Annotated in this window: 52 protein-coding genes and 8 tRNA genes; 30 read left to right on the top strand and 30 right to left on the bottom strand. The window is 59.4% G+C overall.

The window, feature by feature from the left end:
* Window positions 1-100: 100 nt before the first annotated feature.
* Window positions 101-280, top strand: coding sequence for a hypothetical protein (locus tag AB5Y67_RS15760; RefSeq protein ID WP_075115065.1), 180 nt, complete (start codon window positions 101-103; stop codon window positions 278-280).
* 184 nt (window positions 281-464) lie between these two features.
* Here AB5Y67_RS15760 and AB5Y67_RS15755 read toward each other — a convergent pair whose 3' ends face one another.
* Window positions 465-1052 carry an FMN-dependent NADH-azoreductase gene (locus AB5Y67_RS15755; protein WP_005336864.1) on the bottom strand — a complete coding sequence of 196 codons (588 nt, stop codon included), beginning with the start codon at window positions 1050-1052 and terminating at the stop codon, window positions 465-467.
* A gap of 226 nt (window positions 1053-1278) precedes the next feature.
* Between AB5Y67_RS15755 and AB5Y67_RS15750 the strand changes: the two genes are divergently transcribed.
* From AB5Y67_RS15750 to AB5Y67_RS15735, 4 genes are all read left to right on the top strand, one after another.
* Entirely contained in the window at window positions 1279-2169 is an 891-nt protein-coding gene (locus tag AB5Y67_RS15750; RefSeq protein WP_199428269.1) for a DMT family transporter, read from the top strand.
* Between the two features lie 85 nt (window positions 2170-2254).
* Window positions 2255-3433, top strand: a complete 1179-nt coding sequence (gene purT / locus AB5Y67_RS15745) for a formate-dependent phosphoribosylglycinamide formyltransferase (RefSeq protein ID WP_199428268.1) — start codon at window positions 2255-2257, stop codon at window positions 3431-3433.
* A gap of 126 nt (window positions 3434-3559) precedes the next feature.
* The gene (hxpB, locus tag AB5Y67_RS15740) at window positions 3560-4219 is read left to right on the top strand and encodes a hexitol phosphatase HxpB (RefSeq protein WP_159143786.1); all 660 of its coding nucleotides are present in this window, start codon (window positions 3560-3562) and stop codon (window positions 4217-4219) included.
* A 273-nt stretch (window positions 4220-4492) separates the two neighbouring features.
* Complete coding sequence (locus tag AB5Y67_RS15735; RefSeq protein ID WP_005336871.1) at window positions 4493-4696, top strand: CPXCG motif-containing cysteine-rich protein; 204 nt, start codon at window positions 4493-4495, stop codon at window positions 4694-4696.
* A gap of 174 nt (window positions 4697-4870) precedes the next feature.
* On the opposite strand, the gene AB5Y67_RS15730 is transcribed toward AB5Y67_RS15735, so the two are convergent.
* Window positions 4871-5488, bottom strand: a complete 618-nt coding sequence (locus AB5Y67_RS15730; RefSeq protein WP_199428267.1) for a riboflavin synthase subunit alpha — start codon at window positions 5486-5488, stop codon at window positions 4871-4873.
* A gap of 133 nt (window positions 5489-5621) precedes the next feature.
* Between AB5Y67_RS15730 and AB5Y67_RS15725 the strand changes: the two genes are divergently transcribed.
* The 7 genes from AB5Y67_RS15725 to AB5Y67_RS15695 all read left to right on the top strand — a co-directional run bounded on the left by AB5Y67_RS15725 (window position 5622) and on the right by AB5Y67_RS15695 (window position 8005).
* Complete coding sequence (locus AB5Y67_RS15725; protein ID WP_113739999.1) at window positions 5622-5828, top strand: YaeP family protein; 207 nt, start codon at window positions 5622-5624, stop codon at window positions 5826-5828.
* 150 nt (window positions 5829-5978) lie between these two features.
* A complete protein-coding gene (locus tag AB5Y67_RS15720) occupies window positions 5979-7358 on the top strand; it encodes an MATE family efflux transporter (protein WP_167572675.1) in 1380 nt (459 codons plus the stop codon).
* A 159-nt stretch (window positions 7359-7517) separates the two neighbouring features.
* Window positions 7518-7594 (top strand) — tRNA-Val (locus AB5Y67_RS15715).
* A gap of 13 nt (window positions 7595-7607) precedes the next feature.
* Window positions 7608-7684, top strand: a tRNA-Val gene (locus AB5Y67_RS15710).
* An 18-nt stretch (window positions 7685-7702) separates the two neighbouring features.
* Window positions 7703-7779, top strand: a tRNA-Val gene (locus AB5Y67_RS15705).
* 34 nt (window positions 7780-7813) lie between these two features.
* Window positions 7814-7890, top strand: a tRNA-Val gene (locus AB5Y67_RS15700).
* A gap of 38 nt (window positions 7891-7928) precedes the next feature.
* Window positions 7929-8005, top strand: a tRNA-Val gene (locus AB5Y67_RS15695).
* Between the two features lie 169 nt (window positions 8006-8174).
* Here AB5Y67_RS15695 and AB5Y67_RS15690 read toward each other — a convergent pair.
* The 6 genes from AB5Y67_RS15690 to fadR all read right to left on the bottom strand — a co-directional run bounded on the left by AB5Y67_RS15690 (window position 8175) and on the right by fadR (window position 13786).
* A complete protein-coding gene (locus AB5Y67_RS15690; RefSeq protein WP_199428266.1) occupies window positions 8175-10010 on the bottom strand; it encodes a sigma 54-interacting transcriptional regulator in 1836 nt (611 codons plus the stop codon).
* Window positions 10011-10293: 283 nt separating this feature from the next.
* Window positions 10294-10758, bottom strand: coding sequence for a hypothetical protein (locus AB5Y67_RS15685; RefSeq protein ID WP_076491525.1), 465 nt, complete (start codon window positions 10756-10758; stop codon window positions 10294-10296).
* A 265-nt stretch (window positions 10759-11023) separates the two neighbouring features.
* Window positions 11024-11908 carry an AEC family transporter gene (locus AB5Y67_RS15680; RefSeq protein ID WP_199428265.1) on the bottom strand — a complete coding sequence of 295 codons (885 nt, stop codon included), beginning with the start codon at window positions 11906-11908 and terminating at the stop codon, window positions 11024-11026.
* A gap of 12 nt (window positions 11909-11920) precedes the next feature.
* Window positions 11921-12478, bottom strand: coding sequence for a YaeQ family protein (locus tag AB5Y67_RS15675; RefSeq protein WP_005336887.1), 558 nt, complete (start codon window positions 12476-12478; stop codon window positions 11921-11923).
* 188 nt (window positions 12479-12666) lie between these two features.
* Window positions 12667-12807 (bottom strand): TIGR02808 family protein, encoded by a 141-nt coding sequence (locus AB5Y67_RS15670; RefSeq protein ID WP_005345965.1) that lies wholly within the window; start codon window positions 12805-12807, stop codon window positions 12667-12669.
* A gap of 265 nt (window positions 12808-13072) precedes the next feature.
* A complete protein-coding gene (gene fadR, locus AB5Y67_RS15665) occupies window positions 13073-13786 on the bottom strand; it encodes a fatty acid metabolism transcriptional regulator FadR (protein ID WP_026034983.1) in 714 nt (237 codons plus the stop codon).
* 333 nt (window positions 13787-14119) lie between these two features.
* Here fadR and nhaB point away from each other — a divergent pair, with 333 nt between their 5' ends.
* Both nhaB and dsbB read left to right on the top strand, forming a co-directional pair.
* Window positions 14120-15700 carry a Na(+)/H(+) antiporter NhaB gene (nhaB, locus tag AB5Y67_RS15660; protein WP_199428264.1) on the top strand — a complete coding sequence of 527 codons (1581 nt, stop codon included), beginning with the start codon at window positions 14120-14122 and terminating at the stop codon, window positions 15698-15700.
* Window positions 15701-15798: 98 nt separating this feature from the next.
* A complete protein-coding gene (dsbB, locus tag AB5Y67_RS15655; protein ID WP_005336895.1) occupies window positions 15799-16320 on the top strand; it encodes a disulfide bond formation protein DsbB in 522 nt (173 codons plus the stop codon).
* A gap of 78 nt (window positions 16321-16398) precedes the next feature.
* Here dsbB and AB5Y67_RS15650 read toward each other — a convergent pair whose 3' ends face one another.
* The 3 genes from AB5Y67_RS15650 to uvrB form a co-directional block, all read right to left on the bottom strand.
* Window positions 16399-17046: a DedA family protein gene (locus tag AB5Y67_RS15650; protein WP_199428263.1), complete on the bottom strand. Its 648-nt coding sequence runs from the start codon at window positions 17044-17046 to the stop codon at window positions 16399-16401.
* Between the two features lie 178 nt (window positions 17047-17224).
* Entirely contained in the window at window positions 17225-17482 is a 258-nt protein-coding gene (locus tag AB5Y67_RS15645) for a YkvA family protein (RefSeq protein WP_005336897.1), read from the bottom strand.
* Window positions 17479-19491: an excinuclease ABC subunit UvrB gene (gene uvrB / locus AB5Y67_RS15640; RefSeq protein WP_005336898.1), complete on the bottom strand. Its 2013-nt coding sequence runs from the start codon at window positions 19489-19491 to the stop codon at window positions 17479-17481. Before uvrB ends, AB5Y67_RS15645 begins: the two co-directional genes overlap by 4 nt.
* Before the next feature lie 133 nt (window positions 19492-19624).
* On the opposite strand from uvrB, the gene AB5Y67_RS15635 reads away from it, so the two are divergent.
* A tRNA-Asn gene (locus AB5Y67_RS15635) sits at window positions 19625-19700 on the top strand.
* A 472-nt stretch (window positions 19701-20172) separates the two neighbouring features.
* Here AB5Y67_RS15635 and AB5Y67_RS15630 read toward each other — a convergent pair.
* Window positions 20173-20337, bottom strand: coding sequence for a hypothetical protein (locus AB5Y67_RS15630; RefSeq protein WP_199428262.1), 165 nt, complete (start codon window positions 20335-20337; stop codon window positions 20173-20175).
* 137 nt (window positions 20338-20474) lie between these two features.
* On the opposite strand from AB5Y67_RS15630, the gene AB5Y67_RS15625 reads away from it, so the two are divergent.
* Window positions 20475-22160, top strand: a complete 1686-nt coding sequence (locus tag AB5Y67_RS15625; protein ID WP_005336899.1) for an aspartate:alanine antiporter — start codon at window positions 20475-20477, stop codon at window positions 22158-22160.
* Window positions 22161-22317: 157 nt separating this feature from the next.
* On the top strand, window positions 22318-22731 hold the full coding sequence (locus AB5Y67_RS15620) for a hypothetical protein (RefSeq protein WP_368207947.1): 414 nt from the start codon (window positions 22318-22320) through the stop codon (window positions 22729-22731).
* Between the two features lie 64 nt (window positions 22732-22795).
* Here AB5Y67_RS15620 and fabB read toward each other — a convergent pair whose 3' ends face one another.
* A complete protein-coding gene (fabB, locus tag AB5Y67_RS15615) occupies window positions 22796-24007 on the bottom strand; it encodes a beta-ketoacyl-ACP synthase I (protein WP_199428260.1) in 1212 nt (403 codons plus the stop codon).
* Window positions 24008-24097: 90 nt separating this feature from the next.
* Here fabB and mnmC point away from each other — a divergent pair, with 90 nt between their 5' ends.
* The gene (gene mnmC, locus AB5Y67_RS15610; RefSeq protein WP_325793761.1) at window positions 24098-26116 is read left to right on the top strand and encodes a bifunctional tRNA (5-methylaminomethyl-2-thiouridine)(34)-methyltransferase MnmD/FAD-dependent 5-carboxymethylaminomethyl-2-thiouridine(34) oxidoreductase MnmC; all 2019 of its coding nucleotides are present in this window, start codon (window positions 24098-24100) and stop codon (window positions 26114-26116) included.
* A 95-nt stretch (window positions 26117-26211) separates the two neighbouring features.
* On the opposite strand, the gene AB5Y67_RS15605 is transcribed toward mnmC, so the two are convergent.
* Both AB5Y67_RS15605 and AB5Y67_RS15600 read right to left on the bottom strand, forming a co-directional pair.
* Window positions 26212-26808, bottom strand: coding sequence for a DUF922 domain-containing protein (locus AB5Y67_RS15605; RefSeq protein ID WP_064338058.1), 597 nt, complete (start codon window positions 26806-26808; stop codon window positions 26212-26214).
* Between the two features lie 183 nt (window positions 26809-26991).
* Window positions 26992-27456 (bottom strand): hypothetical protein, encoded by a 465-nt coding sequence (locus AB5Y67_RS15600; protein WP_064338059.1) that lies wholly within the window; start codon window positions 27454-27456, stop codon window positions 26992-26994.
* 195 nt (window positions 27457-27651) lie between these two features.
* Between AB5Y67_RS15600 and dcuC the strand changes: the two genes are divergently transcribed.
* The 5 genes from dcuC to AB5Y67_RS15575 all read left to right on the top strand — a co-directional run bounded on the left by dcuC (window position 27652) and on the right by AB5Y67_RS15575 (window position 34111).
* Window positions 27652-29004 carry an anaerobic C4-dicarboxylate transporter DcuC gene (gene dcuC / locus AB5Y67_RS15595; protein WP_005336914.1) on the top strand — a complete coding sequence of 451 codons (1353 nt, stop codon included), beginning with the start codon at window positions 27652-27654 and terminating at the stop codon, window positions 29002-29004.
* Window positions 29005-29095: 91 nt separating this feature from the next.
* Entirely contained in the window at window positions 29096-30742 is a 1647-nt protein-coding gene (locus AB5Y67_RS15590; protein WP_199428258.1) for a bifunctional UDP-sugar hydrolase/5'-nucleotidase, read from the top strand.
* A 187-nt stretch (window positions 30743-30929) separates the two neighbouring features.
* A complete protein-coding gene (locus AB5Y67_RS15585; protein ID WP_199428257.1) occupies window positions 30930-32573 on the top strand; it encodes a hypothetical protein in 1644 nt (547 codons plus the stop codon).
* 144 nt (window positions 32574-32717) lie between these two features.
* Window positions 32718-33221 carry a M48 family metallopeptidase gene (locus AB5Y67_RS15580; protein ID WP_005333421.1) on the top strand — a complete coding sequence of 168 codons (504 nt, stop codon included), beginning with the start codon at window positions 32718-32720 and terminating at the stop codon, window positions 33219-33221.
* 26 nt (window positions 33222-33247) lie between these two features.
* Window positions 33248-34111: a DUF2927 domain-containing protein gene (locus tag AB5Y67_RS15575; RefSeq protein WP_182962842.1), complete on the top strand. Its 864-nt coding sequence runs from the start codon at window positions 33248-33250 to the stop codon at window positions 34109-34111.
* A 177-nt stretch (window positions 34112-34288) separates the two neighbouring features.
* On the opposite strand, the gene AB5Y67_RS15570 is transcribed toward AB5Y67_RS15575, so the two are convergent.
* Window positions 34289-34540, bottom strand: coding sequence for a DinI family protein (locus tag AB5Y67_RS15570; protein WP_064338063.1), 252 nt, complete (start codon window positions 34538-34540; stop codon window positions 34289-34291).
* 74 nt (window positions 34541-34614) lie between these two features.
* On the bottom strand, window positions 34615-37041 hold the full coding sequence (locus tag AB5Y67_RS15565; RefSeq protein ID WP_064338064.1) for a DNA polymerase II: 2427 nt from the start codon (window positions 37039-37041) through the stop codon (window positions 34615-34617).
* Window positions 37042-37207: 166 nt separating this feature from the next.
* On the opposite strand from AB5Y67_RS15565, the gene AB5Y67_RS15560 reads away from it, so the two are divergent.
* The 3 genes from AB5Y67_RS15560 (at window position 37208) to AB5Y67_RS15550 (ending at window position 39725) form a co-directional block, all read left to right on the top strand.
* Window positions 37208-37702 (top strand): prolyl-tRNA synthetase associated domain-containing protein, encoded by a 495-nt coding sequence (locus AB5Y67_RS15560; protein WP_064338065.1) that lies wholly within the window; start codon window positions 37208-37210, stop codon window positions 37700-37702.
* Window positions 37703-37965: 263 nt separating this feature from the next.
* Window positions 37966-39204 (top strand): GGDEF domain-containing protein, encoded by a 1239-nt coding sequence (locus tag AB5Y67_RS15555; RefSeq protein ID WP_064338066.1) that lies wholly within the window; start codon window positions 37966-37968, stop codon window positions 39202-39204.
* Entirely contained in the window at window positions 39201-39725 is a 525-nt protein-coding gene (locus AB5Y67_RS15550; protein ID WP_199428256.1) for a GNAT family N-acetyltransferase, read from the top strand. The genes AB5Y67_RS15555 and AB5Y67_RS15550 overlap by 4 nt, the downstream gene beginning before the upstream one ends.
* 60 nt (window positions 39726-39785) lie before the next feature.
* On the opposite strand, the gene AB5Y67_RS15545 is transcribed toward AB5Y67_RS15550, so the two are convergent.
* The 4 genes from AB5Y67_RS15545 to AB5Y67_RS15530 form a co-directional block, all read right to left on the bottom strand.
* Window positions 39786-40646: a PA4780 family RIO1-like protein kinase gene (locus tag AB5Y67_RS15545; RefSeq protein ID WP_019445814.1), complete on the bottom strand. Its 861-nt coding sequence runs from the start codon at window positions 40644-40646 to the stop codon at window positions 39786-39788.
* 195 nt (window positions 40647-40841) lie between these two features.
* The gene (locus AB5Y67_RS15540) at window positions 40842-41837 is read right to left on the bottom strand and encodes a lipid A biosynthesis acyltransferase (RefSeq protein WP_069555789.1); all 996 of its coding nucleotides are present in this window, start codon (window positions 41835-41837) and stop codon (window positions 40842-40844) included.
* Window positions 41838-41987: 150 nt separating this feature from the next.
* Entirely contained in the window at window positions 41988-42977 is a 990-nt protein-coding gene (gene lpxM, locus AB5Y67_RS15535) for a lauroyl-Kdo(2)-lipid IV(A) myristoyltransferase (RefSeq protein WP_199428255.1), read from the bottom strand.
* 258 nt (window positions 42978-43235) lie between these two features.
* Window positions 43236-44228 carry a TDT family transporter gene (locus AB5Y67_RS15530; RefSeq protein ID WP_199428254.1) on the bottom strand — a complete coding sequence of 331 codons (993 nt, stop codon included), beginning with the start codon at window positions 44226-44228 and terminating at the stop codon, window positions 43236-43238.
* A 102-nt stretch (window positions 44229-44330) separates the two neighbouring features.
* On the opposite strand from AB5Y67_RS15530, the gene AB5Y67_RS15525 reads away from it, so the two are divergent.
* Window positions 44331-45236: a LysR substrate-binding domain-containing protein gene (locus AB5Y67_RS15525; RefSeq protein ID WP_069555788.1), complete on the top strand. Its 906-nt coding sequence runs from the start codon at window positions 44331-44333 to the stop codon at window positions 45234-45236.
* Window positions 45237-45330: 94 nt separating this feature from the next.
* Here the strand turns inward: AB5Y67_RS15525 and nfo are convergent, their stop codons facing one another.
* The 5 genes from nfo to AB5Y67_RS15500 all read right to left on the bottom strand — a co-directional run bounded on the left by nfo (window position 45331) and on the right by AB5Y67_RS15500 (window position 50756).
* Window positions 45331-46173, bottom strand: coding sequence for a deoxyribonuclease IV (gene nfo / locus AB5Y67_RS15520; protein WP_199428253.1), 843 nt, complete (start codon window positions 46171-46173; stop codon window positions 45331-45333).
* Between the two features lie 317 nt (window positions 46174-46490).
* Window positions 46491-46820: a YbaB/EbfC family nucleoid-associated protein gene (locus tag AB5Y67_RS15515; RefSeq protein WP_005333445.1), complete on the bottom strand. Its 330-nt coding sequence runs from the start codon at window positions 46818-46820 to the stop codon at window positions 46491-46493.
* A 114-nt stretch (window positions 46821-46934) separates the two neighbouring features.
* Window positions 46935-49526 (bottom strand): DNA polymerase III subunit gamma/tau, encoded by a 2592-nt coding sequence (gene dnaX, locus AB5Y67_RS15510; RefSeq protein ID WP_199428252.1) that lies wholly within the window; start codon window positions 49524-49526, stop codon window positions 46935-46937.
* Between the two features lie 172 nt (window positions 49527-49698).
* Window positions 49699-50244, bottom strand: coding sequence for an adenine phosphoribosyltransferase (gene apt, locus AB5Y67_RS15505; RefSeq protein WP_005352403.1), 546 nt, complete (start codon window positions 50242-50244; stop codon window positions 49699-49701).
* A 134-nt stretch (window positions 50245-50378) separates the two neighbouring features.
* Entirely contained in the window at window positions 50379-50756 is a 378-nt protein-coding gene (locus AB5Y67_RS15500; protein WP_199428251.1) for a YbaN family protein, read from the bottom strand.
* A gap of 123 nt (window positions 50757-50879) precedes the next feature.
* Here AB5Y67_RS15500 and dusC point away from each other — a divergent pair, with 123 nt between their 5' ends.
* From dusC to AB5Y67_RS15485, 3 genes are all read left to right on the top strand, one after another.
* Window positions 50880-51824: a tRNA dihydrouridine(16) synthase DusC gene (gene dusC / locus AB5Y67_RS15495; protein ID WP_139408356.1), complete on the top strand. Its 945-nt coding sequence runs from the start codon at window positions 50880-50882 to the stop codon at window positions 51822-51824.
* Window positions 51825-51921: 97 nt separating this feature from the next.
* On the top strand, window positions 51922-52290 hold the full coding sequence (locus AB5Y67_RS15490; RefSeq protein ID WP_005333451.1) for a hypothetical protein: 369 nt from the start codon (window positions 51922-51924) through the stop codon (window positions 52288-52290).
* A 161-nt stretch (window positions 52291-52451) separates the two neighbouring features.
* A complete protein-coding gene (locus AB5Y67_RS15485; RefSeq protein WP_199415467.1) occupies window positions 52452-53171 on the top strand; it encodes an ABC transporter substrate-binding protein in 720 nt (239 codons plus the stop codon).
* 116 nt (window positions 53172-53287) lie between these two features.
* On the opposite strand, the gene yjjG is transcribed toward AB5Y67_RS15485, so the two are convergent.
* The 4 genes from yjjG to AB5Y67_RS15465 form a co-directional block, all read right to left on the bottom strand.
* Window positions 53288-53968 carry a pyrimidine 5'-nucleotidase gene (gene yjjG, locus AB5Y67_RS15480; RefSeq protein WP_005333455.1) on the bottom strand — a complete coding sequence of 227 codons (681 nt, stop codon included), beginning with the start codon at window positions 53966-53968 and terminating at the stop codon, window positions 53288-53290.
* Between the two features lie 14 nt (window positions 53969-53982).
* On the bottom strand, window positions 53983-55482 hold the full coding sequence (locus tag AB5Y67_RS15475; RefSeq protein ID WP_199428273.1) for a leucyl aminopeptidase family protein: 1500 nt from the start codon (window positions 55480-55482) through the stop codon (window positions 53983-53985).
* Window positions 55483-55652: 170 nt separating this feature from the next.
* Window positions 55653-55729, bottom strand: a tRNA-Met gene (locus tag AB5Y67_RS15470).
* Between the two features lie 88 nt (window positions 55730-55817).
* A tRNA-Met gene (locus tag AB5Y67_RS15465) sits at window positions 55818-55894 on the bottom strand.
* Window positions 55895-55898: the final 4 nt, after the last annotated feature.

The raw sequence follows: 55898 nt of genomic DNA, 5'->3' as shown, positions 1-55898 counted from the left end.
ATATGGTCTGAAGAGCCCCAACAGGGTGATGCACGGATACATCACCCTGTCACAAGAGGGCATTAAAATCGTTTCAGGTGAGCAAACCAAGGATGACCCCATGATATTGATGACCCGACAGAGCCTGTTGATCACGCTCTGTACCCTGTTGATGATCAGCCTCTTCACGCCCCACATGCCGCAAAGTACCGAACAGTGGCTGACCACCCTCTTGCTTGGCCTGCTGGTCGCGGTGGCATTGCTGCTGGTGCGTGGTTGTCGCCGCTTTATGATGGAGTAGTGACTCTGTCAGAACGTCTATACCGACCACTTGCCGCGATACTCTCTGTAGCAGCAACGTCTGTCGCAATCATATCTAACCAAAAAACAAACGCAGCCTGATGGCTGCGTTCTTGTATCTCGCAGGGCAACCCCTTGAAGAGATAACCCCTGACGGGATAGAGAGCCCTTATAGAAGAGAGCCCTTAGATAGCCAGAGCCTCAAGCTGCGCTTTGGCCGCTTCCATCCCCTTGCTCTGGGCATCCGGGCCCATACCCATCCCCTCGGCGTAGATGAAATCCACCTCTTTGATACCGATGAAACCGAGCACGGTACGCATGTAGGGAGTGACCAGATCGGTGGCGCTGCCGACGTGCATGCCGCCGCGGGGGCTGATCACCAGCGCACGAGTATTTTCAACCATACCCACCGGACCGGTCTCGGTGTAGCGGAAGGTGACGCCAGCGCGAGCCACCAGATCGATCCAGTTTTTCAGCTGGGTCGGGATGTTGAAGTTGTACATGGGGGCCGCAATCACCACCAAGTCGCTCGCCTTGAGTTCGGCGATCAGCTCGTCAGACTGGGCGATCACCGCCAGTTGACGTTCATTGAGATTGTCACCACCGCGCAGGCCGGAGGCCAGCTCGCCATCCAGCACCGGCAGGTTGAGGGCTGCCAGATCACGCACGGTGACGACATCATCCTGATGGTCAGCCAGGAAGCCGTCGATCAGGGCGTTGGATTGGGAATATTGACCCAGGATGCTGGATTTGAGTACGAGAATATTGGCCATGGTGAAACTCCATTTGGTTGTCGGTTGAACAGCGTTGCTGTCGATGGAGGTCACTCTAAACATTGTGCTTATTTGCTGATAGCGAAAATAGATGCTCAACTTGTTCAAATTTTTTGATGCAAGGCCACTTCCTCGCCAGCCAACCCTGCGGCCGCGCTTCAACCCTTGGCAGAACAAACGATTGCCGTTATGATCCGCCGCACTTTTTTCCAGCGACCCGGATCCCATGATACCCTCGCGCAGGCACTCTCCTTTGGCCGGTGCAGTCTGGATGATGGTGGCAGGACTCTGCTTCGCCGCCGTCAACAGCCTGAGCCAGTATGTCAGCTTCAAGCTTGGCCTCCCATCGACCCAGGTCGCTTTCCATCAATACCTGATCGCCCTGATCTGCCTGCTGCCCTGGCTGGTTCGTCATGGCTTGCGCCAATCCCTGATGACCAATCAGTTCCGGCTGCACCTGTTGCGCGTATTGCTGGCGGTAGTCGGCATCCAACTCTGGCTCTGGGCACTGGCGTACCCCGTCCCCATCTGGCAGGGGATCGCCCTGCTGATGACCTCACCGCTGTTTGCCACCCTGGGCTCCGCCCTGCTGCTCAAGGAGCAGGTGAGCCGCACCCGCATTCTGGCCACCCTGGCGGGCTTTGCCGGCGCCATGCTGATCCTCGCCCCCTGGACTGACGAATTCAACTGGGCCTCCCTGCTGCCGGTGGCGGCGGCGCTGTTCTGGGCAGGTTACTCCCTGATGGTGCGCTATCAGGCAGCCAACGAATCATCCCACACCATTGTGGTCTACCTGCTTATTTTCAGTACCCCGTTCAACGTCATGCTGGCACTGCCGGAGTGGCAGTGGCCGAGCGAGAGCCAATGGCTGCTGGTAGCCGCTTCCGGCGTGCTGACGGCACTGGCCCAGATGTCCATTGCTCGCGCTTACAGCGTGGCAGAGGCCTCCTTCGTGCAGCCTTTCGATTTTGCCAAGCTGCCGATGAACGTGCTGGCGGGCTGGCTGGTGTTTGGCTGGGCGCCCCCCGGCCGTCTGTGGCTTGGCGCCGCCATCATCATTGGCGCCATTACCTTGCTGACCCATCTGGAGCAGCGCGCTCACAAACCCGTTTCCTGAGGTACGCCATGCGTGCCTCTTTTTTTGTCCGCTATTTGTGTAATAGCGATCATCAATAATGACCATCGACATCAGGAGAGATCGTATGTTTGGAACCGCAACCCGCCCCGGCGCCACCCGTGCCCTGCTGCTGGGCTCCGGCGAACTTGGCAAGGAGGTCGCCATCGAGTTGCAACGCTTCGGGATCGAAGTGATCGCCGCCGACCGCTACCCCAATGCCCCCGCCATGCAGGTGGCGCACGCTGCCCACGTGCTGGACATGCTCGATGGCAACGCCCTGCGTGCCCTGGTTGCCGAGATCAAACCCGACCTCATCATCCCCGAGATCGAGGCCATCGCCACCGATACCCTGGCTGCCCTTGAGCAAGAAGGGGTCAAGGTAGTGCCCAACGCCCGCGCTACCCAGCTCACCATGAACCGGGAAGGGATCCGCCGCCTCGCCGCCGAGACGCTGGGTCTGCCCACCTCCCCCTACCGCTTTGCCCAGAGCAAGGAGGAGTTTGTCGCCGCAGTTGAAGCCATCGGCCTGCCCTGCGTGGTGAAACCTGTGATGAGTTCGTCCGGCAAGGGACAGAGCGTGCTGCGCGATCTCGCCAAGCTGGATGAGAGCTGGACCTACGCCCAGGAGGGTGGCCGCGCCGGTCGTGGCAAGGTGATCGTCGAGGGCTTCGTTCCCTTCGAGTACGAAATCACCCTGCTTACGGTACGCGCCGTCGATGGCATTCACTTCTGCGATCCTATCGGCCACCGGCAGGAAGATGGCGACTACCGCGAATCCTGGCAGCCGCAGGTGATGAGCGAGCTGGCGCTGGCCCGCTCCAAAGAGGTAGCGGCCAAGGTGGTCGAGGCCCTCGGTGGTTACGGCCTGTTCGGAGTCGAGCTCTTTATAAAAGGCGATGAAGTGTGGTTCAGCGAAGTCTCGCCGCGTCCCCACGATACCGGCATGGTGACCCTGATCTCGCAAGACCTCTCCGAGTTCGCCCTGCATGTGCGCGCCATTCTGGGGCTGCCGGTCGGCACCATCACCCAGTACGGGCCGAGCGCCTCCGCCGTGGTACTGCGCGAAGGGCACAGCCAGAATATCTGCTATCAGGGGATTGGTGAGGCGCTTGCCAAGGTGCCGGGCGCCCAGCTGCGACTGTTTGGCAAGCCGGAGATCGCCGGTCGCCGCCGTCTTGGCGTGGCGCTGGCCCGCGCAGCGGATTGCCAGGATGCGGTGGAAAAAGCCAAAGCCGTGGCCGCCAAGGTCGAAGTACTGTTCTAAGGGCTTTTTTGCCACAGCAAAACAAACGTTTGCTGATGTGATCGGGCGCAAGGGGCATGGCAATGCCCCTTTTGCATTTCCCCGTCAGGCTTATAATCCCCTCTTCAAATTTGTCAGGAGTACAAGATGTTAGCTGCCGTGATCTTCGATATGGATGGTGTTCTGATCGACTCGGAACCCTTTTGGCAACGGGCCCAAATCGCCGTTTTCTCCGAACTGGGTCACCCCCACACCGTCGAGGATTGTGAGTCGACCATCGGCGTGCGCATCGATCAGCTGGTTGCCCACTGGTATCGCCTGCGCCCGTGGAGCGGCCCGAGCCAGGAAGAGGTGGTACAGCGCATTCTGGATCGGGTCAACGCCCTGATCCTCTCCGAAGGTCAGGCCAAAGCCGGTGTGCTGGAGGCGCTCGACCTTATCGAAGCCCGCGGCCTGAAAGTGGGTCTGGCCACCTCTTCCCCCTTTGCGATGGTAGAAGCGGTGCTCGGCAAACTCGGCATTCGCGACCGCTTTATGGCGGTGCACTCCGCAGAGGTGGAGCGTTTCGGCAAACCGCACCCGGATGTCTATATCCACGCCGCCGAGAAACTGGGGGTAGAGCCGGTTCATTGTCTGGCCATCGAAGACAGCTTTACCGGCCTGCTGGCGGCCAAGGCGGCCTCCATGACCGCGCTGATCGTGCCGGATCCCGCTTTAGTGGGTGATCCACGTTTGGCCATCGCCAACTACCAGCTCGGCTCGCTGGCCGAGCTGAATGCCGACATGTTGGCCAGCTGGGTCAAGTAGCGCCTATCGGCGCCTTGCTGCGCTCGCGTTCTCATATCCGCAGGGGGCTCCAGCCCCCTGTTATTACCAGACAAAACCGTTGGTAATTCCCCTCTTTTCACCCGTCATTCACAACCAGATTGTTCCTTTCGCACACGACCACTCCAGCCGGTTTCACCTTGCCATCCCTCAGGCTTGATCTCTGTCATAAACGTGCGTTTGCTCGCGGTTAACCCCCTGCAGCCCGACTAGAATCAGGGTAGATAGGCGGCCCCAGGGCCCGAGGAGGTTATCATGATCGAGTACACCAGCAAGCGCATCGTCTGCCCTCACTGTGGCCACCATACCCGGGTCGAGCTGGATGCCAGCCAGGGTGATCAGGAGTTTTACGAAGATTGCATGGCCTGTTGCAATCCGATCCACCTGCGGCTTCACCGCGACGAAGCCCGCGACTGCTTGCAGCTGTTTGTGGATGCGGATGACGAGCAACTGTTTTGATTGCGAGTCACAAAAGGCCGAGCAGCTGTTTTGCCTGCAAGTCGCAAAGAGCTGAGCAGATGTTGTGACTGCGAGCCATAGAAAGTTGAGTGGATATTTTCACCATGTAAATAACAAGGGCCTGCACACTGCAGGCCCTTGCTTATGAGGCGATTGAAACCGAGCCGTTTCCTTTCAGTGACCCCCGCGCGCCGCCAGTACCCGCTCCACCGTATCGACGATGGCCTGGGTCTGGGGATCGATCTCGATATTGGTCGGCCAGCCGGCGCGCACCCAACCCAGGTTGGTGCGGGCCAGGGTCTCGGGGATCAGATGAACGCAAAACTCCCGCTCGCGCACCTCACCTATGGTCAGACTGATGCCGTCGATGCCGATGTACCCCTTGGTCAGCACATATTTCATCAGCTCGGGAGCGAGGCGATACCACACCTGACGGTTGTTAGGTGTATCGATCACCGAGGTGACCTCTGCCATGCCGATGATATGGCCAGACATGGCATGACCGCCGATCTCGTCACCAAAGCGGGCAGCCCGCTCCACATTGACCTTGTCCCCCACCTTTAACAGGCCGAGGTTGGTGAGACGCAGGGTCTCCTGCATCAGATCGAAGCTGACCAGATCCCCCTCGACCCGGGTGACGGTCAAGCAGCAGCCGTTGTGGGCGACCGAGGCGCCGAGGACCAGCCCTTCTCCCCATGCCGGGCTTGGCATGCGGATCACATGGGTACGGAAGTTGGGTTGCTCCTCGATGGCCACCAGTTCGGCGGTCCCCTGCACTATGCCAGTGAACATCTCTCGTCTCCTGCTACGGCAAAAAGGGCAGGTTAACCTCGGGCAGAGGGTGAGACAAGGGTACAGGCTGACAAGCTTGCGCCCGATCGCTATAGTGACGCCGTTCACATCCGGGTAAACAAGGAAAAAAGAAATGCAGGTATATCAATGTTGTGAAGCGATCCGTATCGCCTATAACCAGATTGGATCCGGTGAGCAGGGCTATGTGCCGAAGGCCATCGCCGCCACCATCCGCGCCCTCAACGCGGTCGCCGCTGATGAGCGAGTACCCGCCGAACTGCGCGAACAAGCTGCCTATGCTGCCGCCAACCTGCTGATCAGCGATCACGAAGACGCCTGATCCTGCCCCTTGGGGTGGCAACTATTTCGTCCTGGCTGAATTTCAGGCTAGAATGCCTCCCCCACCCTTTGCACTTTCGTCCGAAAGTGCAAAGGCTCTTCCCGATTTCCGCTCTTTTTTTACTCTTATCTGATCCACTCGGAGGTGTCAGTGCAACGTTATTGGTCCGAGGCGAAGCAGCTCGTCCGTCTAGCCAGCCCCATACTGGTCGCCCAGGTCGCCCAGGTCGCCATGAACTTCGTCGATACCGTGATGGCGGGTCAGGTGAGTGCGGTCGATCTTGCCGCCGTGTCGGTGGCCTCCAGCTTCTGGCTACCGGTGATCCTGCTGGTGCAGGGGATCATCATGGCGCTCACCCCCATCGTCTCCCAGCTCAATGGCGCCCGTAAACGGGAGGCAATTCGCCCGGCCGTCCATCAGGGCTTCTGGCTGGCACTGATCGTCACCCCGCTGGCGATGATTGCGCTCTATTACAGCCCGCTGGCGCTGCAGTTCATGGATGTGGAGCCGGTGATGGCGGCCAAAACCACCGGCTACCTGCACGCCATCCTGTGGGGTCTGCCCGCCTTCGTGATGTTCCAGGTGCTGCGCAACTTCAGTGAGGGTCTCTCCCACACCATGCCCACCATGGTAATCGGCTTTGTCGGGCTGGCGGTCAATATCCCCGCCAACTACATCTTCATTCACGGTCACTTCGGCATGCCAAAGCTCGGCGGTGTCGGCTGTGGCGTGGCTACCGCCATCGTGCTGTGGGCCATGCTGCTGGCGATGATCCTCTACGTGAAGCTCTCCTCTCATTTCAAGGAGATCAACCTCTTCTCCCGACTCGCACGCCCCAACGGCAGCCGGATCTGGCGCCTGTTCCGCTTGGGCTTCCCCATCGCCATGGCCATCTTCTGCGAGGTGACCCTGTTTACCGTGGTGGCCCTGATGCTGGCCCCCTTCGGCGCCGAGACGGTGGCGAGCCACCAGATTGCGCTGAACTTCTCCAGCCTGGTCTTTATGCTGCCCCTCTCCATCGGGGTGGGTGTGACCATCCGGGTCGGTCACAGCATCGGTGAAGGGCAGCCCCATCATGCCCGGGTGGCTGCTCGCACCGGCTTGATGCTGGGGATGGCCATCGCCGCTGCCACTGCAGCCATGACGGTACTGCTGCGCGAGCAGATCGCCTCCATCTATACCGATGATCAGCAGGTGATCGTCCTGGCGGCCATTTTGCTGTTCTTCGCCGCCATCTATCAGATCTCCGACTCGGTGCAGGTGGTCGCGGCCGCCGCACTACGCGGTTACAAGGATACCCAGGCGATCTTCTACGTCACCATCGTCGCCTACTGGGGACTGGGGCTGCCCACCGGCATGATCCTGGGTCTGACCGACTGGCTGGTGCCGCGGATGGGGCCGCAGGGTTTCTGGATCGGCTTTATCGTCGGCCTCACCAGCGCGGCCCTGATGCTGGGGGCGAGATTGCGCTACATCTATGGCCGTTTTGCCACTCCGGAAGCCTGCACTACCCTGTCGCGATCTCAGTAACAGGGCTTGGCGAGCGACAACTCGCCTGCAAAATCAACAGGCTGCGCAAGAACTGGGCAAACAGTCTCCTTTGTGCATATGGCCTGTTGACAGCCTTGGGGGGCATGGGTAGTATGCCGACCACGTCAGCAGCGCTGGCGTAGTGAAGTAAGAGAAAGTGGGTTTATAGCTCAGTTGGTTAGAGCACTACCTTGACATGGTAGGGGTCGTTGGTTCGAATCCAATTAAACCCACCACTTTTTCTGTGATGCGTCCTTAGCTCAGCTGGTTAGAGCACCACCTTGACATGGTGGGGGTCGGTGGTTCGAATCCACTAGGACGCACCATTACAGAATACTGATTATGCGTCCTTAGCTCAGCTGGTTAGAGCATCACCTTGACATGGTGGGGGTCGGTGGTTCGAATCCACTAGGACGCACCATTCAGTTTCAAAACTTTGCAGATATTCCAGATGTGGGTTTATAGCTCAGTTGGTTAGAGCACTACCTTGACATGGTAGGGGTCGTTGGTTCGAATCCAATTAAACCCACCACTTCTGTATAAAGAAATAAAAGTCGCATTGCGCACCCTGCGTCCTTAGCTCAGCTGGTTAGAGCATCACCTTGACATGGTGGGGGTCGGTGGTTCGAATCCACTAGGACGCACCAGATTAAAAAAGCCCGCTCATCGAGCGGGCTTTTTGCATTCTGCCATGCAGCCACTCCCCTGCCCCGCCAATCCGTTCAGCACTGTTCGGCAATGGCGCAAAGCCTTGTTCCCATAAAAAACCCGTGTCATCCGATAAACGACACGGGCCGGATAGATGCCGCCAGATCTTCAGCTCTGCACGGCAATCTCGTACTTCTTTATTTTGCGATAGAGGGTGGCAATCCCAATCCCCAGCGCCTGTGCGGCCAGTTTCTTGTTGCCGAGCCGCTGCAGGGTCTCTTCTATCATCTGTTTCTCCATGCTCTCAAGGCCGCTCTCACCCGGAACGGGTTCAGGCAGCTTCTCCGCCGTGGTGGCAAGCGGCGCTGTGGCAGGGACATTGAACGCCGCATCCAGGTTGGTCACCGGGATCGACTGGGCGGTGACACGATGGGGCTCCTGATTGCGGATGATATTGGGGGGCAGCAGGCTGGCATCGATCACCTCGCCCGCCTGACTGACGTTGACCAGATATTCGATGAGGTTGCTGAGCTCGCGCACGTTGCCCGGCCAGCGATACCCCTTGAGCAGCGCCATCACCTCGGGTGCCAGACCGGGATAGACGATGCCGATCCGGCTGGTGTGCAGGTTGAGGAAGTAGTGGGTCAGCAGCTCCACGTCCCCTTCCCGCTCCCGCAGCGGCGGCAGGTTGAGGGGGATGACGTTGATGCGGTAGTAGAGATCTTCACGAAACTTCCCTTCGGCGATGTATTGATCGAGATGCTGGTGAGTGGCGGCGATGATGCGGATATCCACCGGCACCGGCCGGCTGGCCCCGATGGGGGTCACCTCCCGCAGCTCCAGCACCCGCAGCAGCTTGGCCTGCATGGTGAGTGGCATGTCGCCAATCTCGTCGAGGAACAGGGTGCCCTGATGGGCCGCCTGAATAAGGCCCTGCTTGCCGCCGCTGGAGGCGCCAGTAAAGGAGCCCTTCACATAGCCAAACAGCTCGCTCTCCAGCAGTTGTTCGGGAATAGCGGCACAGTTGATGGCGATGAACGGCTTGTCCTGCCGCGGACTCAGGCGATGGACGGCGCGGGCCACCACCTCTTTACCGGTGCCGCTTTCGCCGCAAATCAGCACGCTGGAGGGGCTCTGGGCGATGCGGTGCAGTAGCCGCTTGAGGGTGCGCATCGGCTTGCTCTCGCCGATCAGCTGATCGATCCGCACATCCGGATCCGGCTCCTGAACCTGGCCGGAGTGGGACTGGTGAAACGCCATCAGAAAGAGCTGCTGGCCCTGCACATGGTGCAATTGACCGATGATCAGCTCCTGACGACCTTCAAAGGTGATGATGTGCTGGAGATGACCACTCAGCCCCTGCTGGGAGAAGGTGAGCGGGCGGATCCCCACTTCGCGCCCCTGCAGTTGTTCCTGCTGGCAACCCAGATGATGGAGTGCCGCCTCGTTGGCGTAGAGCAGTTGACTCTTGTCATCGAGCAGCAGGCAACCCTGATCCATGTTGGTCATCAGATTGAGGAACACCTTGTTGACCCCGTCCGACAACCCGCGCGAATCGAGCAACTTGGCTACAAAGATGGTGGAGATATGGCGCACATAGTCACACACATCCTGCAGATTGTTGTTGAGGCGCGCCTGCTGCTCGTCGCTGAAGGCCACCAGACTGATCACCCCGATGCAGCGCTCGTCCACCATGATGGGCACCCCGAGGAAGGCGCGCTCACGGCAGCTCTCCTTGCAGGTACAACCGTCACAGACGGGATCATCGCTGGTGTGGGTAACGATCTTCTCCCGCTGATTATCAATCACATAACGCAGCAGGCGGGAATCCCCCTCCAGCTGACGTCCGAAGAACTTGCCATAGGGCCCGGTGCCAGCCACCCGAACCATATCGGCATCCACAATCTCGACCTCAAGCTGCAGCACACTGGCCAGCATCTTGGCAAAGCGCAAGATGGTCGGCTGGATCTGCATCAACAGACACTGGTTGCTCACGGATCTCATCCATCATTCCTTTTTGTTCTTGTTATCTTCCCCCTAAAGGGAGTCATGCTGGCCAGATACTAAGGGATATCAGGGGGAACTACTTCGGGGGGGATCACGAAAAGGGAAAATGATCCGCATCCTCCGCGACTTCAGAGGTACAGATAAAATTCAATAAAAACATAAAGATGAAAACACATGCAGCAAGATAAACCACTCGGGACAGCCAAGCCTGCAGATCTGCGGAATCCATCGACAAATCATGCTGAAGGTGGGGAAAACAGCCACTGAAATGGCATTTGGCTCACGCGCCACGTACCTGTTTCAAAACTTGACACTCATGGTCGAAATCCGCTTTATCTTGCGGCTGAATGTAACTTTGCCAGCGGGCAAACAGCTCGGCCGTCGGATAACGATGCAGACGAATACCGGTGCGATAGAGTTTGGGAAAGAGTGGGTCTGGCTGGGATCTCACGACCAGACCGCGCAGCTTCTCGCCAGAGGGAATGGCAATCACCAGCTCATCCCCCTCTTTCAACCGTATGGCCCCCAGAATACCGATGCCGCCGATGGCTATGTCGCGCACCACCACATAGGGTACCGGGTTGAGCAACTCCAGAAACCAGTTACGACGGCTGCATTCTGCCTTGTAACCACCCCCACTGAGGATAAAACGGCGGTGTCTGCGCCAGTCATAACCGGTAGGCAATGCCGGGTCATAGCGCGATTTTGCCTGCCCCACAGGATCAGATTGCTCACTTGTGCTCATCCGGTTTCCCTCACTGGCATTGGTTAAACAGTGTCAGTCAGCTCTTTTTCAACTATAGCTGTCGCCGTTAGCCCTGGGGCTCAGGGGCCGGATACGGGGACGACAGATGTATCACGGAGGCAATAATGGACAGAGATGGCATGGAAGAGCTTGCTGATCCTGATAGGCTAACTTTCCCCTGCAAGGATGAGATGCGAACGACTGTGACTCGGTTCGATCAAGCAATTGGCCAGTGAGTCGCACCGTCGCACCAATACAATCTGGCTTAGCCGGGCAGATGAAGTGCCAACCAGACCGCCAGCGGGATCACTAGCACAGAGAGGGCATTGCCGCCGAGCACGATACTGGCCACCTTGTCCGGCTGGCAGTGATACTGCTCGCAGAGCATGTAATTCAAGACCGCAGGGGGCAAGGAAACCGACAACATCAACAGCGGGATCCACTCCGTCTTGAGCGGCAACAGCCAGATCGCCAGCAGCAGCGCCAATCCCCCCGCCAGCAGATAGAGCAGGTTGCACTTGAGCGCGAGGCCAAGGTGATCAAGCTCCCCCTCCATCAGGCGAATGCCCAGCGCAAAGAGCATCAGGGGCACCGAGATCTGACCGAGCAGCGAGGCCGTGGTCACCACATATTCCGGCAGCGCAATGTGCAGGTTGGCCACCAGCAAACCGGCCAGCGCGGCCCAGAGCACCGGGCTGCGCAGCCACAGCCAGCGGGAGGTATTGGCCGAGAGGATAAACATGCCGACCGAGAAGTGCAGCAGATTGGAGAGCACAAAGAGGATCACGATGGCCCCCAGTTGCTGCTCGCCAAACGCTAGCAACATCAAGGGGATACCGAGATTGCCAGTATTTCGGAACATGGCGGGCAAGATCAGCGCTGCCCGCTCAATCCCTTTGAGTTTGAGCAGTGCGAGCAGCAGACCGGGTAAAAGAATAACCAGCGCCCCCGCCGCAATCAACGGCAGATGCTCCGCCAGTGCCAGCGGATACTTGACCAGCGCGGAGAAGACCAGCGCCGGGGTAAACAGCTCGATATTGGCTCGATTGACGTAACCGAGCGCAGCCCCCGGTCGCAATCGCCCGTAGAGGGCGCCGAGCCCGACCACACCGAACACCGGGATGACGATATTGAGCAAGGCGCTGAACATGGGCGGCGTCCGTTACAGTTCGCGGGCCGGTTTGCCCATCAGCACCACCGGATCCAGCGTCACTTCCAGTGCGCCGTTACTGACCCAGAGCTGACCATCGGAGATAGTGCAGGTGAGCTGCATGGTGCGCTCGACCATGGCGGTGAGCGGCAGAGTCTGGCTGTCGGAGAGTTCGATGATGCTGAGGTTGTCATGCTGGCTCAGCTTGCCCTGGTTCTGCTTCCACCAGACGCTGGTGCCACGACCGCCGTAGAGGTAGAGCACCACCTGACGGGCGCGGTTACAGGCCTTTTTCAGCCGTTTTTCATCGGGTTGGCCCAGCTCGATCCAGAGCTCTATTTCGTCCGAGTAGTTCTTGCACCAGAGCTCGGGTTCATCATCGGCGCTCAATCCCTTGGTGAACTCCAGTCGCTCGGCGGCGTGCCAGGCAAAGGCCGCCAGCCGGATCATCATCCGCTCATCGGTTTCGGAGGGGTGGCGCGCCAGCGTGAGGGAGAAGTCCTGATACAGATTGCGATCCATATCAGACAAACTGATCTGGGCCTTGAATACGGTTGCCTTGAGAGCCATAGAAAACCTTGAACACCTGATAAGAGAAGGGTGAGTGGGAAATACGGGCGCCAGTGTAATCAAAATCGGCGGCAGGTTCGACCATCCTGACCAAAGATTTCCCCTTCCCTGCCGGGATAAGTGCTTTAAAAGACACAAAAAACAAATGCCAGTCCGAAGACTGGCATTTGGCGGCATGGAGAAGCGACTCACTTCTCGGCGGACTGTACCCCGAACGCATTCAGCAGCATGCAACAGGTCACTGCCACCGCCACGAATCCGCTCAGAAAGATGAAGGGCATGGCCCCATATCCCAGTACTGTCCAGATGGTGTGTTCAAGAAGACTCATTGTTGTGTCCTTCATCCGGTGAAAGGTGTGTTCCTTCTGGCGGATATTGGCTCCGCTCTTGATGCCTCCATTTGACCTCAATCAGCGGTTGGGTCCTATGCCACCAAAGTGATAAATGCAGGGTTCATTTGCGCTGGATCAAGCTTTTTGGCCAAATATCCATGTAGTTCAAACAATTACCACCACCAGTCAAGGATAGACACAAACACGGCGGAATAAAAAAACGCGCCGAATGGCGCGTTTCTTGGACAGCACAGGCAAGGGATCAGTTGTCGCACAGATCGCTTGGCATGTCCTGACGCAGGCGTGTCCACAGCTTGCCGGACTCGATACCGTACTGACGCACCGTCATGAACACGGCTTCGTGGTTCTTGGTCTCCGCCAGATTGAGCAGGGTCTTGTAGTAGGCATCTGCGGTCTCGCGGGCCTGCTTGTCGGAGAAGTAGTAGCTGCCAACCCGGCTGTACAAACCTTTGAAACCGTTCAGGATCAAAGCGTAGATCGGATTGCCGGAAGCAAACGCCAGCTGGTGGTGCAGACGATAATCGAACTCGGCATAAGCCTGTGCGTTGTTCTCGACCCCATCGGCGCCACGCAGGATCTCGGCGGCCTGTTCCGGATTGTGACGGATCGCCCCGCGGATAAAGATGGTGCAGATGTGGGTACGGGCGGAGAGCAGCTGAGCTATCAGATCAGGTACCTTGTCCTGATCCAGACGAGCCAATGTCTCCAGAATATTGAGGCCGGAGGTTTCCCAGAAATTGTTCACCTTGGTCGGCTTGCCATGCTGTATGGTCAACCAGCCATCACGGGCCAGTCGCTGCAGCACTTCGCGCAAGGTCGTCCGCGTCACCCCGATCAACTCGGATAATTCACGCTCGGCGGGCAGAATAGATCCGGGAGGAAAGCGATTGTTCCAGATGGACTCGATGATGTATTCCTCGGCAAACCCAGCTGGGCTCTGCGCTTTTATAACCATGAATTGACTCTGTTGTAATGCGTAAAAAGGCTGACGAATGATATCAAAGCGATGATGGCTGGCAAGCATAAGGTCAGTCCTCTGCTCACATATGGCAAATATAGTGTTGGGAATATGTATCTAATCGCCACGAGGGAGCCAGCCAACCCCGACAAGGTGGTTATAAAACAGACAGATGGGCAGAGTTCCATCGGCTATCATTTATAATCGTCACGCTTTTTGATTAAAATCACGAGGAATCAGACAGATAAAGGCCAACATCCGGAGGCACAGGTCGAATCATCCTTGACTGCATAGAAGCAGATCCTAACAACAAAGTTGAGACCCATTATCATGCCAATAAGCCTAGGGCAGGCATTCGCCAAGAACTTCTTGGGCAATGCACCACAGTGGTATAAAAGCGCCATCTTGCTATTTCTGGTAATCAATCCGATTGCCTTCCACCTTGATCCTTTCATTGCGGGCTGGTTACTGGTCGTTGAGTTTATCTTCACCCTGGCCATGGCCCTCAAGTGCTACCCCCTGCAACCGGGTGGTCTGCTCGCGATCGAAGCCGTGTTGATCGGCATGACCTCCGCCGATCAGGTCAAGCACGAGCTGGTCGCCAATATCGAAGTGCTGCTGTTGCTGGTGTTCATGGTGGCAGGCATCTATTTCATGAAGCAGCTGCTACTCTATGTCTTCACCAAGCTGCTGATCGGCGTACGCTCCAAGATCCTGCTCTCCCTCTCCTTCTGTCTGGTCTCCGCCTTCCTGTCGGCTTTTCTCGATGCCCTGACCGTGATTGCCGTTGTGATCAGCGTCGCCACCGGCTTTTATGCCATTTATCACAAGGTCTCGTCCGGCAAGGAGTTTGGTCACAGCCATGACCATACCGATGATAAGGAAGTCGCCGAGCTCAATCGCCAGGATCTCGACGATTTTCGTGCCTTCCTGCGCAGCCTGATGATGCATGCCGCCATCGGTACCGCGCTGGGTGGTGTCTGCACTCTGGTGGGCGAGCCGCAAAACCTCATCATCGGCGAGCAAGCCAGCTGGAACTTCGCCGAATTTGCCATTCGCATGTCTCCCGTCACCATCCCCGTCTTTATCTGCGGTCTGCTGACCTGCGTGCTGGTGGAACAGTTCCGCTGGTTTGGCTATGGTGCCCGCCTGCCGGACACGGTGCGCGCCATCATGGAGGAGTACAACCGCTACGATGAAGCTAAACGCAGCCCGCAAGACAAGGCCAAGCTGATCGTTCAGGCGTTGATTGCGGTCTGGCTGATTGTCGGTCTGGCCATGCACCTGGCAGCCGTTGGCCTGATTGGTCTCTCAGTCATCGTGCTGGCCACCTCCCTGACCGGGATCACCGAGGAGCACTCGCTGGGTAAAGCCTTCCAGGAGGCACTCCCCTTCACCGCCCTGCTGGCAGTCTTCTTCAGCGTGGTCGCCGTCATCATCGATCAGCAGCTGTTCAAGCCGGTGATCCAGCTAGTATTGGCAGCCAAACCTGAGAACCAGCTGGCCCTCTTCTATCTGGCCAACGGGGTGCTCTCCATGGTCAGTGACAACGTCTTTGTCGGCACCGTCTACATCAATGAGGTGAAGACGGCCATGCTCAATGGTGCCATCGACCGCGCCCAGTTCGATCTGCTGGCGGTAGCCATCAACACAGGTACCAACCTGCCGTCGGTCGCCACCCCCAATGGTCAGGCCGCCTTCCTGTTTATGCTCACTTCGGCATTGGCGCCGCTGCTGCGTCTCTCCTATGGCCGCATGGTCTGGATGGCGCTGCCCTACACATTGGTGCTGGGGCTGATCGGCTTTTTCTCTGTCGAATTGCTGCTTGGTCCTGCCACCGAGTGGTTCTATCAGCATGGATGGCTGGTGATGGAGAGTGCGCTGCCAGCGGTACAGCCGGCGCTGCATTAATCCATTGAGATGGTTTCCGAGGGCCCTTTCAGGGCCCTTTTCTTTTCTGCCCCGCTCTGCTCTAATTCAGCCACTGTTTTTTCTGAGAGATCAATGAGATGATCGAGTTTCTCCGCCGTATTGCCGCCCATCGGCTGGCTTGGGGCCTGTTGGCAGCATCAGCCCTGTTCCTCGAGTTGTGTGCCCTCTTCTTCCAGCATGTACTGGGCCTCTCCCCGTGCGTGATGTGCGTTTACGAACGGTTGGCGACCCTGGGGGTGCTGGCCGCCGGTCTGCTCGGCATGGTGGCGCCGGATAAGTGGTATGTTCGCTGGAGTGCCATGTTGCTGTGGGGCTACAGTGCCTTCCGCGGCTTCCAGCTGGCCCTCAAGCATGTGGACTATCAGGTCAACCCCTCCCCGTTCAACGTCTGCAGCCCGTTTGCCGACTTCCCGAGCTGGGCTCCACTCGATCAGTGGCTCCCCTGGCTCTTTATGCCTGAAGGGGATTGTGCCCAGATCACCTGGCAGTTCTTCGGTTACTCCATGCCCCAGTGGCTGGTTGTCATCTTCGCCGCTTACCTGTTGGTCTTCACCGTGGTGGCCATCGGCAATCTGGTGAAAGGACGCTGCTGCAACTGAGTGTCATGCCCGCGTGAAGATAAAAAGGGGGAGCCATCATGGATCCCCCTTTCTCGTTCTGGCTGACCCTATTTCTGGTTACGCCTTGGCAGTACCCATCTTGGCCTTGACCGCGCCAATCACCATGGGCAACAGGGAGATACCAATGATGCCGAAGATCAGCAGGGTAAAGTTGTGACGCACCACCGGCAGATTGCCAAAGAAGTGGCCGGCATAGACAAAAGAGAGTACCCACAGCAGACCGCCAACCAGGTTGAACGCCAGGAAGCGCGGATAGGTCATGGCCCCCATCCCTGCCACGAACGGCGCAAAGGTACGCACGATAGGCAGGAAGCGGGTGATGATGATGGTCTTGCCACCATGCTTGGCATAGAAGGCGTGGGTCTTCTCCAGATAATCCCGGCGGAAGATTTTGGAGTCCGGGTTGCGGAACAGCTGCTCGCCGAAGAAGTGACCAATGGTGTAGTTGACCACGTTGCCCAGCACGGCAGCGATGATCAGCACGGCCGACAGGGTATGGACGTCCAGCACGCTGCCCACGGTGAGCGCACCGGCGGCAAACAGCAGGGAGTCACCCGGCAGGAACGGCGTCACTACCAACCCTGTTTCACAGAAGATGATCAGAAACAGGATGGCGTAAACCCAGACGCCATAGTTCTCAAACAGCTCTTTCAAATGCACGTCAACGTGCAGGATAAAGTCGATTGCAAAGAGGATCAGATCCATTTTTCCATACCCATAAAGTGAACGGCGTGGAGTCTACGCCAATGCCATCCGGGCGACAATCACCGAGGCAGCCTCTTTTTCATCCCGAAGCGCCCACCTTCAAATGAAACCGTTTTTCCGCTTCCTTCGAGGGTGGGGGCACAAAGAGTGATGTCGAGCGTGGTGTTGAAAAGGTGAACTAGGAGGCCTGTTCTAGATCGCTGCGCACTGCGGAGGGCAAACAACGCTCCCAACCCCATAGCAACACCAGCAGCAGGGTCACATCATCGAACCAACCCAGCAAGGGTACCACGTCGGGGATAAGATCCACCGGACTGATGCCATAGAGCAGGATAAGGATCACCAGGCCCCTCGCCCACCAGGGGGTACCAGGATGGCGAAAACCATGATAGAGACGACGAAGTCGTTGCCAAATCAGCCAGCGTTTGCGGCTCATGACTCGATCAACTCGCTGCGCAACTGCTGGATCTGATCCCGCAGTGCTGCCGCCTGTTCGAACTCCAGATCCCGGGCATGCTGGAACATCTGCTCCTCCATCCGCTTGATCTCTTTGGCAATCTCGCTGGCAGAGCGGACATGGTATTCCCCTTGCGGCTCGGCTGCCTTGCGCATCCCCTTGCCTGGTTTACCTGCCGTGCGGCTGCCCCCCATGTCCATCACATCGCCAATGGATTTGTTGAGCCCTTTGGGGGTGATCCCATGCTTGAGGTTATGGGCATGCTGCAAGGCGCGGCGCCGCTCGGTCTCCTCAATGGCTACCTTCATCGAGTTGGTGATGGTATCGCCGTAGAGAATGACCTTGCCGTTGAGGTTACGCGCCGCACGGCCGATGGTCTGGATCAGTGAACGAGTGGAGCGCAGGAAGCCCTCTTTATCTGCATCGAGAATCGCCACCAGCGACACTTCCGGCATGTCGAGACCTTCCCGCAGCAGGTTGATGCCCACCAGCACATCGAACTTGCCAAGGCGCAGATCGCGGATGATCTCCACCCGTTCGACCGTATCGATATCAGAGTGGAGATAGCGCACCTTGACGTCGTGCTCCGCCAGATACTCGGTCAAGTCTTCCGCCATCCGCTTGGTCAGGGTCGTGACCAGCACCCGCTCCTCGACGGCGACCCGCTTGCGGATCTCGGAGAGCAGATCGTCCACCTGCGTGGTCACCGGACGCACCTCGATCTCCGGATCGAGCAGGCCGGTTGGGCGCACCACCTGCTGCACCACATCGCCGCCGGACTTCTCCAGCTCGTAGGGGCCGGGAGTCGCCGAGACAAACACCGTCTGCGGCATCAGCGCTTCAAATTCGTCGAACTTGAGCGGCCGGTTGTCCAGCGCCGAGGGGAGCCGGAAGCCGTACTCCACCAGGGTCTCCTTGCGGGAGCGGTCCCCTTTGAACATGGCGCCGATCTGCGGCACCGTGACGTGGGACTCATCGATGATGAGCAAACCATCCCCCGGCAGGTAGTCAAACAGGGTGGGCGGCGGCTCCCCCGGCGCACGACCGGAGAGGTAGCGGCTGTAGTTCTCGATGCCGGAGCAGTAACCCAGCTCCTGCATCATCTCCATGTCGAACTGGGTGCGCTGGCTGATGCGCTGCTCCTCCACCAACTTGTTGAGAGACAACAGTTGCTCGCGGCGACTGCGCAGCTCCTCCTTGATATGCTCGATAGCCCCCAGAATGGTCTCGCGCGGGGTAGCGTAGTGGGTCTTGGGGTAGATGGTGTAGCGCACTACCGTCTGCTCTATGGCACCGGTCAGGGGATCGAACTGGGAGAGCCGCTCCACCTCTTCATCAAAGAGTTCTACCCGCAGGGCCAGCTTGTCCGATTCGGCAGGGTAGATGTCGATCACTTCACCGCGCACCCGGAAGGTGCCGCGTTGAAACGCCATGTCGTTGCGGGTGTACTGCAGCTCGGCGAGGCGACGCAGGATATCCCGCTGGTTGATCACATCCCCCACTTTGAGGTGCAGCATCATGCTCAGATAAGCTTGGGGATCCCCCAGACCATAGATGGCCGACACCGAAGCAACGATCACCACGTCGCGCCGCTCCAGCAACGCCTTGGTGGCCGACAATCGCATCTGCTCGATGTGATCGTTGATGGAGGCATCCTTCTCTATAAAGGTGTCGGTGGTCGGCACATAGGCTTCGGGCTGGTAATAGTCGTAGTAGGAGACGAAATACTCCACCGCGTTGTCGGGGAAGAACTCCTTCATCTCACCATAGAGCTGGGCGGCCAGGGTCTTGTTGGGAGCCAGGATCATGGTCGGGCGATTCAGAGTGGCGATGACATTGGCCATGGTGAAGGTCTTGCCCGAACCGGTCACCCCGAGCAGGGTCTGGTGGGCCAGCCCCGACTCGATGCCATCCAGCAGTTGGGCAATCGCCGTGGGCTGATCACCGGCAGGTTGAAACTGGCTGGCTAACTTGAACAATTTGCTCATGAACACTCCCGACACAAAACAGCAAAGGAGCAGTGTAACCGAGGGTTTGGCAGCGGTACACCCGTGCCATCATACCGCGAATGGCTTGACCACCTCAGACACCTTCTGTATGATGCTCCTCCTTGCCTGATGTTCCCCCGTAGTTCAGTCGGTAGAACGGCGGACTGTTAATCCGTATGTCACTGGTTCAAGTCCAGTCGGGGGAGCCAAATTCCTCACCATCTCGGTGCAAGTTATCCACTTTAGTGCCCTCTCCTGCCAATTTTAATGCACAAGATCCTTCTTGCTGCTGACGCTCCCTTTTGTTACCCGTCCTGGCTCGACAGAGTTTTCTCCTGTCGCATCTAACTATTTGATTTTTATACAAACATTTTTCTTCCGGTATTTTTTGAACAGCCCTTGCATCCCAGTACTGGCGCGGCTTTCAGGGCGATGAACAAGTTTCATAAACAGGGTTATCCACAGATTCTGTGGGTAAGTGCAGCAAGCCCTGTCAGGACGCGGGATTGCCCTTGATGGCCCCCGGCGAAGAGTCATTTTGCTGGCCAACCTGATTTTATGCTGTTTTTTTGCCCCCTCAGGAACAGTGAGGTGACAGGCTCTATTGGCACTTTTCAGAGGTATCTTTTTGCCAACCCTTTCCCTGTGGGCGAACGGGCAAATATCAAGCTGATTTGCCCCTCAGCCAACCATGGCGGCCATCGGTTGAATCTGCTGAAACTGATCCCCGCCAAGCGGCTGAACAGCAGAATCTAAAATATCGGCCTGCGCCAGAGCTCTTCGGTCGCGGGCAGCAGATTTCACTAATTGACAACGGCGGTTACAGCAAAAATTGCCAGATTTCATCCGCTTGTCTCCCTATCACGCCGCCGGCTCCACAAATAGCGTCCGATAACGTCCGATTAATCGCACCCTTGCGCTTCTTTATTGGGGATAGATCCGGCACAATATCGACCCCACTTTTTTCCTCGGTTTTTCCGGGCATGACCATAGATTTCGTGACACTGCTACATCAAAGCGACTCCCTGCTGCTGTTCGTGGTATTGGCCTTCGGCCTGCTGCTTGGCAAGGTGCGAATTGGCAACTTTCAGATTGGCAACACCATAGGTGTGCTGTTTACCGCCCTGCTGTTCGGCCAGATGGGCTTCGAATTTGCAGCCACCACTGAAAACGTCGGCTTTATGCTGTTCATCTTCTGTGTGGGGATCGAGGCGGGCCCTCATTTCTTCAGCGTCTTCCTGCGCGACGGCATCCACTACATCACCCTGACCCTGGTGATCTTGCTGACCGCCCTGCTGCTGACGGTGGGGCTGGCCAAGTTCTTCAATCTGGGGCCGGGCATGGCGGCGGGGATCCTGGCGGGTTCCCTCACCTCGACCCCCGCGCTGGTAGGTGCCCAGGATGCCTTGCGCAGCGGTCTGCTCAACCTGCCCCATCAGACCGATATGCAGGCGGTGCTCGACAACATGGGCATCGGCTACGCCCTGACCTATCTGGTGGGTCTGGTGGGCCTGATGCTGGTGGTGCGCTATCTCCCCTCGCTGGCACGCCTCGACCTCAATACCGAGGCGCAAAAAATCGCCCGTGAGCGGGGTCTCTCCGACAGCGAGAGTCGCAAGACCTATCTGCCCATCATCCGCGCCTATCGGGTGGGCCCCGAACTGGCAGCCTGGATCGGTGGCCGTACCCTGCGGGAGACCGGCATCTATCCCCATACCGGCTGCTATGTAGAGCGGATCCGCCGCAACGGCATTCTGGCCAGTCCCGATGGCGATGCCGTTATTCAGGAAGGGGATGAGATCGCTCTGGTGGGCTATCCCGAGAGCCACGAGAAGCTGGACGTCAACTACCGCAACGGTAAAGAGGTGTTCGACCGCAACCTGCTCGACCTGCAGATCGTCACCGAAGAGATAGTGGTAAAGAATGACTCGGTGGTCGGCCGCCATCTGGTGGAGCTCAACCTCACCGAGAAAGGGTGCTTCCTCAACCGGGTGGTACGCTCCCAAATCGAGATGCCGTTCGATCGCAACATCATGTTGCAAAAGGGCGACGTGCTGCAGATCAGTGGCGAGAAACAGCGGGTCAAACTGCTGGCCAACAAGATCGGCTTTATCAGCATCCACAGCCAGACCACGGATCTGGTGGCCTTCACCACCTTCTTCGTACTCGGCCTGCTGATCGGCTCCGTTTCGCTGGTGTTCGGTCAGATCGAATTCGGTCTCGGCAACGCCGTCGGCCTGCTGCTGGCAGGCATTCTGATGGGTTACCTGCGGGCCAACCACCCGACGGTCGGCTATGTGCCGCCCGGCGCGCTCAGATTGGCCAAGGATCTCGGTCTGGCGGTCTTTATGGTGAGTACGGGTCTGAAAGCCGGTGGCGGCATCCTCGACCACCTCAGCGAGGTGGGTACGGTAGTGCTCTTCTCCGGCATGCTGGTGACCACCTTGCCGGTGCTGGTAGGCTATCTGTTCGGGGTCTGGGTGCTCAAGATGAACCCGGCGCTGCTGCTCGGTGCCATCACAGGTGCCCGTACCTGTGCCCCGGCGATGGATGTGGTCAACGAGGCAGCCAACAGCTCCATTCCGGCACTCGGCTATGCCGGTACCTATGCGGTGGCCAACGTGATGCTGACCCTTGCGGGCTCCTTTATCATCGGCTTCTGGTTCTAGCCAGCAGCTATCACATTACCGCTAACAAAGAAGGGAGCCTCAGGCTCCCTTCTTGCTATCTGCCTTTCTCCCAAGTGCGGAGCAGGCTCATTGGTGTGGCCCCCCCATCTGCGCTGAAATCTGCCACCAACCCACTCCCCCTATTCCACAGTGGTCGATGCTCTGCTCTGCTCTGCTCTGCTCTGCTCTGCTCTGCTCTGCTCTGCTCTGCTCTGCTCTGCTCTGCTCTGCTCTGCTCTGCTCTGCTCTGCTCTGCTCTGCTCTGCTCTGCTCTGCTCTGCTCTGCTCTGCTCTGCTCTGCTCTGCTCTGCTCTGCTCTGCTCTGCTCTGCTCTGCTCTGCTCTGCTCTGCTCTGCTCTGCTCTGCTCTGCTCTGCTCTGCTCTGCTCTGCTCTGCTCTGCTCTGCTCTGCTCTGCTCTGCTCTGCTCTGCTCTGCTCTGCTCTGCTCTGCTCTGCTCTGCTCTGCTCTGCTCTGCTCTGCTCTGCTCTGCTCTGCTCTGCTCTGCTCTGCTCTGCTCTGCTCTGCTCTGCTCTGCTCTGCTCTGCTCTGCTCTGCTCTGCTCTGCAATGAGTGATGGCAGATCCCGAAGACAAAAAAAGCGCCCTGAGGCGCTTTTTTCATATCAACCGGATGATCAAGCTTTGAACTTGCTGAACACCAGAGAAGCGTTGGTACCGCCAAAGCCGAAGCTGTTGGACATGACGGTGTTGAGTTCGGCCACTTCGTACTCACGCACGATGGGCAGACCTTCGGCCTTCTCGTCCAGAGTCTCGATGTTGATGCTGGGAGCGATAAAGCCGTGTTCCATCATCAGCAGGGAGTAGACAGCCTCGTGCACGCCCGCAGCGCCCAGCGCATGGCCGGTCATCGCCTTGGTGGCAGAGATCTTGGGACCGTTGGCGCCAAACAGAGTCTGGATAGCTTCCAGCTCTTTGGTATCACCCACCGGAGTGGAGGTGCCGTGGGTGTTGATGTAATCAACCTTGCCCACACCCTGCATCGCCATCTTCATGCAACGCACCGCGCCTTCACCGCTCGGCGCGACCATGTCATAGCCATCGGAGGTAGCACCATAGCCAGTCAGCTCAGCATAGATGTGAGCGCCACGCGCCAGCGCATGTTCCAGCTCTTCGATCACCAGAATGCCGCCACCACCGGAGATAACGAAACCGTCGCGGTTCGCATCATAGGTACGGGACGCTTTTTCCGGCGTGTCGTTGTACTTGGTGGAGAGGGCGCCCATGGCGTCAAACTGGATGGTAGAGGACCAGTCCAGCTCTTCACCACCACCGGCGAAGACCACATCCTGTTTGCCAAGCTGGATCAGCTCAAGTGCGTGACCGATGCAGTGCGCAGAGGTGGCGCAAGCTGAGCTGATGGAGTAGTTGACACCCTTGATCTGGAACGGGGTCGCGAGGCAAGCGGAAGTGGTGGAGGACATGGTGCGCGGCACCATGTAAGGGCCCACACGCTTGACCCCTTTCTCACGGGCGATGTCCACAGATTCCGAGGTGTTCTTGCCGGAGGCACCACCTGAACCGACCACCAGGCCGGTACGCTCGTTGGAGACCTGATCTTCCGCCAGACCGGCATCTTCAATGGCCTGCTGCATGGAGAGGTAGGCGTAGGCCGCAGCGTCGCCCATGAAACGCATGACTTTACGGTCGATCAGTTCAGACGGATCGAGTTTGATGTTACCCCAGACACGGCTGCGCAGGTTGTGCTGCTCGAACTGCTCGGAATAGGTGATGCCGGATTTACCTGCTTTCAGGGAGGCCAGCACTTCTTCCTTGTTGTTGCCGATACTGGAGATGACGCCGATACCGGTGATCACTGCTCTTCTCATTAATTCATCTCGTCTGGAAAAACTGGCGCCAAGTCTACCCGCTTTCGGCTGCCAAACTGGTCTGCTTTCACGTAGAATGCCCGCGATTTTGTGACGCGAGCCGAGGAAAACGTGAGTCAAACATCCTTACATCATGCCCGATTGGACTGGAATGAAGCGGGAACTCCTGTCTCCAGTGACTTCGGGGATGTGTACTTTTCCAATGATAACGGTCTAAGTGAAACCCGCTACGTCTTTTTGCAGCAAAACCGGCTACCTGCGCGATTTTCGCACCACGATAGTGACAGTTTCGTGATAGGTGAAACAGGTTTCGGCACAGGCCTTAACTTTCTGGCGACAATGCAAGCCTTCCTGGAACAGGCGCCTCAATCCGGCAACGGCTCCCGTCTGCACTTCATCAGTTTCGAGAAATACCCCCTGACCCAAGACGATCTGCGCAAGGCGCTGGCCGCCTGGCCTGAACTTGGCCACTTGAGTCAGGATCTTGTCGCCCAATGGCCGCTGCCGGTTTCCGGTTGCCACCGCCTGCATTTTGCGGGTGGCCGCATTCGCCTCGATCTCTGGTTTGGCGATATCAAGGATATGCTGCCGCAGGTGCCTCATCGGGCAGAAGGTCTGGTGGATGCCTGGTATCTGGATGGTTTCTCCCCGGCCAAGAACCCGGAGATGTGGACACAGGAGCTGTTTGATGGTCTCGCTCGCCTCGCCCGTCCCGATTGCTCCATTGCCACCTTTACCTGTGCCGGTTTTGTCCGTCGCGGCCTGATTGCCGCCGGTTTTGCCATGAAGAAGGTGAAGGGCCACGGTAGCAAGCGGGAGATGCTGGTGGGGGATCGCACCGACAAGCAGCCGCAGCAGACCATCGCCCCCTGGTATGCCCGTCCTGCCGGACGCACTGGCGAGGTAGTGATCATCGGCGGCGGCATCGCCTCGGCCGTGACGGCGCTCTCTCTGGTGGAGCGGGGTCGCAAGGTGACATTGCTGTGTACAGATGGCGAACCGGCCACCGGCGCCTCAGGCAATCGTCAGGGGGCGCTCTATCCCCTGCTCAACGGCGAGCACGATGCCCTGTCACGCTTCTATTCGCTCGCCTTTGGCTATGCCCGCCAACGGCTGCTGGCGTTGGCCGAACGCCACCCTATCGCTTTCGAATTATGCGGAGTGACCCAGCTCGGTTATGACGACAAACCGGCAGCCAAGTTGGCGAAAATGAACCAGGGCCCCTTCCCGTCCGAGCTGATGCATCCCCTCTCTACAGCAGAGGTAGAGCAGGTGGTTGGCCTGCCCTGTGGCCACAGCGGCGTCAGTTACCCACAGGGGGGTTGGCTCTGTCCGGCCGATCTCACCCGAGCCGCCCTGAAAGAGGCGCAAGCCAGCGGCCTGCTGGAGGTCGTGTTCAACACCGAGGTGGTCGCTATTACTGAACTGGCCGATGGCTGGCAAGTAGAGAGCCAGGATGGCCGCCACTGGCAGGCCCCCAATCTGGTGGTCGCCGCCGGACACCAGTTGCCAGCACTGCTCCCCTTTGCCGAGCTGCCGCTCTATCCGGTGCGCGGTCAGGTGAGTCATGTGCCAACCTCAGCCAGCTTGAGTCAGCTCAACACGGTGCTCTGCTACGATGGCTACCTCACACCTATGCACAACGATCAACACTGTATTGGTGCCAGCTATGGCCGTAACCAGAGCAGCCTTGAGTTTCGTGCCGAGGAGCAAATCCAGAATCAGGTGCGGTTGCAAGCCTGCCTGCCGGAGCAAACCTGGCCCGCCGAAGTGGATGTGAGCGGCAACGAGGCGCGCGTAGGGGTGCGTTGTGCCAGCCGGGATCACCTGCCGGTGGTGGGGCCAGTGGCCAGATTGCAAGGTCTGGCGGATCACTATGCGCAGCTGCAGCATGATCAGCACAACGCCCAGCAGTTCCCCCTTCACCCCGGCCTCTATGTGCTGGGTGCGCTCGGCTCGCGGGGTCTCTGCTCGGCGCCGCTCTGTGGTGAGCTGCTCGCCAGCGAGATCTGCGGCGATCCCCTGCCGCTGGCCGCCGATCTGCTGGAAGCGCTCCACCCAGCCCGTTACTGGGTGCGCAAACTGCTCAAAGGCAAGGCGCTGGTCTGAACCGGACTCTGCAAGCAAATAGAATGGCCGCCTATCGGGCGGCCATTCTATTTATCAAATCGTGCGATGCTGGATATTGCGTCTTGAGATAGCGCTCACTTGGGCCAGTGCACCCCGAGCTGTTCGCCGTAACCTGTCTGACGCTGGAATCCGTCGAGCCGTCCCTTGACCTTGCTCAGCTCGCCACTACCTGCTGCCCACGCGGCATAGCGCAGTGCCTGACAATCTGCATGACCGGGTAATCCCGCAATCGCACCGCCCACCTGATTGGCCCCTTGCAGCACCATCTCCTTGAAGCGGGATTCGTAGTCAAACATGCTGGATAGCAGCCGCCCCCAGCGCTGGCGGGCAGGCTCGTTACTGTTCGCACTCTGACGCCAGCGGGGCAGCAACACGGTGGCGTTGGTGGTTACCGTCACCCGGTTGAGCTGGCAGCGCCCCGGCAACTGCTCGGTATCCAGCTGCCAGTCCACCTGATAACTCGCCTTGCCGAGTACGGGCTTGCCATTCACCTTGGGGGCACTTTGGGCAATCGCCCGGGCAAGCTGCTCCGGACTGGTTGCATTGACCTCATAAAAACGGACATTGATGCGGGACTCTGGCACCACTTGCGGCCGGCTCGGCTGAGCCTGACTCATCAGGGGCAACAGCAACAACCCGACCCCCACTACTCCATAAACCTTGCTGACCATGCCAGACTACCTTCCTTGATTGCACGGGCGGAGTACCAACCTTGGTGAACCCCACCGCCACACAGATGACGGGTATAGCCTATGTGTGACGACGAGGCGGCGCAACACAATGATGCGCCCAGAAATCAGAGCACGCTCACAGGTTGCGTGAGCAGAGTATGGCACAAGGCCAAAACTGTATTTTTATTGAGCATGACGGCTGATGCGCTGCCAGTCGAGGTGATAGTTTTTCACATTGATGTCATGACCATCTATCTGAATAAAATGATCATTTTTAAGGCGGTTGGCAAAAAAGTCCTGATCTGCCCCCTCATTGAGCCACAGCTCGCAAAGTCCCCGTTTTCCCTCTTTGGCATAGAATCTCGGGGTGACCAGCAGCGCGACCCCATCTACCCGGATGGCATGACGGGCCAGGCAGTTTGCTTCGGTGGTTTTGGATGCCAGCGCGGCAAAACGGGGTCTGTTCCCCTCGGCAACCACCAGTACCCCATAAGAGTGAGGAGCCATGAGACGCCGCATGGCGACCGCCTGATGAGGACCGGTTTGATGAAAACCGTCATTGGTTACCGCAAACACGCAAGTAGGTGAAAATAGCATCGCAAGCAGGAAAATAGAGCGTTTAATGCCTGAAAAATCACCAATCGCCATATAAAAGCCTCAAAAGACAACCAAGGCTGGCAAGGGTAGGTAGCCAAACCCGCTGGGTAAAGTACCTTTACCTTTCTTTAATTCTGTTCATGGGGTTAAACGTTGATTTAGCTCACACAACATCCTGTTTCCAGTCGCCACTCTACCCCTATCGGAATAGACTCCCTCCACTCTCATCCAATCAGAAGGCAACATATGCTGGAACTCATCGTTGGCACCCTGGTCACCCTGGTGGTGGGCCGTGCCATTTTCAAAGGATACTCCGCGACCGGGGTGCTGCTGAGCGGCGGCTTGCTGCTGCTGGTCATCACCGCCATGATGGGCAAACCGGTACTACCGAGCAAGGTGGTCAGCACCGGTTATATCGCAACCGATATCTTCGAATACGTCCGCTTCCTGCTCAATGACCGTGGCGGTGGACTGGGGATGCTGATCATGGTGCTGTGCGGCTTCGCCGGCTATATGAGCCATATCGGTGCCAACACCATTCTGGTCAAGCTGGCCAGCAAACCGCTCGGCATCATCAAGTCCCCCTATATCCTGCTGGTGGCTGCCTATCTGGTGGCCTGCGCCATGTCGCTGGCGGTCAGCTCCGCTACCGGCCTCGGCGTGTTGTTGATGGCCACCCTGTTCCCACTGATGGTCAACATGGGGATCTCCCGTGGCGCGGCTGCGGCCGTGTGCGCCTCGCCAGCCGCTATCATTCTGGCACCGACCTCCGGTGACGTGGTGATGGCCGCTCAGGCCGCCAACATGCCGCTGCTGGATTTTGCCTTCAAGCTGACCCTGCCCATCTCGCTGGTGGCGATCGCCTGCATGGCGGTGACCCACTTCTTCTGGCAGCGCTACCTTGACCAGAAATCCGGTGAACACAACGAGCCGGTCGCACCGGGTGATCTGGTGACTACCGCCCCCGCTTTCTACGCCATCCTGCCCTTTACCCCCATCATCGGGGTGCTGGTGTTTGACGGTAAATGGGGTCCGCAGCTGGATATCGTCACCATCATCGTCATGTGCATGGTGTTGGCCAGCCTGCTGGAGCTCGTGCGGATCCGCAATGGCAAGGAGCTGCTGGATGGTCTGCAGGTCTGCTGGCGCAACATGGCTGACGCCTTTGCCGGTGTGGTCATGCTGCTGGTCGGTGCCGGTGTCTTCGCCCAGGGTCTGATGACCATCGGCTTTATCGACACCCTGCTGGCTCACGCGCAGGATCTCGGTTCCGGCGGCCTGATCATGATGCTGTCACTGGTGGTGATCACCACCCTGGCCGCCTTCACCACCGGTTCGGGTAATGCCCCCTTCTACGCCTTCGTGGAGCTGATCCCCAACCTGGCCAGCAGCCTTGGCATCAACCCGGCCTATCTGGTAATCCCGATGCTGCAAGCCTCCAACCTGGGTCGCACCATTTCTCCGGTCTCCGGGGTGGTGGTCGCCTGTGCGGGGATGGGCAAGCTCTCGCCGTTCGAAGTGGTCAAGCGCACCAGTATGCCGGTCGCCGTCGGCCTGCTGGTGGTGATCGTCGCCACCCAGATCATGGTTCCCGCCTGATCGCTGACCAGCCCGGCACCCTGCCGGGCTGGTATCCTCCCCCCCCTTTGCAGTAGACTCGGTGCTCATTTTCCCCCTAAGGAGGACCGAGATGAGTATTACGGTTCAACTTGCCCATTTCAGTGATTGCCACTCCCACTTCGATGGCGCGCCCATGAGCTTCTCCCCTGTCGGTGAAGGCCAATGGCGCACCCAGTGCGGCGGTTATGCCCGGATCCTGACCCGACTGACCCAACTGCGTGCAAAAGCCGCAGCTGCCGGCCAGCGTTTTCTGTTTCTGCACGGTGGCGACTCCTTTCAGGGCTCGCTCTATTTCAACCGCTTCAAAGGGCGCGCCAACGCCGACCTGCTCGCCATGCTGGCCCCCGATGCCATGGTACTTGGCAACCACGAGTTCGATCTGGGCAACGGCCCGTTGGTGGAGTTCTTGCGCCAGCTCGATTTTCCGGTGCTGGCCGCCAATCTGGACAACAGTCAGGAGCCTGCCGACACGCCACTCGGGCTATGGGATATTCCCCACCTCTACGACGCCCATCAGCCCTGGCATCGTCGGGTGATCGACGGGGTTCCCTTTGCGCTGCTCGGCATCACCCTCGCCCAAATGGCTGCCATCGCCAACCCGGATCCCCACACCCGTTTCCACGCGGTCGCCGAGACCCTCACTAAAGTGCTGCGGGAGATCAAGCGCGAAGGGATCCACCATATCGTGCTGCTGAGCCACCTCGGGCTGGATCAGGACAAGCTGCTGGCCGAGCGCTTCCCCGAGCTCAGCCTCATCATCGGCGGCCATACCCACAGCCTGCTCGGCGATCTCGCGCCGCTGGGTCTGCCAAGCGAAGGTACCTACCCGCTGATGAACAACGGGGTGGCCATTTTGCACGCTGGCCACAGCGCCCTCTGCCTCGGTGTCTGCGAGCTCACCTTCGATGAGGCAGGCCGCGTCGTGCAAAGTCAGGGGCAGCTGGAGTGGCTCCCCTGGCAGCCCTGGCCATTTGCCTCCACCACACCCGCCGGGCTCACCTTCTGCGAGCCGGATCCACAGCTTGAACAACATCTGGCCAAACGCTATCGGCCTGAGATAGAGACCATGAGCCAGCGCATCGTCACCCGACTGGCGGCGCCACTTCCCCATCAGCGGCTGCCGGATGCCACCCTGCCCCACGGCAGCCAGCTCGCCCCGCTGGTGGCCCGCGCCATGCTGACCGCCGCCCGTGAACAGGTAGGCGAGGTGGACTTTGCCCTGCACAACGCTGGCGGCGTGCGCTGCTCGCTGGAGCCGGGCCCCCTGAGCGAAGCAGATATCGCCGGTCGCCTGCTGCCGTTTGCTATTCCCCTCACCCTCTATCGGGTGCACGGTCACGAGTTGGCGGAAGCGCTGGAGAATGCCATCGACAACGCCACCAACAACGGCGTGGTCGGCAATGGCAACGGCAGCTTCCCCTACACCGCAGGGGTGCGATTCACCTATCAGGCCGATCGGCCCAAGGGTCAGCGCATCACCCGACTGGAGTGGGAAGCCGCCCCCGGCCAGTGGCAAGCGGTCAATGCCGAACAGGTCTATCGCGGAGTGTCGAGCGCCTATACCGCCTCCGGCAAGGAGGGTTACACCGCACTGGCGCGTACCCTGACCCAGCACAATCAGGAGCTCGGCATCACCCTGGCCGACGCCTTTATCCGCTGGGCCCGTCACCTGCCGACACTGGAAGCGCAGCCGCCCCTGCTTGAGTACCTAGGCTGATGCAAAGGGGAATGGCTTTGCCACATCCCCTGACGGCCAATATTGCCGCAGCCAGCGCCCGGTTCCCTGCAAGAACCGGGCTTTTTCGAGAATATTTGCCCCACACAGGCCTGCCCCATTGCATCGCACTCACTAGCTCGGCAAGATAGGCCCGCTTTCAAGACCAGCTGCAGGAACAGGCGACTTCATGAATCACTCCATCCGTTTCACTCCCCCTCGCGTCAACCCGGGTATCAAGCCAGCCATTGTGCTGCTGACCGCCTTGCTGGCGCTGCTCTTCTGTCTGCGCAACCCGCTCTTCCACGCCATGGCGCCGGGCTTTGATGCCTCGCTATTCGCGGTGATGGGCAAGATGTGGAGCGAAGGTGGCGTGCTCTATCGCGACATGATCGACATCAAGGGGCCGATGATCTTCGCTCTCGACGCGCTGGGCTATGGAATGGGGGGATTTGTCGGGATCTGGGCGCTGGAGTGGGTGCTCTGCTGGCTCGGACTGCTGGCAAGCTGGCAGGCCTTTGCCCAACTTGGCCTTTCGTTCAAGGCGCGCCTTGGCGCCATGCTGGCGGTGCTGGCTCTCTACGGCACCCGTTACTACTACGGCAACATGACCGAGGACTGGACCTTCCACCTCGCCCTCATCGCCCAGTGGGCCTTCATTACCCTGCTGCTGGACAAGGGATTTCGCTGGTGGCCGGCACTGGTGGCGGCACTCACCTTCGCCATCGTCGCCTGGATGCGCACCAACAACGGCGCCTTCTGGGGGGCCTGGTATCTGGTGCTGTTCTGCCACTGGTGTCTGCATGAGAAGTGGCGTGACGCCATTCTGCTGCTCATCTCCAGCCTGCTGGGGCTGGCGCTGATTGGCGGCCCGCTTTACGCCTACTTCCAGCAGCATGATCTGCTGGCGGCCTTCAAATACTACGCCTTCGACATCTTCTTCGAAGGGAGCTACGGCAATGGCTTCTCTCCCATGGTGGGCGCCGTTGGCCTGCTGCGCACCGGCCTTGTGATGCTGCTGCCCGCCTTCATCATTCTGATGCTGAGCCGCCGTCAGGAGTGGTATCTGCCCGCCTTGCTGGCGACCCTGTTTGGGGTGCTGTTCACCCTGATCGCCAACTCGGTCTCCGGCCATGTGTTCGATCACTACGACGTGCTCTATCTGCAACTGGCGGTGCTGCCGCTGGCAGTATTGCTGGATCGCAGCGAACAGCAGGCAGATGCCATCGGCCTGCTCTGCATCTCGCTGGTGGTGCTCACCGCCAGCTGGCTGCTGGCCCAGCAACTCGCCTTTGGCTGGAGCACCAAGGAGTGGTCCCTCGAGCGGGTCAACGAGGTGCTCGGCACCAGCCTGCTGTGGGCGCTGCCGGTGCTGATCCTCATCCCCCTCTGGCGCGCCTGGGATGTGCGCAGTGCCACCCCCTGGCTGGCGACGCTGGCCATGCTGCTGCTGATGATCAACAACGCCTGGGAAGGCACCCTCAAGGGTCGCCCCTTCAATCCGGCGGCGCAGGTAAGGGTCGATCGCATCAAGGCCGAGACCAGCCCGAGCGACAAGATCTGGGTCGATGGCATCCAGCCACAATATTATCTGTGGACCGATCGCCAACCGGCATCCGCCTATCTCTTCTTTGCCAACGTCAATCCACCCTATGACGTGCGCGAGCGGGTGCTGGCCGATATCCAGCGCCAGAATCCGAAGTTCATCATCGCCAAGCCGGATCGGGTGAGCGAGGAGCTGAAAAAACCGAGCTCGCCTTCCCATCTCGCCTTCTATCAATACCTGACTAGCCACTACGAAGAGGTGGATCCGGGTCTCTATCGCCGACGCTGATCGTCAATACGCCCCGCAGGGCGGCCATTGTTGCAATGGCCGCCCTTTTTCTTGCGCCAAAGCCCCTTGCAGCGACGGCCAGCAGTAGGCAAGCCCGCCCGAGATAACTACAATGACGCTCTTTTTGATGTAACGAGTGACACCATGGCGGAACTGACTTATCTGGGCGGCTATCCCGACCCCCTCAAGGCACAGGTACAGCAGCTGATTGCGGCGGGCAAGCTGGGGGAGATGCTGGCCAAACGCTATCCGGAGAGCCACCAGATCCAGAGCGACAAGGCGTTGCTCGCCTACACCATGGAGCTGAAGAACCGCTACCTCAAGAGCTCGGCGCCCCTGTCAAAGGTGGTGTTCGATGGCAAGATCAACGTGATCAAGGATGCCCTCGGCCTGCACACCTACGTCAGCCGGGTGCAGGGCAGCAAGCTCAAGGCCAAGAACGAGATCCGCATCGCCGCCCTGTTCAAGGAGGCACCGCCCCCGTTTCTGAAAATGATCGTGGTGCACGAGCTGGCCCATATCAAAGAGAAGGATCACAACAAGAGCTTCTACCAGCTCTGCCAGCACATGGAGCCCGACTATCATCAACTGGAGTTTGATCTCAGGCTCTGGCTCACCTGGCGCGATATCGACAAGGCCAACCGCTAGGCTGACAACCGTTTCAGGGAGGAAACATGTCATTTGCCGCCACCCCCTTTAGTGCCACGCGCTTTATTGCCACTTTGGTATTGGCTAACGTGAACCGTACTGCTCGTCCCCGCTTCACGTCACGCAGGTTGCTGGCCCTGCTGCTTCTGCTCGCAGGCCACAGCGCCCGGGCCGATGAGCGCTGGCAGAGCGATAGCTATCTGGTCGAGAGCTTTATGGCCATCGCCATGGAGCGGGAGTATGGCGAAGCCAGGCAGACCCGTTTCGCCCGCTGGCAGCAGCCGATCCGGCTGCAGCTTATCAACGAGTCGGGTGACAAGCCGCTACAGGCCGACGTGGTGAAGGTTCAGGCGGCCCATCTGGCCCGCATCACCGGCCACTCCATCAGCATGGTGGCCGCAAAGCCCAACCTCACCCTGATCATGACCGACTACAGCAAGATGAAGAGCTGGGCCAACCGCACCATGGGGGGGGACCCATCGGTCAAGATGGCGCTCAAGGAGGGGCTCTGCCTTGCCAACTTCGCAACCAATGCGAAACACGAGATCAGCCGTGCCACCATCATCATTCCGGTAGACTACAGCCGGGCCAAGGGGCGTTTTCTCGACTGCGTGGTGGAGGAGTTCACCCAGGTGATGGGGCTGCCCAACGACTCGGACAAGGTGTTTCCCTCCATCTTCAATGACAACAGCATCGACAGCTTTTTGACTGGGCTGGACTATGTGCTGCTCAAGATGGCCTATCACCCTGCCCTCAAGGCCGGGATGAGCAGCGACGAGGTACGTGCAGCCCTGCCGCTCGCAATCAAGGACCTGCGCGCCAAAGGGGAGATCCGCGAAGCCAATCGCCGGGTGCAGCAGCAGAGCCTGAAAAGCTGGGCGGGGTTGTAACGGGCCAAGCTCAACCCAAAGCTAGAAAAACCACCGCGAGACTCTCACCACCCACAAAAAACGCAGCCACCTGGCTGCGTTTTTCGTTGTATGGGTATCAGCAGTGCATTAGCGGGCATGCCTGTTTATCCGCCGCCCATTTATCCAACGCCCGAGTTATCCACTGACAGTGCGGGATCAGGAGGCGACGTTCTCTTCCGGCATCCAGCTCTCGGCGTTCTCCCACACCTCCTGCACCATGGCTTCGGCCAGCTCTTTGTCTTCCTTGCTGGCACGGCTAACGGTCAGGGCCATGGCACTGCCCGGCGCGACCCGCACATGGATGTCGGGGAATTTTTCGCCAAGCTGCTTGAGCAGCTCCTGACGCAGCGCCTCCATGGTCGAGGTCGGGATATGATGTTTTCTGTCGATGATGATTTCAAGACGCATAGGAAACTTCTCCATGATTTATAACTGTATTTTTATCCAGTGTTCATGGGAAGTAAAGTGCCAACTTGCAGCAATCAGAAAAGATCCAGCTGCTGACCGCAGATCCGGTCGAACGACTCGCCGATAAAGGGGAGGATGGCGTCGGCAATGGGTCGCAACTGCTTGTCGATATAGTGTTCGTAATCGATGGCGCTGCGCCGGTACTCCAGCGGTTCTGGGCCATTGAGGGTCATCAGATAGGCGATGGAGCCCCGATGCTGATAGCGCTGGGGCAGACCGCGGCGCAGGTTCTCCTCATCGGCCAGCCGCGCCGCCCGCACATGGGGCGGTACATTCTTCTGATACTCCTCGAGCTTCTGGCGCAGCCGTTTGCGATAGATAAGCAGATCGTCGTGACGACCGGCACGAGTCTCATCCACCATGGTGCGCACATAGCCGCTGGGATCTTCATCGTGAAACACCAGCTCATAGAGGCGGGTCTGAAACTGCTTGGCCAGCATGGTCCAGTCGGTGCGCACCGATTCGAGCCCCTTGAACACCAGCTGTTCACTCCCCTCACTGGCCTTGCCAACCAGACCGGCATAGCGCTTCTTGCTGCCCTTCTCCAGCCCGCGGATGGTGGGCATCAGAAAGCGGCGATAGTGGGTCTCGTACTGGATCTCGAGATAACTCGGCAGGTCGAACTCGCGCCTGATCAGTGCAGCCCAGTTATCGTTGATCATTTGAGCCAGTCGCTGGCCGATCTCGTCCGCCTCATCGGGGCTGGTCTCGCGCCCCAGATGAACAAAGGTGGAGTCGGTGTCGCCATAGATCACCTCGAACCCCTTCTCTTCAATCCACTCGCGGGTCTGCTGCATGATGCTGTGGCCACGCAGGGTAATGGACGAGGCTAGGCGCGGATCATAGAAACGGCAGCCCCCCGACCCCAGCACGCCGTAGAAAGAGTTCATGATGATCTTGATGGCCTGGGAGAGCGCCTTGTTGCTGGCGGCCTTGGCCCGATCCCGCGCCGCCCACAAGGTAGCGATGAGATCCGGCAAGAAGTGCCGCTCGCGGGAGAACATGGCGCCGCGAAAGCCCGGAATGGCGTGCTCGGGATGCTGCAGCCCCTCGATGAGCCCCATGGGGTCGATGCAGAAGGTGCGGATGATGCTGGGGTAGAGGCTCTTGAAATCAAGTACCAGCACGTGGCGATAGAGACCGGGTTTGGAGTCCATCACATAACCGCCGGGGCTTGCCAACCCACCGTCGGCCGGCAGATTGGGGGCCACGTAGCCGCCACGATGCAGCCGCGGCAGATAGAGGTTGGTAAAGGCCGCCACCGAGCCCCCTACCCTGTCCAGCTCAAGACCGGTGAGGGAGGCGCGCTCGATGGCAAAGGGGATAAGGTGGCAGTAGTCGAAGATCTCCCACACCAGCTTGCAATCTTCCAGGTTATAGCGGGCCAGCGCCTCCTTGTCGGAGTGGAACAGCTCGGTGATCTTCTCCCCCCGATTGGCCACGTCCTCGATATCCTTGCCACGGCCGAGCAGTTCGCTCGCCACCGCATCCAGGCTGTAGCTGGCAAACTGCCAGGTGGCGCTTTTGAGGGTATCGATGCCGTCGAGCACCATGCGCCCGGGAATGATGACGTTGCCGGTTTGGGGATCGCCCCGTGACGAGCGCCAGAAACAGAGCTCGCGCCCCCGCCCGAGCCGCAGCCGCCGCTTGTTAAGCTCGGCGCGGCGTAGCAGCAGGCGAAAGTCAAAGTTGACCACGTTCCAGCCAATCACCAAGTCGGGGTCATGCAGACTGAACCAGCTCTCCAGCGCACTCAGCAGGGAGCTCTCGTCCTCTACCCACTGGACCAGGGTGCCCCAGCTCTCGGCATCCGCCTCCGGGGTGCCGATCATGATGACCCGCGCATCCTGCTCACTATAAAGACCGACCGAGAAGAGGGCCCCGTCCATGGCGCACTCCACATCCAGCGACACCCAGGAGAGGGTCGGTGTCACCGCCTGCGGCGCGCAGCGTGCCTCGTTCACCTCCCAGTAGCCCTGCTTGCCCCCCTTCTTCACCGCCCGGCCATCGAAGCGCACGCCAGCGGTGATGAAACGCTCCATCAGGAAGCGCTCCGGCAGCCGGATATCCGCCTCGAAGTGCTCCAGCCCGCGAATGAGCAACAGCTCGATGGCGCGGTGAAAGGCGCTCAGGGTAGCGAAATAGCAGCCCACCACGGGGCGACCGTCGAAGGTGTGCATCGGCAGGCGGCGAAACCGCCCGCTCACCCCGGCCCCTTTGAACAGCTCGGCGGCTTCTGCCATGTGGCTCTGCGGCAAAAAGAACACCGGCTCCTGCCCCGGCACCACCACCCGCACCGGCCCCTGCGCGCTCCAGAGCCACATCACGATTTCGGTGGTTGCAGGCTGCCCGTTGCGACCGCGCACGTCCCGACCGTGGCGGGTCAGGATAAAACCGTCGAGGGGCGGAGTGGCGGGTACGGTGGGCTGGGTTGCAGTCATGAAGCGTAAAGGGGCTGTCCGAGAATGGGACTATTGTACGTTCATACAGTGCCTGCTCGCAATCATCACGCTGGCTGCGAGGCGGGAGTCAAACTGGTAAGCTCGATCCGGTCGTTATTCCCGCCCATCCCGTTCTGACCACTCTTCGCCGACGAAAGGAGTCACTATGGCAATCTATTCCCTGCTGGATCAGCTGGCTATCCCCTACCAGCGCTTTGACCATCCCCCGGTGTTTACCTGTGAGGAGGCGAGCAAGTTGCTGCCCGACCTGCCCGCCGCCAAGACCAAGAACCTCTTTTTGCGCGACCCGAAAAGCGAGCGGCTGTTTCTGGTGGTGAGTCCGGAGGAGCACCGGGTCGACCTCAAGGCGCTGGCAGCCATGCTCGGGGTCAAACGGCTGAGCTTTGGCTCCCCCGAGCGGCTCGATGCGGTGCTCGGCCTCACCCCGGGATCGGTGACCCTGCTCGCCATGGTGCGCGACAGGGAAAAAGCGGTAGAGCTGGTGGTGGACGAGGCCATCTGGCAGGCCGAACAGGTGCAGTGCCATCCGCTGGTCAACACCGCTACCCTGATCATCCGCCTCAACGACGTGCGCCGTCTGCTGACCCATCTGGACAGGGAGGCCATAGTAATGCGCTTGCCTGCTGCAACCTGCGATTAGCACAACGTCTGGCGGTTGGGTTCACCCTGCCGCCAACACAACCACCTTTCACGCAGCGAAATTGACTGACAAGACAATAAAATGCCCTCTTGCGCTCTGATAAATCGAGTCAGCAGTTGCCATCGTGCAAGAAGTCGGAGGTGAGCACATTCGGCCATTTAACCCATTGATAATAGGTTGGATTCATGTTGTGATCGGCCACTGCCAGCGGGCGATACCCCATCGCCTGTTCGTTCACAGGTGACTTCCCAGAGAGCCCCTTGATGCCAAGTCTGTTTTCCTCGGCCCAGTTGTTGAGTCTGGTGCTGTTCGTCACGCTGTCACATGTGGGGGTCGCCACCATTTTCGCCGCCATGTGGCACACCCATCGCCAGATCAGGGCATTGATCTACTGGTCAGCGGGGGAACTGGTTATCGCGGGGGCTTTTTGCTGCCTGCTGCTGCGCCCCCTTGAGGGAAATGCATCCCTTGCCAATATTCTCTGCACCAACCTGCTGTTGATGTCGACCACCCTGCTCTATGAACGGGGTATGCGCCACTTCTTTCGCCGTGAAGCCGACCAACTGGGCTGGCTGCTGCCCGCCGTTACCCTCGGCGGTTTCGTTTTGTTTGCCCTGACCGCCCTGCAGCAACCCCTCTTTGATGTGCACAGCCGGATCATCGTGCTCTCCGGCGTGCTCTCGCTGCAGATTGCGCTGCTTATCTGGCAGCTCTGGCGCTACCAGCGGCTGGCCCCCGTCTATCGGGTGCTGCGCTTTGCCATTCTGCTGCTCGGCCTGCAACTGCTGTTGCAACTGCTGCGGATCGCCAAACACCTCTGGCAACCGGAGCTGGCGGCCAACTCCTTCACCGACCCGCTGCTCGGGCCTGTGATCCTGCTCAGCCTGCTCTTTACCATCGCCCGCAGTTATCTGCTGCTGAGCCTGGTCCACACCCGCCAGCAGCAAGCCCTGCTGACCACCCAGCGCAAGCTGGAGCGGCGCGCCAATCAGGATGAGCTGACCGGCCTCTTCAGCCGCCACTATTTCGAACGCCAGGTGACCCTGCGCGCCCGCGAGGTGACAAGCCCCGCCCAGCTGCTGCTGATCGATCTGGACAACTTCAAACAGATCAACGACCGCCACGGTCACCCCGCCGGTGATGCCATGCTGCGGGCCGTGGGTCGGGTGATCGCCAATACCCTGCCTGCCGAGGGAATGGCCGGTCGGCTTGGCGGCGATGAGCTGGCCCTGCTGCTGATGGCGGACCCGCAGACCCTGCCCGACTACTGTCACAGCCTGCAACAGCAGATCGCCGAGGCGACCCGGGCGCTGGCTGGTGGCCCCATCAGCCTCAGCATCGGCCTCACCTCGCTGCACCCTGACGAGGGATTTGAAGCGGCCTACCTGCGAGCGGATCAGGCTCTTTACGCCGCCAAACAGGCTGGAAGGCAACGGGCCTGCGTGCTGGAACCCCACCACAGCGAACCGCAACCGCTGCAGCCCTGCGCGCTCCTGTCATGAGCGCAGTGCTCGCTCTGCAGTGCCGACCGGCCAGGCTGGCAGATGCCCCGGCTTACCGGCGCTATGTCACCGAATGCGCCGAGGACAGACAGCCGCTCTATCAGGTGGCGCAATTTGACCCGGACGGCTGGCTACAGAGCCTGCTGGATCACGCCAAAGGGTGCAACTTGCCCAGTGGATACCTGCCGACCACCACCTATTTTGCCCTCGATGGCGAGGAGATCATCGCCACCCTGCGACTGCGTCACGGTGACAATGAGGCAACCCGCCAGTGGCTGGGTCATATCGGTTACGAAACCCGCCCCTCTCGCCGTGGCGAAGGGGCCGCGACCGTGCTGCTGCGCTGGGTGCAACAACAGGTACTGGCAGCGCCGGTGCTGATCTGCTGTGACCAAGACAATCTGGCTTCCCGCAAGGTGATTACAGCCGCCGGTGGTGTGTTGCTGGGGCGGCGCTTCCATCCGGGGGATCGCAACTGGCTGGAGATGTATCAGCTAGCCCACTGCCCCAGCCGACCATAGCCGTGGCAGTAATAAAAAGAGCGCCCCGAAGGCGCTCTTTTTGCGAACGTGGCAAGACCGTTAGTAGCTGTCTTCCTGCTCCGCCTTCATCCGGGCCTGACGGGCATAGGCCTCCTCCTCGGCGCTCTCGATCTCCTGCAGCACCGAATCGAGATCGATGGCGGCGCGGCTCTCTTCAAAGTGACCGGTCAGCTCGCTATCGGGGGTGAGTTTGCCATCTTCAAACAGCGCCCACATCTCCTGGGCATAACGGGTCTTGAGCAGCTCGGGGGCATACATACCGTAGTAGTTGCGCATGTTGTTGACGTCCCGCTCCAGCATCGCCTTGGCCTGGTTGTTGGCGGCGGCATCCACCACCTGGGGCAGGTCGATGATGACAGGGCCCTGTTCATCCACCAGCACATTGAACTCGGAGAGATCGCCGTGGATAAGACCGGCGCAGAGCATGCGCACCACATATCGGATCACCTTGTGGTGATCGATGACCGCTTGCTCAGGGGTGAGTGCCACATCGTTGAGGCGCGGCGCGACATTGCCATCCTCATCGGTGATAAGTTCCATCAAGAGGACACCATCGAGGCAGACATAGGGCTGCGGCACCCGCACACCGGCCGCCGCCAGCTTGAACAGGGCGTCGACCTCGGTGTTCTGCCACACCTCTTCATGCTGTTTGCGGCCGTACTTGGAGCCCTTCTCCATGGCGCGGGCGCTGCGGCTGTTACGCACCTTGCGCCCCTCCTGATAGACCACGGCCTGCTTGAAGCTGCGCTTGGACGCCTCTTTATAAACTTTGGCGCAGCGGATCTCGTCGCCGCAGCGCACCACATAGACGTCGGCCTCTTTGCCGCTCATCAACCGGCTGACGACCTCATCGACTAGGCCGTCATCAACCAGAGGTTGGATTCGATTTGGAATTTTCATGGCCGCCCTTTTACCCTATTTCCGCTCTCGAAGATAGCTCCGCGCACGCTCACCTGCCTCTCCCTTTCATAAGACACCCTGTTATCCCCTGTTTGCGCTGTTTTTGTCCACCCGTTCGCCTTAAAAACCACCATCAGCAGACCAAATACGAAAGGCGCCTGTGCCAACAAAAATGGCCCGCAAGCGGGCCAACTTTCAAGGTTCAGGCGGCAAGCCCTGACGAATGCGCTGGATCCCCGCTTCATAGAGGCCGTCATCCCCCTCCTGGTGCTCCAGGGTTTCGAAGATCTTGAGAAACCACATGTACTGCTCGGGATGGCGCGCCACCTGCATCTCCACCACCCGGTTCATGGCATTGACGTCTGCCAGCAGATCGGCGGTGGGATAAGGGTCAAACGGCGGCTCAATCTCCAGCAGATAGCGTCCCTCATCCTCGTCATAGCTAGCGAAGATGGGCACGGCTCTGGCACCAGTCAGCTTCACCAGCTTGGGCAGCGCGGGCAGGGTTGCCTTGGGGCGACCAAAAAAGGGAACAAACACGCTCGCCTCGCGGCCGTGGTCCTGATCTGGCAGGTAAAAAAAACTGGCACCGGCGCGGATCGACTTGATCGCCGGTTTGATCCCGGCGCTGCGCTCATAGACCTTGCCCCCTTTGGCCCGCTCGCGGTTGATGTACCAGTCGAACACCTGATCTTTCGGGCTCTTCATCATGGTGCACATCTCGATGCCCATCATGGAGAAGTAGCGGCCAATCATGTCGACCGCCCAGGTATGAGGCACCACCAGGATCACCGGGCGGCCCGCAGCCTGCTCCGCTTGCACATGCTCCCAGCCGGTGACCTTGATGCGGCGGGTCAGCCGTGCCTTGCTGCGCCAGCTGAGCTCGCCAAAGCCCATAAAGGTCTTGAGCCCGACCCGGATCGATTTGAGCAGCAGCGCCTGCCGTGCGGCGGCATCCAGCTCGGGAAAGCAGATCTTGAGGTTGGTATCGGCGATATAGGCCTGCTTTTTCGAAAAACGCAGCAGGGTTGGAGAGACCAGATCGGCAAAGCGATCCCTCAGTCTCGCGGGGGTAAATGCCAGCAGGGAAAGCAGGCCCAGCGCACACCAGCTGCCCCACCATTTGGGATGCAGCAGGCGGCTATGAAATGAGGTATCAAATACCGGATCTAACGCAGACATGGCGGCCATCAAGTCATCAAAAACAAACGGTTATTGTAGTTATCCTGACATTTTTTTCTACCCTGGGGAGGCTGGCCATCAGCCTGCAAGGCACTGATCAGACTAGTTATCATAAAAAATGGCCCACCTGGGGCCATTTCAATCAATCCAAATTCTGGGTCAGCCGTGGGGCGACAATCCCTTGCGGATCCGGCGTATCCCCTCTTCGTAGAGGCCATCCAGCCCCTCCTGATCTTCACGGGTATCGAAGATCTTGAGGAACCACATGTATTGACCCGGATGGCACATCAGCTGCTGTTGCACCATGTCGTTCATCCGACAGGTATCGGCCATCACATCCTCGGTTGGATAGTTGTCGAACGGTGCCTCAATCTCCAGTCGGTAGCAGTGGTTCGCTTCGTCATAGCAGGCGAGCAGCGGCACCGCCTTGGCGCCACTGACCTGCACCAGACGGGGCAAGGCAGGCAGGGTCGCTTTGGGATAGCCAAAGAAGGGGGCGAAGATGCTCTTCTCGCGGCCATGATCCTGATCCGGCAGATAGAAGAAGCTGCGACCGCTCTTGATGGTCCTGATCACCGCCTTGATCCCGGCGCTGCGCTCATAGACGCGGCAACCGTTCTTGGCTCGTGCACGGTTGAGGTGCCAGTCAAACACCGGATTGCGCGCCCGTTTCATCATGGTGCACATCGGCACCCCGCGCTGGGTGAAGCAGTAACCGGCGGCATCCACCGGCCAGGTATGGGGCACCACCAGGATCACCGGACGGCCGGCCGCCCGCTCCGCCTCGATATGCTCCCAACCGATCACCTGCATCCGGCTCATCAGATAACGCTGGCTGCGCATGGTGAACTCGCCAAATCCCAACAGACTCTTGAGGCCGACCCGGATCGAGGTCAGTGCAATGGCATCCCGCTCTTCCGGGCTCTTGTCCGGGAAACATATCTCCAGATTGGTTCTGGCGATATATATCTGTTTTTTCGAGATACGAAACACCAGCGGTGCCAAGGCTTCGGCCAAACGGTCGCGCAATCGCACCGGCACAAAGGCCAGCAACATCAGCACGCCGAGCGCCAGCCAGCTGAACCAGTAGCGGGGATGCAGAAAACGGGCTTCAAAAGAGGAGTCAAATACGGGATCTTGGGACGACATGTATTGGGGTCGAGCGAAAAAGTGGTGCTGCATTGTAGTCGTCCTGACAGGTAATACCAGTTAAATCCATGGCAAATAGCCCGCCACGGGCGCCACATCAAAAAACCATAAAAAAATGCCCCGCACTGCGGGGCATTTTGCTCGTTACACAACCAGGGTGGAGGCTCTTTGTCCATCCATCGTATGACTGGTCGTTTATCCCGTCGCTCTCGGAGCGCACTGCTTATCCATTTCCAGATGTCACATCTTCTTCAAGATTTAACGGTGAGCACCCTGGCGGGCCATGCCGTTATTCATTTCGGTATTACGCTGCGGCAGAAAAAACATCAGGTAACGCAGTGCCACATACCCGACGATGACGGTAGCCACCCCCAGCTCGAAGTGGGCCAGCAGTCTGATCTGCTCGACGTAGTGACTCCTTTGCGCAAACCCTTCAACCAGATGAGCCACTTTGAACAGGGCGGTGGCACCGATCACCAGCGGGAAGGTGAAGGCGGCATAACCCGGCGAGAAGGGCAGACGCAGCAGTTTGATGAAGGCCAGATAGATGATGCCGGTCATCAGGATGGCAATCCCCAACAGCACGGCCACCAGCAGCAGTGACGGCTCCTGACTGACGGTCAGGTAACCGGCCAGAGAGAGGCTGGCAGGGGCAGCCAGAATGGCGATGGTCGGTTTGGCGGCATCCGGCACTTCATGGCTGAAGATCAGGCGATAGAGCATCAGCGGCAGCATCAGGCCATAGCAGATGATCCCGAACCAGAGCAGACCGTTGGCCAGCGGGGCAAATTGACCACCCGGGAAGGCGACGTCAGCCACGATGATCCCCACCGGTGGCACGAACCAGCTCGGCACCATGTGGTGGATTTCAAACTCTTTGGCGCGATGCCAGATAAAGGTGGCCAGGAACAGCAGGTGAACCGCCACGGCAAACAGCCAGAGGGCCTCGCCCGCTTGCGGCGCAATCATACCCAGCGCTTTGGAGACCACCATGGTGCCCATGGCATAGGTCGGTACCACACTGCCCACCACGGGGTGAGCGAGATCCTGCAACAGCAGGCGGGGGTGAAGCAGAAACTTGAAGGTCAGGATCACCAGCAGCACGGCCGCGATGGCAGCGCCCAGCAGTTGCATCCGGCCATCGAAGTGACCGGCATTTTCCCAACACCAACCAAGGCTGGCGATGCCCAGCGCCAGACCCGCCATGGGGGTTGGGGCGGCAGCCAGTGATTTACGGGTTCTTGCGATCATGATGACACCTTTCTATTGATGACGATGGCGATAGGATAATGGTCTCTTATCGTTTACGATATCTAAATGAATTAAATCAATCATTCAGGAAAACCAAACACGATGAAACTGACCCTGCAGCAGCTGAAAGTGTTCGCCACCATTGCCCGTTATGGAAACCTTGGCCTTGCCGCCAACGAGCTCTGCCTGAGCAAGGGGGCCGTCTCCCAGTCGCTGCAGGAGCTGGAGCGCCAGCTCTCTACCCCGCTGTTTGACCGCATTCACCCCAGATTGCAGCTCAACAACGAGGGGCGCCTGCTGCAACCAGCTGCTGAAGAGCTGCTGACCCGGATGCAGGATATCGAGAACCTGTTCAGCCCCGATGCCGAGCCGAGCGGCCAGCTTCGCCTTGGTGCCAGCCAGACCATCGGCAACTACCTGCTCCCCACCCTGCTCGCCAACAGCAAACAGGAGCTGGGACTCCCCCCCAAGGTGACCATCAACAACACTCACCTGCTCTGTCATGCGCTGGCCAACTTCGAGCTGGATATGGCGCTGATCGAAGGGGAGAACCACCACCCCGACCTGCTCGCTGAACCCTGGCTGCAGGACGAGATGCTGGTGGTGGCCCCACCCGGTCACCCGCTTGCCAACAAGAAGGAGCTCTCCCTCTCCCGACTGGGGGGCGAGACCTGGGTATTGCGTGAAGCACAATCGGGCAGCCGCGAGCAGTTTATCCAGCAGATCCAGCCCGAGCTGCCCCGCTGGCAACCAGGGCTTGAACTCAACACCCTGGAGGCGGTGATGCTGGCGGTGGAGAAGGGGCTTGGTATCTCCTTTATCTCCCGGCTGGCAGCCTCGGATCGCCTGGCAGATGGGCGGCTGATCGCCCTGCCCCTCTCCCGTCGCTTCCCGCGCCAGCTCTCCCTTATCTGGCACAAGCAGAAGTACCACTCCACCTCCCTGCGCCACTTTATCCACTTCTGCCGGGCTCAGGTGAAGGATGCCGAGGTGAGCCGTGCAGAGTAACGCCCGCTCGGAGCGCCGCTGGCAGACCTGCATGCCTATGGGAAAAAAACAGAGAGGGAGCCACGGCTCCCTCTCTTTGATTCGCTTCTGAGTATCACTTCGCCAGACTGCGCAACCAGCTGATCTCCTCGCCCCAAATGGACTCGTCTATGGTCTCGAGGATCAGCGGAATGCGATCGAAGCGCTCATCATTCATGATGTGGTGGAATACCGCCTCCCCCAGATTGCCCTCCCGCAAGCTGTGGTGGCGATCGACCCGGCTGCCGAAGGTACACTTGGCGCCGTTGATATGCATCCCCTTGAGGTAGCGAAAACCGACGATCCGGTCGAACTCGGCAAAGACGGCGGCACAGCTCTCGGCGGTGCGCAGATCGTAACCGGCGGCAAAGGCGTGGCAAGTATCGAAACAGATCCCGACCCGGCTCTTGTCCTCCACCCCCTCGATGATGGTGGCGAGGTGCTCGAACGACCAGCCGAGGTTGGTCCCCTGCCCGGCGGTATTCTCGATCACCGCCGTCACCCCTTCACTGCGCTCCAGCGCCCAGTTGATGGACTCGCTCACCAACTTGAGGCTGGCCGCCTCAGGGATCTGCTTGAGATGGCTACCGGGGTGGAAGTTCAGATAACAGAGCCCCAGTTGCTCGCAACGCTTCATCTCGTCGAGAAACGCATCGCGGGATTTGGCCAGACCATCGGGATCCGGATGGCCCAGATTGATGAGATAGCTGTCGTGGGGCAGGATCTGCTCCGGCAGAAAACCGGCCTTGTCACAAGCCGCCTTGAAGGCACGGATGGTGGCATCCGACAAGGGGGCCGCCTGCCACTGACGTTGATTCTTGGTAAAGAGGGCAAACGCGTTGGCCCCGATGGCCTGGGCGCGGGTGATGGTATTCTCCACCCCGCCGGCCGCACTGACGTGGGCTCCGATATATTTCATACAATCTCCTCGATACGGCAAGCCGCCATTATGCCGATCCCGCCCGGCCACGCCAAACCGAGATATCCGATAGCGGGTATCGACAAATAGCGCCGCCTTGGCAAAGCGGCTGCGTTTCATGGCGTAATCGGCCTTCGCTGTGGCAACCGCTCCGCAGAAGGGATAGTTAGAGCCCGTCCACGCCAGCATGGCGCCCATAAAAAACGCAGCGTATCGCCTGAGCAATAACGCTGCGTCTTTGGGTCTCTCGGCCGTCCCCCTTGCCGTGACCCGAATGGCCAGCGACAAGGGAGCAAGAATGCGCGGGGAGAGTCGCCTTAGAAGGGCATCTTGAAGCCTGGCGGCAGTTGCATGCCACCGGTCAGTTCGCCCATCTTGGCCTTGTTCTGCTCTTCCACACGGCGCACGGCATCGTTGCAAGCGGCGGCGACCAGATCTTCCAGCAGCTCCTTGTCATCTTCCATCAGGGAGGGGTCGATCTCGATGCGACGGACGCTGTGGCTACCGGTCATGGTGACCTTGACCATGCCAGCACCGGCTTCACCGGTCACTTCCATCTGAGCCAGCTGCTCCTGCGCCTTCTGCATACGCTCTTGCATCTGTTGGGCCTGTTTCATCAGGTTCCCCATTCCACCTTTACCAAACATATGTCGTCTCTCGTCTTGAAATCCGGCATCCAGCGCCGGGCTGTGGGCTTGTCTGTCCTAGATGGGGACAGCCAAACTGCTTTTCAACCGGAAGCAAGCTCCCGGCCACGGAATTTAGCGGTTGAGTGGCTCGATGCTCTCGTGATGAAGCACGGCACCAAACCGCTGAACTAAAAACTGTACGTTGGGATCCTGCTCCAGATCCCGGGTCACCTGCTCCCGCACCCCGAGATAAAGGCGATGTTCGATCTCGAGGGGGGTCTCCTTGTCAGGTACCACACCGAGCGTCACCTCGACCTGCACCGGTTGACCCAGCGCTGGCCCGATGATCTCGGCCAGATCGGCGCGCGCCTTGTCGCTCACCAGATGGCGCTGCTCTGGCTTGAGGGTTAGCAGTACCTTGTCCCCTTCCCGCGTCATCACCGAGTTGATGGCCAGCTGACGCAGCCGACCACCCACCTGAGTATGGGCAATCAACTCGGCCCAAGGGTCGCCGCAACCATTGAGCAGCGAGGAGGGGATAAGGCGAGTCGCCTCTCCCTCTTGCGGCTCGCTGTCGCTCTCGAGCTCATCCCAGTCGATGGTCTCCATCACTGGCTGAGGGGGTTCATCCTGCGTCACAAGGGCAGCAGCCACTGCCGTGCTTGCAACGGGTGGCTGGGTCGCTGGGGCGGGCGTCACCGCAGGCGCCGCAGCGCTGCGCTCGCCAGGTCGATAGCTCGGCTGCCCGTCGAGATCCCAAGGTGGCAGATCGGTTGGCTGGGCCGGTGCCGTGACAGGGGCGTGGCTCATCACCTGAGTCTGCTCGGCAAAGCCCTGATTGAGGTACTCCTCGTATTCCCCGTTGTCACCCTGCGGCTCGTAACTGTCGTTATAGAGCTCCACTGGCGGCAGATCATCATAGTGACCCATCGTCGCCATCCCCTGCCCGGCCGATTGGCTGACCGGAGCTGGCTGTTGGGTGACGACCGGTGCAGCGGCGGGCGCTACAGGTTTAGCTGGCGCAACCGGCACCGCGCGCGGCGCGGGCGCCGCTGGGGCATCCTGACCACGCTGGCGACTGCGCAGCATGTTTCGCTTGCCAAGCAGGCTCTGCATGCTCGATACCGCTGATACCGGTTCAGCAGCGGCAACAGGCGTTGCTGTCGCTTCGAGCGCGGGCTCGAAGGGGGCGGTCAGCGGCTCGCCACGGGAATAGTCGGTATCGGCTGCGGCAGACGCTCGCTCATCAGCATCTGCGGGCTGTGCAGCCGAGTGCGCAGACACATCGGGCTGCGCATGGGGTAACGCGGGCTCGGGTTGATACCCCATGCCCGCAGCTTCGCGCAGCAGCTCATCCTGCTGGCTGAACAGCTCGGCGGCTTGCGCCTCCTCTTCGCTGTCGGCGGGGTTGCCGATGTCATCCACCATCGCAGGCAGGGAGACATCAACCGCGGGCACGGCACTGGTAGCAACAGGGCTGGCTAGCGGTGCAGGCACGGCGCCGCTGATCGGCGCCACTGCGGCCGATTCAGCGGCCGGGCGCTTTCCCGGCAAAGAGGCAACCGAAGTAGCGCTGCTCGCCGCACTGCTCGTCATTGACGGGGGCAGCGCAGTGAGGCTGGCCGGATGCAGGGCATCACGCCTTGGGGAGAAGGCGAGCATCCGCAGGCAGGTCATCTCCAGCGCGGTGCGGCCATCGGGAGCCCATGGCAGATCTTTCCGACCACCCAGCACGATCTGGTAGCAGAGCTGCACCTCTTCCGGGCTCATCGCCTTGGCCAGTTGCAGCAGGGAATCGGCATCCGCCCCCTGTTCCTGCACGCTGGCAGGCAGCAGCTGCGCCATGGCGATGCGATGGAGCAAACCTTCCAGCTCGGCGTGGAGCTGATCAAAATCGGGGCCCAGGGTGGCGATCTCGGTGATCTTGGCCATGGTCGCGGGGGCATCTTGCCGCAAAATGGCTTCCAGCAGCTGGTGCAGATGGCGGTGATCGAGCGTGCCCAGCATCGCCAGCACGCTCTCGAGGCGCACGCTGCCGTTACCGTGGGCCAGCGCCTGATCGGTCAGGCTCAGGGCATCTCGCATACTGCCGTCGGCGGCTTTGGCCAGGGCCAGCAGGGCGCGTGGTTCGAAGGGCTGCCCCTCCTGATCCAGCACCCATTCGAGCTGCTTGGCGATCTGGGTCTGATCCAGACTCTTCAGATGAAACTGCAGACAGCGCGAGAGAATGGTAATGGGCAGCTTCTGTGGATCCGTGGTGGCCAGCAGAAACTTCACATAGGGGGGGGGCTCTTCCAGGGTTTTCAACAGCGCGTTGAAGCTGTGGCGCGACAACATGTGCACTTCATCGATGAGGTAGACCTTGAAGCGGCCGCGGGCCGGGCGGTACTGCACGTTGTCGAGCAGCTCGCGGGTATCTTCCACCTTGGTGCGGGACGCCGCGTCAATCTCCAGCAAGTCGACAAAGTTGCCTTGATCGATCTCGCGGCAGGTATCGCAGACACCGCACGGGTGGCTGCTGATCCCCTGCTCGCAGTTGAGGCTCTTGGCCAGAATACGGGCGATGGTGGTCTTGCCGACCCCACGGGTACCGCTCAGCAGATAGGCGTGATGCAGGCGTCCCTGATCCAGGGCGTTGGTCAAGGCGGTCAGCACATGTTGCTGGCCTACCACTTGTTCAAACGTATGGGGGCGCCATTTACGCGCCAGAACCTGATAGCTCATAAATCCATCATGCAGGGAAGACAGGGCATTGAGGCCGGATGCTAACACAAATGGCGGGCTGGCTGTATCGGCTATCGGTGAGAGCGGAAGGGATCGCTTGATTTTCAAACCGATGCCCGCACGGGCACCGGTTCAATGCAGGCCCGATGCAGAGGATCGGGCCGAAGGGGCATTACTCGCCGGCCAGCTCGACCAGTGAGACCACCTTGATGCCAGCGGCAGTCAGGCGGGCATCGCCACCCAGAGACGGCAGGGAGATGATGAAGGCCGCATCGGCAACTTCACCACCGGCACGGCGGATCAGCTTGACGGTCGCATCGACGGTACCACCGGTCGCCAGCAGATCGTCCACGACCAGCACCTTGTCACCAGGCACGATGGCATCGGTGTGCAGTTGCAGGGTGTCAGTGCCGTACTCGAGGGCATAGGACTCCTCGATCACTTCGCGCGGCAGCTTGCCCGGCTTGCGGACCGGCACAAAGCCCAGTCCCATGGCATAGGCAACCGGCGCGCCAAAGATGAAGCCGCGAGCTTCGGTGCCAACAATCTTGGTGATCCCTTGATCACGATAATGATTGGCCAGCAGATCGATAGTGGCCTTGAAGGCCTCGGCGTTCTCGATCAGGCTGGTGATGTCACGAAACAGAATGCCCGGCTTCGGATAGTCGGGAATGGTCTTGATGCTTGCTTCGATAAATTTCAGGGTTTCCGGATTCATGTGTTGACCGCTTATTTTTTTGACCCAGGGGTGGCCATTTTTTCTCAATTCCCTTCTGCGGGAAATAAAAAAGCCTGTCACGCAAAAATGACAGGCCGACTCCATAGCATTATTGCTGCAATAGCTTAGGGACTTCACTTCGCCATTGCAACTGGCTCCAGCACCGGCAGGCGCATTAACCAAGTGAGCAGGATCACCATTATGACAACCAGCAACCCCTTGACCCACAGCAGTGGCACCACCGCCAGCGACACCGAAAAGGTGAGCAAAATGAAGGTAATGGCGCGCCGTCTGGCCTGACGACGAATACCGCGATACTGCTGCCAATCGACGATGGGCGGGCCAAACCAGGGATGGGTCAGCAACCAGCGATGAAAACGGGGCGATGAGCGGGCAAACAGGGCGGCAGCCAGCAACATGAAGGGGGTAGTCGGCAATAGCGGCAGCACAATGCCCACAATACCGGTGGCAAATGCCAGCCACCCGAGCGCCATCAGACACCAACGCTTCATTCCTTCTCCTTGCGTGATTTATCTCCCTCTAGCCTAACAGAGTTTGAGCGGGTGCTGACAGCGGGCCGCAACCCCACTACAATCTGCGCTCTTTTTTCTTCCCACTCTCGTCGGAAAGCCGTTATGCGCGTTATTTTGGCCCCCATGCAGGGGGTACTGGATCACCTGATGCGGGAGGTACTCACCTCCGTCAATGATTACGATCTCTGCGTGAGCGAGTTTATCCGGGTCGTCGATCAGCTGCTGCCCGCCAAGGTGTTCTACCGCCTCTGCCCTGAACTGCTGCAAGATGGCAAAACCCGCGCAGGCACCCCGGTGCGGGTTCAACTGCTGGGGCAACACCCCGAGTGGCTGGCCGAGAACGCCCTGCGCGCCATCGAGCTGGGCTCCCCCGGCGTCGATCTCAACTTCGGCTGTCCCGCCCCTACGGTCAACAAGAGCAAGGGCGGTGCGGTGCTGCTCAAAGAGCCCGAGACCATCTACCGCATCGTCAAGGCGGTGCGCGAGGCGGTGCCTGCCCATCTGCCGGTGAGCGCCAAAATTCGCCTCGGTTACGACGACAAGGATCTCTATCTGGAGAACGCCCAGGCGGTCTTCCAGGGGGGCGCCAACGAGCTGGCCGTTCATGCCCGCACCAAGCGCGAAGGGTACAAGGCCCCCGCCCACTGGGAGTATGTGGATGCCATTCGCCGCGCCCTGCCCATCCCCGTCACCGCCAACGGCGAGATTTGGGATCACAAAGATGCCCTCGCCTGCGCCAGGGTCTCGGGTTGCGATGCCCTGATGGTCGGGCGCGGCGCCATCTCCCTGCCCAATCTGGCCAACGTGATGAAAACCGGCTGCCCGCACATGAGCTGGGCCGAGGTGCTGCAGTTGATGGTGAGCTATACCGAGCAGGATCTGGCCAGCGAAAAAGCCGACTACTACCCCAGCCGCATCAAACAGTGGTTCAGCTATCTCAAGCGGGAATATCCCGAAGCGGACCTGCTGTTTCAGGAGATCCGGGTGCTCAAAGAGACGGCTCCCATCCGCGATGCCCTGTTGCAAGCAGCCAAAAGCCACGGCTAACCACGTTTAACTTGACGCATATCATCTTGATAGAGTTATCGGATCCCTATACTGCCCCGAATCTGTCGTCTGTCCTGTGGGGGATAATGTGTGTGAAATGACGCAAGCACAGTTGACTGTCTGGCGTAATCGCCTGCTGTCAGACTGGGCCCAAGTAAGAGAAACGCTGATCGGTCAGCTTAAAGCCTGCCGCCGTGACGAGTGGGCCGAACAGGTCGGTCACTGCGAGCAGGATCAACTGGTGGAACTGACCAGCCGGCTGGATCTGCCGAAGGTTGAGCAGAGCGTGGCCCGCCTCAAGCGGATCGATGCGGCACTCTGCCAGATGGATCTCGGCCTCTATGGCCTCTGCTCCGATTGTGAAGAGCCGCTTTCCATCGAACAGCTGGAACAGGATCCGACCCTGCAACGCTGCCCGCGCTGTGAAACCCGTTATCGCAAGGGATTCCACGCCCACGAACTGTGAGGGATGCACATCTGTGCATCCGCTCAACCCTCAGCACTGGTTACTCCGTCGTTCCTGTCCAATACTCAACCGTATCAGCCTGTTCGAGGGTATGCGTTGTGTACAGACTCTTGTTGTTATGGTGTTTGTGTTGCCAGGCTACGGCACAAGAGTCATTGGTCGTGGGCTGGGTCGACTGGCAGCCCTTCAGTTATCGCAATGAACAGCAACAGCTCCGCGGACTGGATGTGGAGCTGCTCAACGCCATCCTCCTGCGGGCCGGTTATCAGGCCAAATTCAGTGAAATGCCCTGGGCTCGCGTGCTGCACGAGCTGAAATTCGGCACGGTTCAGCTGACCATGTCAGCCAATATCACCGCCGAGCGGCAGCAATATGCCCGCTTCAGCCACCCCTATCGGGAAGAGGAGACGGCCATCATTATCCGTCGGCAAGATGCCGAACGCTGGCGCGGGATCACCACCCTGGAGCAGTTGATCAACACCCCCGACTTCCATATCGGAGTGCTCAAGGGCTTTGATTACGGCAATACCTTCCGCCAGTTGATGGCAAGGCCCGAGCTGCAGCCTCGCTTGCAGATGCGCCTGCGGCTGGATCAGCTGCTGAAGATGTTGCAAGGGGGACGGATCCAGGGGTTTATTCTGGATCCCCACGGACTGCAGGGGTGGCAGGATAAGGATGAAGCGCAGGATCAGCTGCATACCCTGCTGCGTATCGAAGTCACGCCGGTTCACCTGATGCTTAGCAAAGAGAGCACTACTGAGGCGCAACTGCAGCGGATCAATCAGGCTATCGATCAATTGAAACAGAGTCCCGACTATCAGCAGATCCTCGATCGCTATCAGTTCAGATCCCTGCATTCACAGGAAAACACTCATAAGTAAGGGGAGCATCAGCTCCCCTTACTGTCTCAAGCACACCCAATCCTGTCTCAAACAGCCCTGGTTGCAACTTTCCAGGACGTTTTGGTCATCGATAACGTGATGGTTAAGCCTGGCTATCAGCGTCCCAGCACAATGTCGGCAAGGTGGGCGAAGTGGTGGATTTCGTGTGTGGCATCGCACTCGCCCGCTTGCCGCGCCGGGTTGTACCAGCAGGTTGCCAGCCCCTGCGCCGCCGCCCCGGCAATATCGGTTTTCGGATTATCCCCCACCATCAGCACCCGGGCCGGATCCGGCTGCCCCATCAGGGAGAGGGTGTGCTGGAAAATAGCTGGCGCCGGCTTGGTCACCCGGATCTCGTCGGAGATCACCAGCGGCTCGAACCACTCGCTCCAGCCCAGTTTGCCGAGCCGCCCCCGCTGAGGCACGCTGAAACCATTGGTGATGATCCCCATCCGCACCTTGCTGCGTAGCTGCTGCAGGGTCTCGACCACCCCTTCGAGAGGCATGCTAAGGGCAATGATCTGCTCCAGAAAGGTGTTGTTCATCGCCATGGGATCGGCGGCAACCTGCTGGGCAAAGAGGGAGAAGCGGGTCTGCTGCAACGCCGTTGCATCGATCTCGCCGTCGTTGTACTGCTGCCAGAGCCCGTGGTTGAGGGCGTGGTACTGCGCCATGCTGGCGTCATCAGCCTGTACGCCATAGATCTGCAGAGTGTGCGTCAGCGCAGAGGCGACCGGAAAATCGAGCAGGGTTTCATCCAAATCGAACAGCACCCAGTCATAGCTTGGTTGTTTCACAGAACTCCTTGTTATCATTCAGATTGTTCAGAAGCTTGGCGACTAACTCTGCCAAGCGGGCTGGCCAGCAGATCCAGCGTGAGACGCACGCCAAAGCCGGTCACTTCGCTGGAGACCACCCCATTGCCCCCCTTGTTGCGAAAACCGCTCAGGTCGAAGTGCAGCCAGGGGGTCTGCTCGGGCACGAAGTGGGCGAGGAAACGGGCCGCATCGATGTGATCCGGCGAACTGCCCGGCGCACACTGCAACAGATCGGCCCACTCGCTCTCGATATTGTCGTCGTAATCGTCATCAAGCGGGAAGGGCCAGATCCGCTCGCCGCTGCGCTGACCCAGATTGACCAGTGATGCCATCCATTCGCTGCGATTGGTAAAGACGCCGCTGTAACGGCTACCCAGCGCCCGTTTGCAGGCCCCGGTCAGGGTCGCGTAATCGAGCAGCAGATCCGGAGTATCCTGCACCGCCATTGCCAGGGTGTCGGCCAATACCATTCGCCCTTCGGCATCGGTATCGACCACCTCGATGGAGGTGCCATTGATGGCAGTCACCACCTCGCTAGGACGATAGGCGTGAGGGCCGATATGGTTCTCGGCAATGGCCAGCCAGCAGTGTACCTCGTAGGGTAGCTGAGCTCGGCTGATGGCGTAGAGGGCCCCCAGCGCCACCGCGCTGCCCCCCATGTCCAGATGCATGCCATACATGCTGCCGGAGACCTTGAGGTTGTAACCGCCAGAGTCGTGGCAGATCCCCTTGCCCACCAACGCAATGCGGCGCACCGGCTTGGGTGGATAGTAGCTGAGCTTGACCATGGCCCCCTGATTGTCTTCCGAGCCACGAGCAACGGCCAGAAACGCCCCCGCCCCCAGCTCGGCCAGCTGCGCCTGATCATAGTGATGGCACTTCCACCCCTCATCTTGCGCCAGCTTGCTGACAAACTCGCGATAGCTGGCGGCCGTCAGCTCGGAGGCAGGCAACACCGCCAGATGGCGAGCCAGCCCGTTGCCCCCCGCTTCGCTGTAGAGGCGCGCCAAGTCCAGCACCACCGCGGGTGAAACCTTGATCTGCTGATAGCTCCAGCTGATTTCGCTGCGGCGCTTGCTGGTGGGCAACGAAATATTGGCGGCAAGCAGGGCCGACAACATCACTTCGGCCAGCATCACTCGCTCTGAGGGGGAAAAACCTTCCAGATGCAGCCCGAGCCGCTCCACATTGAGCCCAGAAAGAGGAGCAATCCAGCCTCTGATCTGTTTATAGAGGCGGTGATCCCGCGTCACACTGCCGGCCACAAACATCACCTGCAACAGGGTATTGCCGTGCATCAGGGTAAAGGGCGCTTTTTTCCCCAGCGCAAGCTGGGTCTGGAGACCCGCAAGGGCGGGGAGCGAAAGCAAGGACTCCTTCTGCTCTTCGGCGATCAGCAGCAGTTGCAACGGCAGCCCTTGGGCAAGGGCTTCGGCCAGCGTGGCATCCCGGCTTTCAATAGCAGGAGGAAGATAGGTGAAGGGAGTGATCACAGGCGTGTGCCTCATCCATGAAGAGATACCTGATGATACCCAACAAATGGTTGATACGACCAGTTTTGGTCTTTAAAAAGCGTCAGAAATAGCAGCAATCACCAGATGGTGACGAGCATCAAGAAGGATTGTTCAATGATTGCAATGCAGGAATGGAACGTACAGAAAGTTGGTTGCGGGGGCCGGATTTGAACCGACGACCTTCGGGTTATGAGCCCGACGAGCTACCGAGCTGCTCCACCCCGCGTCCGAATTGTCACCCCCAAGCCGAGCAGTAGCTTGTTGGCGTTTGTCTGCCTTCGACTGTTTATACAATCGCAAGCTGACGAAAGAGTTGGTTGCGGGGGCCGGATTTGAACCGACGACCTTCGGGTTATGAGCCCGACGAGCTACCGAGCTGCTCCACCCCGCGTCCG

Origin of the sequence: Aeromonas sp. s12 (genome assembly GCF_040907925.1) — a bacterium.
GTDB lineage: Bacteria > Pseudomonadota > Gammaproteobacteria > Enterobacterales > Aeromonadaceae > Aeromonas > Aeromonas veronii.
This window is presented reverse-complemented; position numbering and strand designations above follow the sequence as displayed.

Bases quoted from the DNA above. Each gene is read 5' to 3' on its own strand.
- AB5Y67_RS15760 (WP_075115065.1), top strand. From the start codon at position 101: ATGATATTGATGACCCGACAGAGCCTGTTGATCACGCTCTGTACCCTG.
- apt (WP_005352403.1), bottom strand. From the start codon at position 50,244: ATGAATCCGGAAACCCTGAAATTTATCGAAGCAAGCATCAAGACCATT.
- AB5Y67_RS15735 (WP_005336871.1), top strand. From the start codon at position 4,493: ATGATCGAGTACACCAGCAAGCGCATCGTCTGCCCTCACTGTGGCCAC.
- AB5Y67_RS15565 (WP_064338064.1), bottom strand. From the start codon at position 37,041: ATGACTGCAACCCAGCCCACCGTACCCGCCACTCCGCCCCTCGACGGT.
- AB5Y67_RS15645 (WP_005336897.1), bottom strand. From the start codon at position 17,482: ATGAGCCGCAAACGCTGGCTGATTTGGCAACGACTTCGTCGTCTCTAT.
- uvrB (WP_005336898.1), bottom strand. From the start codon at position 19,491: ATGAGCAAATTGTTCAAGTTAGCCAGCCAGTTTCAACCTGCCGGTGAT.
- AB5Y67_RS15675 (WP_005336887.1), bottom strand. From the start codon at position 12,478: ATGGCTCTCAAGGCAACCGTATTCAAGGCCCAGATCAGTTTGTCTGAT.
- AB5Y67_RS15500 (WP_199428251.1), bottom strand. From the start codon at position 50,756: ATGAAGCGTTGGTGTCTGATGGCGCTCGGGTGGCTGGCATTTGCCACC.
- dnaX (WP_199428252.1), bottom strand. From the start codon at position 49,526: ATGAGCTATCAGGTTCTGGCGCGTAAATGGCGCCCCCATACGTTTGAA.
- dsbB (WP_005336895.1), top strand. From the start codon at position 15,799: ATGATCGAGTTTCTCCGCCGTATTGCCGCCCATCGGCTGGCTTGGGGC.
- AB5Y67_RS15545 (WP_019445814.1), bottom strand. From the start codon at position 40,646: ATGAAAATTCCAAATCGAATCCAACCTCTGGTTGATGACGGCCTAGTC.
- AB5Y67_RS15680 (WP_199428265.1), bottom strand. From the start codon at position 11,908: ATGTTCAGCGCCTTGCTCAATATCGTCATCCCGGTGTTCGGTGTGGTC.
- dcuC (WP_005336914.1), top strand. From the start codon at position 27,652: ATGCTGGAACTCATCGTTGGCACCCTGGTCACCCTGGTGGTGGGCCGT.
- dusC (WP_139408356.1), top strand. From the start codon at position 50,880: ATGCGCGTTATTTTGGCCCCCATGCAGGGGGTACTGGATCACCTGATG.
- AB5Y67_RS15575 (WP_182962842.1), top strand. From the start codon at position 33,248: ATGTCATTTGCCGCCACCCCCTTTAGTGCCACGCGCTTTATTGCCACT.
- hxpB (WP_159143786.1), top strand. From the start codon at position 3,560: ATGTTAGCTGCCGTGATCTTCGATATGGATGGTGTTCTGATCGACTCG.
- lpxM (WP_199428255.1), bottom strand. From the start codon at position 42,977: ATGTCGTCCCAAGATCCCGTATTTGACTCCTCTTTTGAAGCCCGTTTT.
- AB5Y67_RS15630 (WP_199428262.1), bottom strand. From the start codon at position 20,337: ATGAAATCTGGCAATTTTTGCTGTAACCGCCGTTGTCAATTAGTGAAA.
- AB5Y67_RS15730 (WP_199428267.1), bottom strand. From the start codon at position 5,488: ATGTTCACTGGCATAGTGCAGGGGACCGCCGAACTGGTGGCCATCGAG.
- AB5Y67_RS15650 (WP_199428263.1), bottom strand. From the start codon at position 17,046: ATGGATCTGATCCTCTTTGCAATCGACTTTATCCTGCACGTTGACGTG.
- fadR (WP_026034983.1), bottom strand. From the start codon at position 13,786: ATGGTTATAAAAGCGCAGAGCCCAGCTGGGTTTGCCGAGGAATACATC.
- AB5Y67_RS15570 (WP_064338063.1), bottom strand. From the start codon at position 34,540: ATGCGTCTTGAAATCATCATCGACAGAAAACATCATATCCCGACCTCG.
- AB5Y67_RS15555 (WP_064338066.1), top strand. From the start codon at position 37,966: ATGCCAAGTCTGTTTTCCTCGGCCCAGTTGTTGAGTCTGGTGCTGTTC.
- AB5Y67_RS15515 (WP_005333445.1), bottom strand. From the start codon at position 46,820: ATGTTTGGTAAAGGTGGAATGGGGAACCTGATGAAACAGGCCCAACAG.
- nfo (WP_199428253.1), bottom strand. From the start codon at position 46,173: ATGAAATATATCGGAGCCCACGTCAGTGCGGCCGGCGGGGTGGAGAAT.
- AB5Y67_RS15550 (WP_199428256.1), top strand. From the start codon at position 39,201: ATGAGCGCAGTGCTCGCTCTGCAGTGCCGACCGGCCAGGCTGGCAGAT.
- AB5Y67_RS15525 (WP_069555788.1), top strand. From the start codon at position 44,331: ATGAAACTGACCCTGCAGCAGCTGAAAGTGTTCGCCACCATTGCCCGT.
- AB5Y67_RS15725 (WP_113739999.1), top strand. From the start codon at position 5,622: ATGCAGGTATATCAATGTTGTGAAGCGATCCGTATCGCCTATAACCAG.
- AB5Y67_RS15605 (WP_064338058.1), bottom strand. From the start codon at position 26,808: ATGGTCAGCAAGGTTTATGGAGTAGTGGGGGTCGGGTTGTTGCTGTTG.
- AB5Y67_RS15585 (WP_199428257.1), top strand. From the start codon at position 30,930: ATGAATCACTCCATCCGTTTCACTCCCCCTCGCGTCAACCCGGGTATC.
- nhaB (WP_199428264.1), top strand. From the start codon at position 14,120: ATGCCAATAAGCCTAGGGCAGGCATTCGCCAAGAACTTCTTGGGCAAT.
- AB5Y67_RS15685 (WP_076491525.1), bottom strand. From the start codon at position 10,758: ATGAGCACAAGTGAGCAATCTGATCCTGTGGGGCAGGCAAAATCGCGC.
- AB5Y67_RS15620 (WP_368207947.1), top strand. From the start codon at position 22,318: ATGCTCTGCTCTGCTCTGCTCTGCTCTGCTCTGCTCTGCTCTGCTCTG.
- AB5Y67_RS15560 (WP_064338065.1), top strand. From the start codon at position 37,208: ATGGCAATCTATTCCCTGCTGGATCAGCTGGCTATCCCCTACCAGCGC.
- AB5Y67_RS15625 (WP_005336899.1), top strand. From the start codon at position 20,475: ATGACCATAGATTTCGTGACACTGCTACATCAAAGCGACTCCCTGCTG.
- AB5Y67_RS15600 (WP_064338059.1), bottom strand. From the start codon at position 27,456: ATGGCGATTGGTGATTTTTCAGGCATTAAACGCTCTATTTTCCTGCTT.
- AB5Y67_RS15750 (WP_199428269.1), top strand. From the start codon at position 1,279: ATGATACCCTCGCGCAGGCACTCTCCTTTGGCCGGTGCAGTCTGGATG.
- purT (WP_199428268.1), top strand. From the start codon at position 2,255: ATGTTTGGAACCGCAACCCGCCCCGGCGCCACCCGTGCCCTGCTGCTG.
- AB5Y67_RS15590 (WP_199428258.1), top strand. From the start codon at position 29,096: ATGAGTATTACGGTTCAACTTGCCCATTTCAGTGATTGCCACTCCCAC.
- AB5Y67_RS15540 (WP_069555789.1), bottom strand. From the start codon at position 41,837: ATGGCCGCCATGTCTGCGTTAGATCCGGTATTTGATACCTCATTTCAT.
- AB5Y67_RS15580 (WP_005333421.1), top strand. From the start codon at position 32,718: ATGGCGGAACTGACTTATCTGGGCGGCTATCCCGACCCCCTCAAGGCA.
- AB5Y67_RS15530 (WP_199428254.1), bottom strand. From the start codon at position 44,228: ATGATCGCAAGAACCCGTAAATCACTGGCTGCCGCCCCAACCCCCATG.
- AB5Y67_RS15490 (WP_005333451.1), top strand. From the start codon at position 51,922: ATGACGCAAGCACAGTTGACTGTCTGGCGTAATCGCCTGCTGTCAGAC.
- AB5Y67_RS15670 (WP_005345965.1), bottom strand. From the start codon at position 12,807: ATGAGTCTTCTTGAACACACCATCTGGACAGTACTGGGATATGGGGCC.
- fabB (WP_199428260.1), bottom strand. From the start codon at position 24,007: ATGAGAAGAGCAGTGATCACCGGTATCGGCGTCATCTCCAGTATCGGC.
- AB5Y67_RS15690 (WP_199428266.1), bottom strand. From the start codon at position 10,010: ATGAGATCCGTGAGCAACCAGTGTCTGTTGATGCAGATCCAGCCGACC.
- AB5Y67_RS15755 (WP_005336864.1), bottom strand. From the start codon at position 1,052: ATGGCCAATATTCTCGTACTCAAATCCAGCATCCTGGGTCAATATTCC.